We start from the raw sequence: 56697 nt of genomic DNA on the forward strand, positions 1-56697 counted from the left end.
GAACCCGTTCCAGGACCCGGTGCGCGAGATCAAGGTCCGCACCGAAACCGGCAAGATCTTACGTATCCTCACCAACGATCTCGACGCCCCGGCGGACGAGATCGCGGAGCTCTATAGACGCCGCTGGCAGATCGAGCTGTTCTTCCGCTGGATAAAGCACACCCTCAAAATCCGCCACTTCTTTGGCACTTCCGAGAACGCCGTGCGCATTCAGATCGCCGTCGCACTCATCGCCTTTCTNCTCCTGCGCNTGGCCCATGCCACCCAGAACGGCGTCACAAGTCTTTTGACCTTCACTCGTCTGATCGTTCAAAACCTCATGCTCGGCGGATCGACCATCTGCTCGATCCACCCCGCCAATCCTTAGAGATCACCGACAGATGAGCCTCGACCTATGCCAAACCTAAACCGGACAGCCGTGGGACAAGCCCGGCCATGACGGTGAAGCTATCGATCGATTCCGCGATATCGCGATGAGCGCAAACGCTCGCGAGGACCGGCTTGCGCTTCCTCCTTCCCTCTTGAGCTACGACGGACAGGTCGCTTGGCCGGAACGACAGAAAGTTATGCCGCCGCCTTGTGGCGCGCGATCTCGGCCTTGTAGAGCTCGAACTCCTCCGCAATCGCCTTCGCCACCGAAGGCCGCGCGCGCAAGCGCTCGTAATAGGACTTCACGGCCGGCCATTTCGCGAGTTCAACCGGCGGCGTCGCCATGGTCCAGTTGATCACGGTGACGAGATAGGCGTCGGCCACGCTGAAATGGTCGAGCAGATAGTCACGGCCGCTCAGATAGTTCTCGAGATAATCGAGCCGCGACAGGTTTTTGTCGAGTACCCAACCCTTCACCTCCGGCGCCGCCTTCTTGTCGAGCAGCGGCACGAACAAGCCCTTGTGCAGCTCCGTGCCGATGAAGCAGAGCCATTGATGCAGCCGGCTGCGCTCCATGCCCGGCGCAGTCCCGAGGCCGGCCTGCGGCAAGCGGTCGGCGACATATTGCAGGATCGCGGCATTCTCGGTCAGCACGGCGCCATCGTCGGTGCGCAGCGTCGGGACCAGCCCGAGCGGATTCACCTTGCGGAAATCGGAGCCGTCTTTCAGCACCACCTTGGTCTTGGGATCGACCTCCAGATAATTGGCCTCAGCGCCCGCCTCGTAGAGTGCGATCCGTGTCGCCATCGAGCAGGCAAGCGGCGAGAAATACAGGTCCATCGGAATCCTCCTTCGAGCGTTGGGCCAGCGCAGCGGGCCGTTGTTGATTTTTATACTGTTCCGCATAATATATTCGCCGTCAAGGAATTTATTGCGAAATGGTACAAAAAACAGGGAAGCCGGGAAGCGAGCCGAAGCGGCGCGGGCGTCCGCGCGCCTATGAGCCCGACGTTGCGCTCGGCAAGGCGCTCGACCTGTTTCGGAAGGGCGGCTTTGCCGCGACGTCATTGGATGATCTCTCCGCCGCGACCGGCATGAACCGGCCGAGCCTCTATGGCGCCTTCGGCGACAAGCGCGAGCTCTACATCAAGAGCTATCAACGCTACCGCGACGATGCGCGCGCGGCGTTAAGCGAAGTGTTCAGGAGCGAGCTGAGCTTGCGCAAACGGCTGGAGCGAATCTATGCGGTCGCGCTCGACATGTATCTTTCCGGCGAGGACGGACCGAAGGGCTGCTTCACGGTGCTGACCGCAGCATCCGACGCCGTGCACGATCCCGCCATTCGCGCGATGGTGATTGACGCATTGTCCGAGCTCGACAAGGCCTTCGCCAGATGCTTCCGCCTGGCCAAGGACAAAGGCGAGCTGCCGGAAGCTGCCGATCCGGTCGCGCTGGGGCAGCTCGGCTCTGCCACCATCCACACCATCGCCCTCCGCGCCCGCGCGCACGTGCCGCGCAAGGAGCTGGAAGCAATCGTGAGGAATGCAGTTGGGGTGATGTGCGGGACAGCCGCGAAATAAAGCGCTCCGTCGTCCCCGGCCAGCCGAAGCGCAGAGCCGGGACCCCGTAACCCCAGTCGTTTGCTGTTGCGAAGGGAGACGCCCACCGACGAAGACAGATAGATTCCGCGGTATGGGCCCCGGCTTTCGCCGGAGCGACGACTAATATCCCCGCCTGCGATCCACCACGTTCTCCAGCTTGCCGCCAGCTTCGAACCGCGCGATCTGGTCCGCCACATAGCGGGAGATCGCGTCGGGGTCGGTATCGGCGGCATTATGTGGCGTCAGCACGATCTTGGGATGGCTCCAGAACGTGCTGTCGGCGGGCAGGGGTTCCTGGCTGAAGACATCCAGAGATGCGGCGCCGAGCGTGCCGTCGTCGAGACAGGCCAGGATATCCGCTTCGTTCTGTAGGCCGCCGCGGCCGGCATTGATGAGCACGGGCGCGCCGAGCGGGCTTGTCCGGTTGAGCTTTGCAAAGAGGTCGCGGTTGAGGATGCCGCGCGTATCCGCCGTCAGCGGCAGCAGGCAGACCAGAATGTCCGTGCGGCGCAGGAATGCCTCGAGCTGCGCGCTGCCCGCAAAGCATGTGATGCCCTCGATCTCCTTGCGGCTGCGGCTCCAGCCCGTCACGCCAAAGCCGATCTGCTTCAAGATCTGCGCCGCATGCGCGCCGAGCGTCCCGAGCCCCATGATGCCGACCGAAATCGCGCTGGCCGGCCACTGGTATTTTGGCGCCCAGCGCCTGGCGCGCTGCGAATCCCGCAAGTAAAGCTCCTGCCGATGATGCATCAGCACGTGCAGGACGACATATTCCATCATCCGCTTGGTGAGGTCGTCGACCGCGACCCGCACCAAGGGCACCTCGGGCAGCGAGTTGTCGGCCATCAGCGCATCGACGCCGGCGCCCAGGTTGAAGATCACCCTCAGGTTCGGAAGGGCCGCGAGCTCGCCGGGAACCGGCTTCCACACCGCCGCATAATGCACCTCGGCCGGATCGCAGCCGGTCGCGGGCAGCAGGACGACGCGCCGGTCGCCGCACACCTGCTCGAAGCGGGCTTTCCACCGCTCCGGCGACCAGTTGTCGGTGCCGCCATGGATCAGAAGCGCGAGCGCGCCTTTCGTCATTTGCAATTTAGCCTCATCTTTTGGGGGATCAGCCAGCGACATTAACGTACGCATCCGGCCGCGCAAAATATTTCCGCGCGCTGTCGGGTCAGGGCATAATGCAGCGTCTTTCAGAGGAAACGAGGGAATCGATAGCCCATGCTCTATGCCATCCTTTGCTACCATGACGAGGATTTTGTCGGCTCCTGGAGCAAGGAGCAGGATGCCGCCGTGATGAAGAAGCTGGCCGTGGTACAGGAGAAGCTGGCAAAGCAGGGCCGGTTGGGTCCGGTGGCGCGGCTGCTGCCGACCACGGCCGCCACCACGCTGCGCAAGGACGAGCCGCCGCTCGTGCTCGACGGCCCCTATGCCGAGACCAAGGAGCAACTGCTCGGCTTTTACCTGATCGACTGCAAGAATCTCGACGAGGCGCTCGATGTCGCCAAGGAACTCGGCGCCGCCAATCCCGGCGGAGCCTATGAGATCCGCCCGGTCGGGATGTTCGCACCCGGAGGTGCTTTGAAGTGACCGAGACCGACACCGCCTGGATCGATGCCGCGCTGAGCTCGGCGCGCCCGCAGGCGGTCGGCGCCTTGTTGCGCTATTTCCGCAACCTCGACACCGCGGAGGAGGCGTTTCAGAACGCGTGCCTGCGCGCGCTGAAAACCTGGCCGCAGAACGGTCCGCCGCGCGACCCCGCAGCCTGGCTGATCATGGTCGGCCGCAATGTCGCGATCGACGAGGTGCGCCGTGCCCGCAGGCAGGAGCCGTTGCCGGACGACGATCACGCGATCTCCGATCTCGGTGATGCCGAGGATGAAATCGCCGAACGGCTCGACGGCTCGCATTATCGCGACGACATCTTGCGGCTGATGTTCATCTGTTGCCATCCCGAGCTGCCGCCGACCCAGCAGATCGCGCTGGCGCTACGCATCGTCTCGGGCCTGTCGGTAAAGCAGATCGCGCGGGCGTTTCTGGTCAGCGAAGCGGCGATGGAGCAGCGCATCACCCGCGCCAAGGCGCGCGTGGCGGATGCCAATGTGCCGTTCGAGACGCCGGGCGCGGTCGAGCGCTCGGAGCGTCTCGCCGCGGTGGCCGCGATGATCTATCTGATCTTCAACGAAGGCTATTCCGCAAGCGGTGATACCGCGGAAATTCGTAAACCGCTTTGCGAAGAGGCGATCCGCCTCGCGCGGCTGCTGTTGCGGCTGTTCCCGAGCGAACCCGAGATCATGGGCCTGACGGCGCTGCTCCTGCTGCAGCATGCGCGCACGGAGGCACGGTTCGATGCGGACGGCAGCTTGATCCTGCTCGAGGACCAGGATCGCTCGCTCTGGAATCAAAAGTTGATCGCCGAGGGCCTTGCGCTGATCGACAAGGCGATGCGTCACCGCCGTAGCGGGCCCTATCAGATCCAGGCCGCGATCGCCGCGCTGCATGCGCGCGCTGCAAAGCCCGAGGATACCGACTGGAAGCAGATCGACCTGCTCTACGGCGCGTTGGAAGTCATCCAGCCGTCACCCGTGGTCACGCTCAATCGCGCGGTCGCGGTCTCCAAGGTGCGCGGGGCCGAAGCCGCGCTTGAGATGATCGAGCCGTTGGCGCCGCGGCTTGCCAACTATTTCCATTTCTTCGGCGTGCGCGGCGCTTTCCTGATGCAGCTCGGCCGCGCCGAGGAGGCCCGCGTCGCCTTCGACCGTGCCATCGCGCTCGCCAACACCTCCGCCGAAGCCGCGCATATCCGCATGCATCTCGACCGCCTGATGCGCGACAGCGAGCCGAAAGGCAAGAAGGCGGGGAAGTAGATTTCTCTCGATTCATGCACTGTCATTCCGGGGCGCCTCCACCGGGTCCGCGTGAAGCGCGGCCCGATGACAGGCTCCGAGGCGAACCCGGAATCTCGAGATTCTCAGGTGCGCAATTGCGCACCATAGTTCGATGCCTTTCGCATCGCCCCGGAATGACGGCGCCAAATTTTTCTCGAGCAACTGTCGGCCGCTGCTTCCCCCGTTCGTCTATTGGTCGAAGCATCACCAATGGAGCGAGCCATGCCGACCCATATGCAACACGAGCTGAAGGACTCTCGGGTCTCAAGGCCCGCGCTGTGGCTGGGCCGGCTGTTGTCGGGGTCGGCGATCCTGTTTCTGCTGTTCGACGGAGCCATCAAGCTGCTGCCGCTCCCCGTCGTCACGGAAACGATGGACAGGATAGGCTATGGTTCCAGCGAGACGCTGGCGCGCACGCTGGGGGCCATTACCATGATTTGCACGGTTCTCTATGCAGTTCCCCCGACGTCGTTCGTCGGCGCCATCCTCCTGACCGGCTATCTCGGCGGGGCGATCGCGTCTCACCTTCGCATCGGCAGTCCGCTGTTCACGCACATTCTGTTCGGGCTCTATCTCGGTCTGATGGTGTGGGGTGGATTGTGGCTGCGCGATGCGAAGCTGCGCCAGCTCCTGCCATTCCGAACTTGATGTTCGCCCCTTGCACAGAGCGACCACATTTCGGCGGAATGCTGTTGCAGCCATTGGCCTAAACAACTCGCACGCGTAACCCAAGGAGCAGACCATGCAAGTGACCCCTTACGTACATTATGACGGCAACTGCGAAGCAGCGTTCAAGTTCTACGAAAAGGAGCTCGGTGCGAAGATAGAGGTGATCATGCGCTACGAGCAGGCGCCGCCGGAGATGCCCTCATCTCCTGAGTACAAGAACAAGATCATGCATGGCATGATCTCGATCGACGGTGCCCCCATCATGGGCTCCGACGCCCCGCCGCAGCATTTTCAAAAGCCGCAGGGCTTCTCGCTGTCGTTGAGTGTGGAGGATCCTGCGGAAGCCGAGCGCAAGTTCAACGCGCTCTGCAAGGGCGGCACTGTGACCATGGCGTGGTCGAAAACCTTCTTTGCCAAAGGCTTTGGCATGGCCGTCGACCAGTTCGGCATTCCCTGGATGGTGATCTCGCCGATGGAGCAGTAGAGCGCTGCGCGCCGCAGCCCACCTCTCCCCGCGAAGAGCGGGAGGGGACTCCCGCTCCTACCTACACGGCCGGTAGATCGCCGCGAGCTCCCTGCCGCGCAACAACAAGAGCCGCGACGTCAATCCGCCGCGGCGAATGATCCAGTCTCTCACCGGGGCGGGGTAGGCCTCCAGCACTATTTCGGAGGCCTCCGGCTCGGCATAGAAGCGGCCGCGCCGGTCGACGGAGCGCGCCGCGTGGAAGCCGAGGACGGCGCGGCGGGTCACGCAAATGCGATCGTTTGGCACGATGCTCAGCACCAGCGTGCAGGCCGAGAAACAGGGCCCGTCGATGATCACGCGCTCCCCGGAATTGCGCAACGCCTCGAACAGGTCGAGAAACGGACCCACCTCGCCGCCGGGGCTTGCGAGAATGCGGACCGAGGCGCGCAGCGGCGTCGCGCAAAGCGCAAGCACCGCAATGGTCGCAACCAGGGTTCGCAGCGCGCGCAAGCTCTCACCCGTTTCGTCTCTGGCCGCGCAGCGTCGGCAATCCGATGCCCGCGGCATCAAACCCGCCATCGACCGCCAGGATCTGCCCGGTAACATAACTGGCGCGGTCGGAGCCGAGAAAGTAGATGGCCTCGGCCAATTCTTCTTCAAGGCCGTACCGGTTGAGCGGAATAGCATCGTGATAATCGGCGCGGATTTGTGGCGTATGCACGGCCTTGGCCATCGCGGTGTCGACCGGTCCCGGGGCGACGGCGTTGACGCGGATACCGAGCGAGGCCAGTTCCACCGCGAGCTGTTTGGTCAGATGCGCGAGGGCGGCCTTGCTGGTGCCGTAGGCCGAGCGCAGCGTGGAGGCGCGCACCGCCGAAATCGAGGTGATGTTGACCACCGCGCCGCCGCCGGCCTCCCGCATCAGCGGTACGGCCGCCTTGGTGCAGAGGAAGGGGCCGGTGAGGTTAACGGCGAGAATCCGGTTCCAGTCGGTCTCGGAGGTTTCCAGGAGCGGCGCAAAGGTCGCAATTCCCGCATTGTTGATCAGCGCGTCGAGCCGGCCGAAGCGCTTTGCCACCTGATCCAGGGCTTGAGCCACCTGCGCCGCATCGGAAACGTCGCAATGCAGTGCCAGCGTATCGGGGCTGGCGAGCGCGGCGACCGCGCCGTCCAGGAGCTCGCGCTCGATGTCGAGCAGCGCGACGTGCCAGCCATCGGCGAGGAAGCGTTTGGCGGTGGCAAGGCCGATGCCGCGCGCGGCTCCCGTCACCAGTGCGACTTTTTGCGCAGAAGAGGTCATTCCATCATCCATGATCAAATTCGGAAGTGCCTCGGCTTGCAGCCAGGCACCCGCTTTTAATGGCGAGCGCGCCCGCCGTCCCAAAATAATTTGCCGGAGGTGTCTGCAAGCTGTCTGCGGGACGGGGCGCCGTTCGTCTTATGGGGGAAAGCCGGCCAGATCGCGCCGGCAATTACCGGCAATTAAGGGAATCTCATGTCGCTCACGCTGCATTACCATCCGTTGTCGTCCTTCTGCTGGAAGGTCCTGATCGCGCTCTACGAAAACGGCACGCCGTTCACGCCCAAGCTGGTCAATCTTGGCGATCCGGACGAGCGCGCCGCGCTGTTGAAATTGTCGCCCATCGGGAGATTTCCGGTGCTGCGCGACGACGCGCGGGAGCGGACGGTGCCGGAATCGAGCATCATCATCGAATACCTCGACCGCCATTATCGCGGTCCTGTCCGGTTCGTCCCCGATGATCCCGGAACCGCATTGCAGACGCGGCTGCGCGACCGCTTTTTCGATCTCTATGTCCACTTGCCGATGCAGAAGATCATCGGCGACCGGCTTCGCACCGCAGACAAGAAGGATCCGCATGGTGTCGCAGAGGCCAGGACACAGCTTCGGGCCTCCTATGACATCATCGAGCAGCAGATGGCGTCCGGTCCCTGGGCCATGGGCAAGGACTTTACGCTCGCCGACTGCTCGGCGCTGCCGCCCCTGTTCTACGGCAACAAGGTCGAGCCGTTTGGTCCGGCGCGCAAGAATGTCACGGCCTATTTCGAACGGTTGCAGGCGCGGCCCTCGGTGGCCCGGGCGCTTAAAGAGGCCGAGCCCTATTTCCACCTGGTGCCGAAGGAGAGCTGAATGACGGCCCGCGACAAGGCGGACACCATCCGCGCACTGTTCGCCGCTTATCTCGCGAATGACCGCAAGCGCGTCGAAAATTCCTTTACCGCGGACTTTCGCTTCACCAGCCCTTATGACGATGCGCTCGACAAGGCGACGTATTTCGCGCGCTGCTGGAAAAACAGCGACTGGATCGCGCGGCATGAGCTCGAACGGATATTCGTTCAGGGCAGTGAGGCATTTGCGACGTATCTGTGTGTCGCGAAGGACGGCAAGAGCTTTCGCAACACCGAGTTCTTCACCTTCTGGGGCGACAAGATCAGCGGCATCGACGTCTATTTCGGCGCGGCTTACCAGAACGGCCGCCTGCTCCAACAGGCGCGATAGCCGGAGGGAAGGACAATTACCTCCGAAATAATTTCGTCAAACCTGTCGGCGGCGCACAACCTGGTTCCTCCTACGAGCATGATCCGCACCGGAGGCCCGCGTAGCGCAAAGTGAATACCGGCCTCAGAATTGATCATGCGCAAACGAAACGGCGCCGGCAACGACGCTTCGGCGCAGACATCGCAATGTAAATCGCACGGAGAAGAGCAATGCGTTTCATGATGCTGATGATCCCGAGAGGCTACGAGGCGGCGGCGCCCGGCACGATGCCGCCAGTCGAGGCCGTCGAGAAGATGATGAAATACAACGAGGCGCTGAAGGAGGCCGGCGTCCTGGTCACGCTGGACGGGCTGCACCCGCCGTCAATGGGCGCGCGGGTCTCGTTCGAAGGCGGCAAGCCGCTCGTCACCGACGGCCCCTTCATCGAGACCAAGGAAGTGATCGGCGGCTACTGGATGATCGAGGTGAGCTCGAAGGAGGAGGCGATCGCCTGGGCCAAGCGCTGCCCGGCCTCGAATAACGAGATCATCGAAATCCGCCAGGTGCAGGAGATGGCGGATTTCCCCGCTGAGATCCAGGAAGCAGCCGCCGGCTTTGCGGAGCTGCAGCGGTCATCCGCGCGCTAAGCAGCAGCCGCATCCCCACTTCGAGTACTTCAAACCTGCGAAAGCCAAAGGAGACAACATCCCATGAGCGCCAACGACACCTATCTTGCAATCTTCCTGGGTAGCAAGACCAGTCCGCAAATGACCGCCTGGATGGCGCTGCCCGAAGGGGAGCGGCGCGCCAAGGAGCAGCAGGGCATGGCCGCCTGGAAAGCCTGGGCCGAGCAGCACCAGGGCGCCATAGTTTACATGGGCGGGCCGCTCGGCAAGACCAAGAAGGCGGATGCAAAGGGCATCACCGACATCAGCAACCATCTCGGCGCCTTCACGGTGGTCCGCGCGGCCTCCCACGAGGCCGCCGCAAAGCTCTTCGAAAACCACCCGCACTTCACCATTTTCCCGGGCGAATCCATCGAGATCATGCCGGTTCTGCCGATCCCGGGCGGCTAGTCTGTCAACCGGGCGGGCTCTCAAGCCACTCACGGTTTGAGATCTTGCCCGGTCCGACCAGCGTAGTGACCTTTGCATCCGCCTCATGTAAAAGCCATTTACATGAGTTGGCGCAAGGATCAGCGCCGCGCGGAGCGCGGCTATCACCACGGCAATCTGAAGGAAGCGCTGCTGCAGGCGGCGCTCGACCTGATCGCGCAGAAGGGCGCGGCCGGGTTTACCTTTGCCGACGCGGCGCGCATGGCGGGCGTGAGCCCGGCGGCGCCGTACCGGCATTTTCGCGATCGCGACGAGCTGTTGTCCTCGATCGCGCAACGCGGCTTTGAGCAGTTCGAGGCGGCGCTGACGGGTGCTTGGGACGACGGGCGTCCTGACACCATCACCGCCTTCGAGCGGGTGGGGCGCGCCTATCTCGCCTTCGCGCGCGAGGAGCCGGCCTTCTATTCCGCGATGTTCGAATCGGGCCTGCCGGCCGATTCCAATCCTGCACTGATGGCCGCGAGCGAACGCGCCTTCGGCGTGCTGCGCGCCGCAGCCGAACGGCTCGCGGCCCTTGCGCCGCCCGGGGTGCCACGCCCGCCCGCGATGATGATGGCGCTGCATATCTGGGCAATGTCGCATGGCATTGCTTCGCTGTTTGGGCGCGGCGACGGCGCACGGCGCAAGCTGCCGATGTCGCCGGAGGAATTGCTCGAAGCCGAAGTGCTGATCTACCTGCGCGGCCTCGGCTTCCCGACGGATCGCCGGGCCGAGGAGGGCAATGCGCAGGACAAGCCGGCGGGGCCCTGGGGCAAGCCGAAATAAGGTTCCAAAAATAACCGCCGAAAATAATTCTGAAGGCGCGACCGGTGGTCGCCTTGACAAAAATCCGGGATAGGATAGCTATGTAAATGTTATTTACATTCACACCGGCGTGATGCCGTGGTGCCGCAATGGAGAGCGAAATGGCCTACACCGCAGACGTCAATCGCTGGCGCGGTCCGGGGCAAGAGCCCTATGACCGGCCCTATTATCGGCCGCGTATGCTCGATACGCCCTGGCATCCCGGGTGGATCGTCGTCACCATCCTCGGCTTCATCGTCTGGTGGCCGATTGGACTTGCCCTTCTCTTTTTCACTCTCGGGAGCAGAAAAATGGCGTGTTGGAGTCACCACGACAGCGATCGCTGGCAGAACAAGATGGAGCGCATGCAGTACAAGATGGAGCGCATGCGCGACCGCATGGAGCGCCGCGGTTTCGGGTGGGGCTTTGGCCCGCCCTCGAGCGGCAACCGCGCCTTCGACGAGTACCGCGAGGAGACGTTGCGGCGTCTTGAAGAGGAGCAGCGCGAGTTCAAGGAATTCCTGAGCCGCCTGCGTCACGCCAAGGACAAGGAAGAGTTCGACGCCTTCATGGCCCAGCATCGCAGCCGCCCCACGCAGGGCCCCGATCAACAGCCGCCGCAGGGCTGACCGCACGAGCCAAAGCCTTTAGGCGAGTGCCCCCATGATACCTAGAGGCTGAATGCCGCCCGTTTGCGCAAGCAGACGGGCGGTTTTGTTTTTGAGGCGCTGGATAGAGCAGTTGCCGAGCTGAGCGAATTCGGGGAGACGCGCGCCCAACCTCGAGCGTCATTGCGAGCCACCAGGTGCGCGCGAAGTGCGAGGCCGGATGACAGCTCCAGCGAAGGAGTTCAGGCTTTCTCCGCGGATGCAGTCTGGATTGCGACAGGCTTGGTTGAAGGCGCATCGTCCGGCGCTGCACCTCGACCGGCGCACGCGCTAACGCGCCATGATGCCCTAGGGCTTGTCCTGGGTTTCGCGCTGCGGTTGGTCGAGCAGGTTCAACGCCGTGTTGACCTTTTCCAGGAGGCGTTCGACCTCGTCGCGCTTCTCGGGTTCGCACTCCTGCTGCAGGCGCTGGATCAGCTCTTGCTTTCGCGCAAGAAGTGCTGCCACCGTTGTCATCACGACCTCTTGACGAGTCCGTGCAGCCACGAAGTGACCGGCTCAACCCTGGACCTCGCGGCAAGCCGTGCACGCTTGCTCGGCACTGAGTCCATCTCATCCAGCCGGCGGAGAAGCTGCAGCAACCGCGGCGGCGTGCCTGATGGCTCGTGAGACAGCAGCGTGCGCAGCCGGTCCGCGACCTCGTCGCGGATCGCCCGATTGTGTTTAGCGTCAAGGTCCATCGCTCGCCTCACGGCCTCACAAAAATGCCCGAAAGGCAATGTGGAAGCCGGCCCTGAGGTTCCGGGAAAGTACGATTTTGTACATTTCATCCGCTGCGGCCCAGGTTCCGTGCCTTGCCTCACGGTTCCCGCGCGCGGCGTTCCAAAGCCGAGAATGTCGTGGCTAAGCTGTCATTGCGCGCGAGCATATCGTCCGGTAACGCTGGAAAGGATGGCGGCTCGGCCTGGCCGCGACAGCCTCCGGCCCGGAGGCGCTGACGAGAGCGAGCAGGATCAGGTGAAAGCCATCCTGCTTTAGCTCGGCGAAGCAGTCATTGCGCCCGCAGTTGAATCAGGATTTTCCCGATCGCGACCACCGCGAGCAGCGGCGCCAGCACCCGGAGCAAGCGTCCCCATCTTTGGTGCCAGGCTTCCCACTCGGCTTGCTTGGGTCCCGGCGGTGTGGATCGGTACGCATACCAACAGCCGATGAGTGCGCCGGTCAGTGTGATCCAGGAATCGATCGTTTGCGCGAAAAACATCTGGCCCATCTCGCGCCGTTATTTCCATGGTCCAGCATGCGGCAACGCCGGTTCTCCCATAATGTCGCTACCCATGCGATCCACGATGCTGAAAAGAGCGTCGAGCGGCGGGCCGACGGTCAATTGATCTCCCCATCGCCGCGTGGCGCAACGCCATGCTAGCCTGCCGCTACGATCGGCGGCAACTGTCGGAGCGACCTTCATGAGCAGGCGGATCAATCGCTGCATTGAGCTGTTGGAGCAGGATCAGGCGATCTATTATGACGGTCCGCACAGCGGCCATGTGCTGACCTATGCGCAAGGTGGCATCGATGCTGCGACCTGGGCCGACTACATGAATGTCGGCATGGAGCACGGCTGCTTCGACATGACAGGCCTTGCCGCGTACATGCGCGGCATGGTCGAGGCCGGACCGACACGGTCCGGGCATTTCACGCCGACCGTGATCGTCGAGGCGCCGGTGAATGGAATTGACGCCGCGCATGTGCGTTACAACGCCTGGCAGTTCCGCCAGATCCTCGGCCGCGGCGTGCATGGCGTCCTGCTCTGTCAAGCCGAAAGCGCCGATGCGGTGCGGGCATTCGTGGAGTCCTGCCGTTATCCGCACAACACGATTGGCGTCGATCCTTCTCTTCCCTCGCCGATGGCGCGGATGGAGGGAGCGATACGCGCGAAGGACGGCGGGACCGACGCCGCCGGTCGCAAGCTGCTCGGCATCGGCACGCGCGGGCGCGGATCGGAAGCGACGGCCGCGCCGATGTGGGGCCTGTCGATCGAAGACTACATGGACCGCTGTGATCCCTGGCCGCTCAATCCGAAAGGTGAGCTGCTGCTGGGCGTGAAGCTGGAAAGTCCGGAAGGCGTTGCCAACTGCGAGGAGATTCTCGCGGTCCCGGGGCTGGGCTTTGCCGAGATCGGCCCGGGTGACTTAAGTCTTGCGCTCGGCTACCGCACGATCCCGCGCGAGCCTTATCCAGCGGAGATGCAGATCGCCCGCGACCGCGTCCTCGCGGCCTGCCGCAAGAACGGTGTCGCTTTCCTGCAGTCCTGCACCGCGGATAACGTGATCGTCCGCATCGAGGAAGGCGTGCGCATCGTCGCAGGCCATAGCGAGGCATGCGCAATCAAGGGCCGCGCACACCAGAAGCGGAAATTGCCGGTGTGAACGCGTCGCGTTGCATCTAGCGCATACGCGGATCAAGTTGCAGAGCCGGACGAGCGCCTTCGACGCAGCTCGGCAATGACGGCGGAGGTTGGGCGCGCGTTTTCTCCGCTCAGCGCAACACAGTTGAGGGTTTTCGATGCAATTGATTTGCCCGACGAGCGCGCTTGCAAAACTCCTGTCCAGCCCCCGCGCGAAAAATATTTCTGTTTTTCCGAAGCTAGAATCAGGCGTATCGTCCGACCCGTCCCACCCGGCAAGAGGGGCGGATCGCGAGTCGTCACGAACGCGGTGTGGGATGCGATGGACGCGGCTTGCGTCGGCGCGCAGGGCAATCGCAGGGCGGGTTCATCATTTGAGGACTCGTGAGCGATCAGGCGGTGCGAGACGAACGGCGCAGATCGCGTACGGCGAAGTCGTGTGGTCCTGGCGCCCCGACGCTGGCGTCAAGTCTTGTGGAAGCGCGCTTGAGTCCAACCGGGCGCGGATAGCGCGATCATCCGCAAGGCGATGGTGGCAAGAAAGCCCGGCTCACCAAGGAGAGCGCGAAGTAAGCCGTAAGCCATTCGCGCAGGGAAGGCCGGAGTGATTCCGCCTGTACCTGTGGTCTTCGCGCCTTTGCGCAAACTTTTTGCGCGAAGGCCCACGGGTGCATGCGAGCACCCGGCCTTCCCTGCGCCCTCTCCACTCGAAAGGGCAAGGACTGCCGCAAAACTCGGGCAGTTGCTGCCGCGAGAACGTGGACGTGTATCCAAAAGCTGTTTGAAAAAGTTGATGCGGTGATCGCATCGGGTAACTCATCTCACCCCGTTATCGCCCCGCAAACGGCTTCGCCGTTTGTCGCTCGAGGTGCTGGCGAAAGCGAGCCTCGAAGGATGAACGGCCCCGCTGCGAAGGCCGGGCCGTCGCGCTTCGAGGCTCCCACTGCGCTGACGGGGAGGGCTGGGAGCCCGGCACGGCCGCGAATTCTCCGCCTTTAGTCGCGGAAATGGGCCTCAAGGCCATGTAACCGCTTGGCCCGCCTTCATTTCGCCGCACCAAATTCTTCTTTGGTAACCGCATTTTAACCAAGTTTCGCGCTTGGTTAGGGGCGTAAAGCCGCGCAAGCAGCCCTCGTTTTGACATGTTGGCAGGCAAATGACGCTCGAAGGCTTCGGCGGGCCTCCCATGCGACCAAACCAGGTATTTCAGCGCAGGCTTGACGGACCGCGCGGGACAAGCGCGGCCACCGAAACCGGCAGCCATTTTGCTCCCGGAGGATTTTGGGACCTTGCGTTGAGAGGATACTGCTTATGAATCCAGCCGACGTGGCTCAGGCAGCGCTGCCGCTGCCGTCAGCCGACGTATCGCTGATCGCGCTGTTTCTGCAGGCGCACTGGATCGTGAAATGCGTCATGCTCGGGCTGTTGTCCTGCTCGGTCTGGGTCTGGGCGATCGCGATCGACAAGACGCTGCTGTACTCGCGCACCCGCCGCTCGATGGATCGGTTCGAGCAGGCGTTCTGGTCCGGCGAGTCGATCGAGGAACTCTACCGCTCGCTCTCGGCCAAGCCGACCCATTCCATGGCGGCCTGCTTCGTGGCGGCGATGCGCGAGTGGAAGCGCTCCTTCGAAAGCCATGCGCGGTCGTTTGCGGGCCTGCAGATGCGGATCGAAAAGGTGATGAACGTCTCGATCGCGCGCGAGATCGAGCGGCTGGAACGGCGGCTTCTGGTGCTCGCAACCGTCGGCTCGGCGGGCCCCTTTGTCGGCCTGTTCGGAACCGTCTGGGGCATCATGTCGAGCTTTCAGTCGATCGCCGCCTCGAAAAATACCTCTCTGGCGGTGGTCGCGCCCGGCATCGCGGAGGCGCTGTTCGCCACGGCGATCGGCCTGATCGCCGCAATTCCGGCGACTATTTTCTACAATAAGTTCACCTCCGAGGTGAACCGGCAGGCCCAGCGCCTGGAGGGCTTTGCGGATGAATTCGCCGCCATTCTGTCGCGCCAGATCGACGAGCGGGCATGAGAATGGCCAGGGTGGTCAACAGGGGTTGAGCAGCAGAACATGGCGATGAACGTGGCAAGTTCGTCGGCGGGGCGTGGTGGTCGCCGCGGCCGCAAGCCGGTGATGGCGGAGATCAACGTCACGCCGATGGTCGACGTTATGCTGGTGCTGCTGATCATCTTCATGGTCTCGGCGCCGCTGCTCACGGTCGGCGTGCCGCTGGACCTGCCGCAGACCCAGGCGAAAAGCCTCGACAACGACAAGAATCCGCTGACGCTCTCGGTCAATCTGAAGGGACAGGTTTTCTTGAACAACACCCAAATCGCGCTCGACGACCTGGTGCCGAAACTGAAGGCGATCACCGATGCCCGTGGCGGAGCCGATGAGCGTATCTTCGTTCGCGGCGACAAGAAGGTCGATTACGGCGCGGTGATGCAGGTGATGGGGCGGCTGTCCGCCGCCGGCTTCCGCCGCGTGGCGCTGGTGACGGAAGTGGATCAGGGTAGCTGACGACGGTGAAGATCAAGGTCGACAAGTCTCTGGCTGCGTCGATAACGCTCCACGTCCTTGTACTCGGATGGGGATTGGTCTCCTTTTCCGCGCGCTCCTACGAGGTGCCGCAGGACTCACTGGTGGTCGACGTCATCTCCGCCGATCAGCTTGCAAAGGTCACCGCCGGCACGAGAAACGGCGAGAAGGATAAGCCGAAGCCGCTGGTCGAAAAGGTCGCCGACGCCAAGCCGATCGATGAAGCCGTCGGCAAAGTCACCGAGAAGCAGGAAATCATCACCTCCTCGGCACCGCAGCCGCCGCCCAAACCGGTCGAAAAGCCGGTCGAGAAGAAGCCGGATCCACCGAAGCCTGTTGCCGAGGACAAGCCGAAGGACGAGCCGAAGCAGGTGGAGAAGAAACCGGATCCGCCGAAGGTCGATCCGATCGCGGAAGCCTTGAAGTCGGACGAGAACAAAAAGCCGAAACCGAAGCAGGAGGCCAAGGCCGCTCCGCCGAAGCCGCCGAAACCGAAGCAGGAGCGTGTGTTCGACGAGAGCAAGATCGCGGCGCTGCTCGACAAGCGCGATCCGACTCATCAGGCCATCACGGGTGCGGCGCTCAACGCATCCGCTTCACTCGGCTTGCACAGCGGAAATGCCGAGTCGAACGTCGCGACCTGGAAGGGAGCGTTTGTCGCGGCTGTCAGGCGCTGTTTCAATTTCCCGTACAATGGGCAGGATGCCGATCGATTCGAAGCCGACATCGACATTCAAATGAGGCCCGACGGAACGCTCGCCTCGGAGCCCACGATCGTAGCGGTCCGCGGACCTTCAACGTCGATCGGCAACGCGATGGCCGAGAGCGCCAAGCGAGCGATCGTGCAATGCCAGGCCTATGCGTTCCTGCCCAAGGAGCAATATAACACCTGGAAGTACATACCGATGACATTTGGCCTCAAAGACATGATGTGAGCGCGAACTGGAAAGCAAGAACTGCAATGAATAACCCCCAATCCTTTACCCGGCGCCGCTTCATGATGGCGACTGGATCAGCTTTTGCCATGTTGGGTGCGCGATCCGCATTCGCGCAGCGACTGCAAATCAACCCGGACAATTTCCAGCCCATTCCGATCGCGATCCCGAACTTCGTGCCGGGCTCGCCGGCGGACGGCCAGGTCGGCGCCGACGTGACCGGCGTCATCACCAACAATCTCAAGCGCAGCGGTCTGTTCGCGCCGATCGACCAGGCGGCCTTCATCGAGAAGATCACCAACATCGATGTGGCGCCGCAGTTCCAGAACTGGAAGAGCATCAACGCACAGGCGCTTGCCACCGGCCGCGTGACAAGGCAGCCCGATGGGCGCCTCAAGGCCGAATTCCGTCTTTGGGACGTCGTCTCCGGCCAGCAGCTCGCCGGTCAGCAATATGTCACCGCCCCGGAATATTGGCGGCGCATCGCGCACATCATCTCCGATCAGATCTATTCGCGGCTGACCGGCGAGAAGGGCTATTTCGACAGCCGCGTCGTCTTCGTCGACGAGAGCGGCCCGTCGGAGCGGCGCATCAAGAAGCTCGCGATCATGGACCAGGACGGCGCCAATGTGCGCTATCTTACGCGAGGCTCCGATCTCGTGCTGACGCCGCGCTTCTCGCCGTCGAGCCAGGAAATCACCTATATGGAATTCGGCCAGGGTGATCCGCGGGTCTATCTGTTCAATATCGAAACCGGGCAGCGCGAGATCGTCGGCAATTTCCCGGGCATGTCGTTCTCGCCGCGCTTCTCGCCGGATGGCCAGCGCATCATCATGAGCCTGCAGCAGGGTGGCAATTCCAATCTGTTCGTGATGGATCTGCGCTCGAAGGCGACCACGCGGCTCACCGACACGCCCGCGATCGACACCTCGCCGTGCTATTCGCCCGACGGCAGCCAGATCTGCTTTGAGTCCGATCGCGGCGGCAAGCCGCAGATCTATGTGATGCCGGCGCAGGGCGGGGCGGCACAGCGCATCTCCTTCGCCAAGGACGACGTCAACGCCAGCTACTCCACGCCCGTATGGTCGCCGCGCGGCGACTATATTGCGTTCACGCGGCAGGGCGGCGGACAGTTCTCGATCGGCATCATCAAGCCTGATGGCACCGGCGAGCGCCTGCTTACCTCCGGCTTCCACAATGAGGGGCCGACCTTCGCGCCGAACGGGCGGGTGTTGATGTTCTTCCGCGATCCCGGCGGCAACAGCGGGCCGTCGCTGTACACGATCGACATTTCCGGACGCAATGAGCTGAAGGTGCCGACGCCGGGTTACGCCTCCGATCCGGCCTGGTCGCCGCTGCTTTCGTGAAAGGTGAGGGACACGGACTCGGCAAGCTTTGCCTAGCTCGTTGATTTCGTAGGCATATATCGCTTCGGTGAAAGCGGAAACAACCACTCACTAACGATGTTCCCTCAGAAAGGCTTCATCAGGGAGAAGTAGAACTGCACATTCCGGAACAGGATGTGCGCGTCCCCGATGCAGCTTGCGACCGAAATCAAAGAGGCCGATCAGCAGATGTCGCGATCCATCCACGCGGCACTGATTGATTCGTTGTTCCAGGATCCCGGCTCGCTGTTTGCCGGCGCGCTTTGCGCTGCCATCGCCGCCTTCATGACTGCGCTGAAGACCGGCAATCCATGGCTATGGCTCTGCGTGGCTGTTCTCATCGTCGTCGGCGCCGCGCGCGTACTCGACATGCGCCAATACAAGCGTCTCAAGTCGACCATTACGCCGGCCGAAACCGCGCGTTGGGAGATGCGCTACCAGGTCGGCGCGATTGTGTACGCGGCCGCGCTCGGCCTGTGGTGTGCGATCGCGATCCTGGGCAGTGATGACGCCGTCGCCCATATGATCTGCACATCCGTCACGCTCTGCTATTTCGCGGCGGGCGGCGGCCGCACCTACGGCCGCCCCTGGATCTTCCATGTGCAGATGCTGCTCGCCTGCGGCGCGCTGACGGTGGCTCTGCTGCTGTATGGCAGCCCCTATTATGCCGGCATGGCGGTGCTGAACGTGCTGTTCTTCTTTGCCCTCAAGCACATCTCGACCCGCCTGCAGGACATCTTCGTGCGTGCACTGGTCGCGCGGGAGCGTGAAGCTGCGCTCGCCGGTCAGTTCGATACCGCGCTCAACAACATGCCGCACGGCCTCTGCATGTTCCGGGCGGACGGGCGGCTTGCCGTCATGAACCATCGTTTCAGCGAAATGATGCAGCTCTCGGACGACCTGGTGCGTGGCGGCGCGACCGCTACCGACATCGTCCAGGCCTGCGTCCACACCGGATCGATTTCGGCGGCGAGCGGCAATGTCATTCTGGCGGAGATCGAAAATTCGCAGGCGCATGGCATCGTCACCGCCGACCCGGACATCCTGCGCGGCCGTTCGCTGTCATGGACGTTCCAGCCGATGTCCGGCGGCGGCGCGGTGGTGCTGGTCGAGGACATCACCGAGCGACGCAATGCCGAGGCCCGGATCAGCCATCTGGCGCGCTATGACGAGCTGACGGGATTGCCCAACCGCGTCAGTTTCCGCGACGAGATCGAACGGCTGCTGAAGACACCGCATGAGCCCGGCAAGGTTTCGGCGCTGCTGTTCGTGGATCTGGACCAGTTCAAGCAGGTCAACGATACGCTCGGTCACCCCTGCGGTGACCAGCTCTTGTGCGCGGTCGCCGACCGTCTGCGTGCAATGCTCCGCCCGGAGGATTTCGTCGCGCGTTTCGGCGGGGACGAATTCGTGGTGTTCCAGCAGAATATCGCGTCCGCCGAGGACGCCGCAGCGCTGGCGCGGCGCATCGTCGATCATTTGAGCGAACGTTACAAGATCGACAATCATCTCGTCGAGATCGGCGCGAGCGTCGGCATTGCCTTGACCGCCGCGGAAGTCAGCGCCGATACCCTGTTGAAGAACGCCGACATGGCGCTCTATCGCGCCAAAGCCGACGGCCGCGGTACCTATTGCTTCTTTCACGACGAGATGGCGCAAACCGTCGAGGCGCGCCGCATTCTCGAACTCGACCTGCGCAAGGCACTGGTCAATGAAGAATTCGAGCTGTTCTTCCAGCCCCTGGTCAATCTCAAATCCGGCAAGATCGCCGTCTGCGAGGCGCTGCTGCGCTGGAATCACCCGGTGCGCGGCACCGTGTCGCCAGTCGATATCGTCCCGGTTGCGGAGGACATGGGCCTGATCGTCGATCTCGGCCGCTGGATCCTGCGCAAGGCTTGCATGGAATGCATGAAGTGGCCGGAAAACGTCAGCGTTGCCGTCAATTTTTCCCCGCAACAATTCCACCAGCGCGACGTGCTGAACGAGATCCGTTACGCGCTGGAGGTGTCGGGCCTGCCGGCGGAGCGCCTCGAGATCGAGATCACCGAATCCTCCCTGCTGCGCAACACGCAGCTCACCCACGATGTGCTGTCGCAGCTACGCAATATCGGGGTCCGAATCTCCCTGGATGATTTCGGCACCGGCTATTCGAGCCTTAGCTATCTGCACAACTTCCCGCTGCAGAAGGTGAAGATCGACCGCTCGTTCCTCGAGGGTATAGATGCCGATCGCCCGCTGACGCTGCTCCGCGGCGTGGCGCGGCTGTCGGCCGATCTCGGCATGCAGGTGGTGGTCGAAGGCATCGAGACCAACGAGCAGCTCGAGCTGATCAGTGCCGACGGCAGCGTCACCGAGGCGCAAGGCTATTTGTTCAGCCGTCCCGTACCCGCAGTGCGGATCCGCCAATTATTGAAGGCCTCGTATGGCCGCCCGGCTGCGGAAGCGGAGCTGCACGTCGTGCCCTCGCGCTCGATCGCCTAAAGCCTCACGGGCATCTGCGGCCAGGTGGCGGCAATTCATCGCGGGCCGACATTAACCCTAATAGCTCGACTGCTTTGCGTCTTAGTTAAGGAGCTGTTAACGTTCGAAGGCTCGCCTGCTGGTTGTTGTTGCGTTTGCGTATCTGGAGTGCCCCATGAGGTCTGCGGCCAAAGCCGTCGCCGTGATTCCCGAACGCAGTTCATTTCCTCTCGAGAACATCGACTACCGGCTCGCCGAAACTCCCGAAGAAAAGGATCAGATCTATCGTCTGCGCTATCGCGCCTATTTGCGCGAGGGAGCAATCCTGCCCTCGGAAACGGGGCGGGTCGTCGACCGGTATGACGACCTGCCAAACACCTATGTTTTCGGGGTGTACATTCATGGCGAACTCTACAGCTCGATTCGGGTCAGCGTTCTGACGCCTGAGTGGCGCGAATCCCCCTCAGCCGCCATGTTCTCGGACCTGCTGCAACCGGAGTTGGAGCGCGGGAAAATCCTCATCGATCCAACGCGCTTCGTGGCGGACCCCGAGAAGGCCAAACGGTTTCCCGAACTGCCCTACGTCACTGTTCGCCTCGGTTACGTAGCTTGTGGTCACTTCAACGCCGATATCGGGCTCGCCAATGTCCGTCCGGAGCACCGCGCCTTCTACCGCAGGGTCTTTTTGCAGGAGCCGTGGGGCGAGCCGAGATTGCATCCGGGCCTGATTAAGCCCGTCGGGCTGATGGCGGCCCATTATCCCAGCATCCGGGAAAAGGTGTTCCAGCGGTTCCCCTTCATGCGCTCAAGCGCCTTCGAGCGACGAAAATTGTTCGAACGTCGCAATGACGCATTTTCGGTCGCGCAGATGCCCACGCACGGGACGGAGCGCGCCCCGATCGCGGCACAGCACTCAAATTCGATCGTCAGTCCCGCATAAAGCGCCGGCTGCCCCATTCAGGTAGATGAAGGCCCGCCTAAAATCCGGGTGGGTAAAAGGCCGCCGATCCGCTTGCCTTCACCCTCGCGCCACATTTACAAATCATTAACCATCACGGTTGCTTTTCGCCGTCTGGGGGCATTTGAGTGGGGTTGGCAACATCCCATCAAGGTTGACGGAACGTTCGCTTAACCAAGCCTCTGTAGATCGGATAGCAGTTGAGATGCGTGAGCGTGGAGGCTCCCGAATGAAACACCCTATGCGTATCCTCCAGGGACTGAAATTGGCCGCAGTGCTCGCGGTGGCCCTGTCGATGGGCGCTTGTGCCAACAAGAACCTTGGTGCTGACGCGATGGCGAGCGCCGCGGCCCCGGGCAGCCAGCAGGATTTCGTGGTTAATGTCGGCGATCGCGTGTTTTTCGAGAGCGATCAGAGCGATTTGAGCCCGCAAGCGATCGTTACCCTGGAAAAGCAGGCGCAGTGGCTGCAGACCTATCCGCGCTATACCTTCACGATCGAAGGTCATGCGGATGAACGCGGCACGCGCGAATATAACATCGCGCTCGGCGCGCGCCGCGCGCAGTCCGTACGCAACTTCCTGGTTTCGCGCGGAATCGACGCCAGCCGGATGCGGACGATCTCCTACGGCAAGGAGCGCCCGGTTGCAGTCTGCAATGATATATCCTGTTGGTCGCAGAACCGCCGCGCAGTGACGGTCCTGAACGCCAGTTCTTGATTGTCAGGCAGTTGACCGAAAATGCCAAAAACCGGCGCCCGCAGCGCCGGTTTTGTTTTCGCGCAAGGCCGTGCGAACCCATTTGAATCAGTCACATTTTTGGCGTACTCCGTCGGCCTAGGTGCGGTCGTTTCCGCTTCCGCCGATTTCGTCGTCAGGGCCACATGCGATCCAGATTTCACAAGTTGAGCTGCGCAGCGGCGCTGGCCGCGCTGGCCGCGCTGTCATCCCAGGCATTGGCTCAGTCGGATGATGGAGATCCGGAACTCCGTATCCAGCGGCTTGAGGAACAGTTGCGGCAACTCACGGGCCAGAACGAGGAACTGCAGTACCGCAACCGACAGTTGGAACAGCAGCTCCGCCAGTTGCAGGGGGGCGTGCCGGCTGCACCCGGCCAGTCGGGCGTCGCCGCGGCGTCTCCGACGCAGCCTCCGCCCGGATACGGTCAACCGCAGGCCCAGCCGGGCTATTCGCTGCCGCAGGTCCAGCCCGGTTACGCCCAGTCGCAAATTCCGGCCCCCGCGCCGATCATGCAGGAATCTTCGGCACCGATTGGCGGCGCGCCTCGCCGCGGCGATGCCTTCGACCCAAGCCAGAATCCCAATGCGCCAGGCGCGCCACGGGCACTCGGCGGCGGCCAGCTTCCGATCCAGGCGGGTGCGTCGGTCGGCTCGCCCGGCGGCCGCGCACCCGGCGAGCCGCTCGATCTAGGTGCAACGCGCTATCAACAGGGCAACGTGGCCGCAGCGCCTCCCGTGGGCCCGAGCGGCACGGGGCTTGCGACGGCGCCGCCATCGAACTCGCCGCGCGACGAATACGACCTCGGTATCGGCTATATGCAGCGCAGGGATTATGCGCTCGCTGAGCAGACCATGCGCAACTTCGCGCAGAGGTTCCCCACTGATCCGCTGGTCGGGGATTCGCAATATTGGCTGGGCGAAAGCTACTTTCAGCGCCAGCAATACCGCGACGCGGCGGAAGCGTTTCTCGCAGTGACCACCAAATACGAAAAGTCGTCGAAAGCCCCGGATGCGCTGTTGCGGCTCGGGCAGTCGCTGGCCGCATTGAAGGAGAAGGAGGCGGCTTGCGCCGCTTTCGGCGAAGTGATGCGGAAATATCCGCGCGCTTCCACGGGGGTCAAAGCAGCCGTCGATCGCGAGCAGAAAAAGGAAAAATGCTGACGCGCTGCTTTGCGATCTTGCCGGCACGTGCCTGCCTCGCTCGCCTTTTCACTGTACAGGCGCAACCAAGAGAACAGCGTTGACGCAATTGCCGGCCGGCCATCTTTCGTGAGGTCTCGAGGGCGTTCGCCCGCCGGTTCCGCGGGGTTGCCCTGCGGCGCATCTTGAGATTCGGCATCAGCTTGCGGTTCTTGATACAACCGTCGCAACACAAGCGAACATTTCCGAGCCTGGCGACGTCATGGCAGAGGACGACAACTCCCCGATCTCGGCGCAGGATGCCAAGCGCCTGTTTGCCGACTGGAAGACCGCGCCGGCGCTCGTGCTGGCCGTCTCCGGCGGGCCAGATTCGGTCGCGCTGATGTGGCTGATGGCGCGCTGGCGCCGCTCTCTGTCACGCGGACCGCGCCTGATCGCCGTCACCGTGGATCACGGCCTGCGGCCCGAGGCGGCGCGCGAAGCGCGCGAGGTAAAGCGCCTCGCGCGTGAACTTGATCTGCCGCACCGGACGCTGCGCTGGAGCGGTGAGAAGCCGAACACCGGCGTGCCGGCCGCCGCGCGCGAAGCGCGCTATCGTCTGTTGGCGCAAGCAGCCAAGGCCGTCGGGGCGAGCCACGTTGTCACCGCGCATACCCGCGACGACCAGGCCGAAACGGTGTTGATGCGGTTGTTGCGCGGCAGCGGCATCACCGGTCTTGCTGCGATGGCGCGCGTCACCGAGCGCAACGGCATTGAGCTGGCGCGCCCACTGCTCGATGTCGCGAAGTCGCGGCTGATTGCAACCCTGGACAAAGCGAAAATCGCCTATGTCGACGATCCCACCAACCGTGACATGGCGTTCACGCGGCCGCGGCTGCGTGCGCTCTTGCCGGCGCTTGCCGCCGAGGGCGGCGATGCGCGTTCCCTGGCGCGGCTGGCCATACGGCTGTCCCGGGCCAATGCCGCCGTCGAGGTGCTGGCCGATGGCGCCGAACGCTATCTCGCCTTGAAGGGGCAGGGCGCATTGCAGGCTGCCCGCAACGGTGTCGTGTTCGATGCGCAAGCCTTTGCGGGCCTGCCCGAGGAGATCCGGCTGCGGCTTCTCATGCGCGCCATCAATCGCTTCGGGCATGAGGGGCCGGCTGAACTCGGTAAGCTCGAGACCTTGATGGCGCAGCTTGACCGTAAGCTTACGGAGAAGCCAGCGAAGGCGGGGCGCGGGGCGGGCGGGATGCACCTCAAGCAAACCCTTGCTGGTGCGCTGGTAAGTCTCAAGGCGGGCCAGATCCGCATCGAGCCGGCGCCGGCCCGGCGCCGGCGGGCGGGCTGAGGCGGCCCGGCAACAAGGTCCTTCAAAGAGCCTTGGCAAAGGGGCACGGCAAATGGCAAACGAGGTATCTCGGGTGCCGCTTTAATTCCGCTGCCAGGTCTTAACCACCTCGCAAAACGCGGTGCTGGACGCCATTTTTTGAACCGGAATCGCGTTAGGATGCGCTAAATAGTCCTGCGTGGTTCCCTTGGCAGCAAGACGAGTGGTACCTAAATTGTGATACGGTCGACCGGGGGATTCCCTCGTGGCTTCCCAGGGATAGGTCCAAAGGACATGAAGGCCGCGATCCGCGCGACCACGAAGGAAGATCAATGAACGCCAATTTGCGCAATTTCGCCCTCTGGGTCATCATTGTCCTATTGCTGTTGGCGCTGTTCACGCTGTTTCAGAATCCCGGTCAACGTACGTCGTCGCAGGACATCTCGTTCTCGCAGCTCTTGACCGAAGTCGACCAGGGCCATGTCCGTGACGTCGTCATCCAGGGGCCGGAGATCCACGGCACCTTCACCAATGGCTCGTCGTTCCAGACCTATGCGCCGAACGATCCGACGCTGGTCCAGCGCCTCTACAACAGCAAGGTACAGATTACCGCGAAGCCGCCCGGCGATAACGTGCCGTGGTTCGTCTCGCTGCTCGTCTCCTGGCTGCCCTTTATCGCTCTGATCGGCGTCTGGATCTTCCTGTCGCGCCAGATGCAGGGCGGCGCCGGCAAGGCGATGGGCTTCGGCAAGTCGCGCGCGAAAATGCTCACCGAGGCGCACGGCCGCGTCACCTTCGAAGACGTCGCAGGCGTCGACGAGGCCAAGCAGGACCTGCAGGAGATCGTCGAGTTCTTGCGCGATCCCGGCAAATTCCAGCGGCTCGGCGGACGTATTCCGCGCGGCGTGCTGTTGGTCGGTCCGCCCGGCACCGGCAAGACGCTGATCGCGCGCGCGGTTGCGGGCGAAGCCAATGTGCCGTTCTTCACCATCTCCGGTTCCGACTTCGTTGAGATGTTCGTCGGCGTCGGCGCGTCACGTGTGCGTGACATGTTCGAGCAGGCCAAGAAGAACGCGCCTTGCATCATCTTCATCGACGAAATCGACGCGGTCGGCCGCCATCGCGGCGCAGGCCTTGGCGGCGGCAATGACGAGCGCGAACAGACGCTCAACCAGTTGCTGGTCGAGATGGACGGCTTCGAAGCCAATGAGGGCGTGATCCTGATCGCGGCCACCAACCGGCCCGACGTGCTCGATCCCGCGCTGCTGCGTCCCGGTCGCTTCGACCGCCAGGTCGTGGTGCCGAATCCGGACGTGGTCGGCCGCGAGCAGATCCTCAAAGTTCACGTGCGCAAGGTCCCGCTCGCGCCCGATATCAATCTGAAGACGATCGCGCGCGGAACACCGGGCTTCTCCGGCGCCGATCTGATGAACCTCGTCAACGAGGCGGCGCTGACTGCTGCGCGGCGCAACAAGCGCATGGTCACGCAGGCCGAGTTCGAAGAGGCCAAGGACAAGGTGATGATGGGCGCCGAACGCAAGTCGCTCGTGATGACCGAGGAGGAAAAGCTCCTCACCGCTTATCACGAGGGTGGCCATGCCATCGTCGGTCTCAACGTCATTGCGGCCGACCCGATCCACAAGGCCACCATCATCCCGCGCGGTCGCGCGCTGGGCATGGTGATGCAGTTGCCCGAACGCGACAAGCTGTCGATGTCGCTGGAGCAGATGACCTCGCGGCTCGCCATCATGATGGGCGGCCGCGTCGCCGAAGAGCTGGTGTTCGGCCGCGAGAAGGTGACCTCCGGTGCGGCCTCCGACATCGAGCAGGCGACCAGGCTCGCGCGCATGATGGTGACGCGCTGGGGCCTGTCGGAAGAGCTCGGCACCGTGTCCTATGGCGAGAACCAGGACGAGGTGTTCTTGGGAATGTCGGTGTCGCGGACTCAGAACGCGTCTGAAGCCACGGTCCAGAAGATCGACTCCGAGATCAAGCGCTTGGTCGAGGAGGGATACAACGAGGCCAAGCGGATTCTCACGGAGAAGCGCGGCGATCTCGAAACCCTGGCCAAGGGCTTGCTCGAGTTCGAGACGCTGACCGGCGAGGAGATCACTGATCTCCTAAAGGGCAAGAAGCCGAACCGCGAGTCGGTACTGGAGCCGGCTGCGCCACGCGCCTCCGCCGTGCCGCCGGCCGGCAAGCCGCGGCCGCGCCCCGATCCGGACCCGGGTCTGGAGCCGCAGCCGCAGGCATAAACCCGTCTCGATATGGCCGGTTATTCCGGCAAACCGCTCACGCAGAAGCTCGGCATCAAGCCGGGCTTTTGCATTTTTGTGAGCGGCGCACCCGCAGCCTATGAGGATATTGTTGGCCCGCTGCCCGCCGGCGTGCGGTTGGCCGCGCAGCTCAAGGCGCCGCTCGACATGGTCCATGTTTTTGCGACCGACGCGGCAGGGCTGGCCAAGATGCTGCCTGTCTGCCGCGATGCGATTCTGTCGGACGGAATGGTCTGGGTCTCGTGGCCGAAGAAGACGTCGGGACTCGCGACCGATCTCAGCGATATCGTGGTCCGCGGCACCGCGTTGCCATTCGGTCTGGTTGACGTAAAGGTCTGCGCGATCGACGCGACCTGGTCAGGGCTGAAGTTCATGACTCCGAAGCACCGACGCGGCTCGGTCTGAAGCGCTGGCGCTCCTACCGAGCCCCCCTGTCGTCGCCGGCTCCAATCGATGTATGCTCGCAAGGCGAATCAGGAGAGTTCCAGGATGGTTGCCGATAGCGACAGCAAAATCGCCTGGCACCGGGTCCAGCTCAGGAAGAATCGTGAAGCTGTGAAGGACTTGGAAAGGGCCAGGTTTACGACCGGAGACATGGGCACAAACGCCGCCGGCTCCACGCAAGCGAGGATCGCCGAGCTCACGCAGAAGATTGCGGAGTCCGAGCGATGCATCGCCGAATACGAACGGCGGACCAGGCGTCCTCTCGGCACTGATCTACGCAGCCTCGCAAGCGTAAGCTGGAGCAATTGGAATGCCGCCCAACCCCGCAAGACCGTGCTACGTTAGACTAGCGCAGTCGCCGGAGATGAGCGAGCACCTTCAACCAAGCCCGTCATTGCGAGGAGCGAAAGCGGCGACCTGCCGTCGCTCGCTGCGCGAGCTATCGCGAGGCGTGAAGTCCCGCCGAAGCGCCTTTGCGCGTAGGCCGAAGCAATCCACACTGCATCCGCGGAGAAAGTCTGGATTGCTTCGCTTGCGCTCATAATGACGCCCGGCGGGTTGGACGCGTCCTCTCAATTCGCTCAGCTCAGGACTGCTTTCGTCTCCCCGGCGGAGTGCCATCGCTGGCGCGACCGAACGTCCGCTTAGTGCGCCGGCACATGCTCCAGAAAATGCAGCACGTCGTCGGTGAACTGCTGGGGATCCTGCAGGAAAGAGAAATGGCTGACCTCGGGCTGGATCAGTAGCCCGGCGCCGCCGATATGAGCCGCCATGAACTCGGTGTTTTCGCGCTTGATCGCCTCGTCATGATCGGCGTCCACGATCCAGGTTGGAACATGGATATTGGCGAGATCCGCCTCCGTCCAATGCGGCTGGCTCTCCCACATCTTGGTGATCTGATCGACAAAGGCTTTGTACTCGGTCGGGGTCGAGGAGAGCCGCTTGTATTCTTCTCCGGCTCTCGCGATGAACGCATTGAAAACGTCGCTCTTGGCAATGTCGGCGACTCCTGACGGATCCGAGTTCGCGGCAAAGGCGAACAGCTTTGAGACGCGTTCGGGGTGATGCATGGCGATGTCGAGGCCAATGATGGCGCCGTCGCTCCAGCCCACGATGGCCGCCTTCTTGATCCCGAGGTGATCCATCAGCGCGAGCACATCTGAGGCCATCAAGTCGTAGCCGTAGGGTTGGGCGTCGCGGCTGCTGCGGCCGTGACCGCGGCTGTCCATCACGATCACCTGATAGTGCTGCTGCAGCGCGCGAACCTGATGGCCCCAGTAATCGGCATTGGCAAGACCGCCGTGCAGCAGCAGCACGGGCTCGCCGCGGCCAAACACGGCGTACCAGATTTTGATGCCATTGACCGGCGCGAAGCCGCTCTTCACCGCCTTGGGCAGTGTCGGCGTGGGCGGCAGGTTCAGCCATTGTGGCGCCGAATAAGCCGGTGTGCCGAAGGTCAGCAGAACAAGTGCGAGGAGACAAAATCGAAGCCGAGGCATTTCGCCCTCCTTATCCGAACTCTCATCCTACAGGAATCTTCGCACGACCTGCAGCGCGTCTCGGTACGGATGCCGTGATCTGCGGCCGGTATTCCATGATCGGATGCTGCCATGCGGTTTGCGGGAGATGCTGGCTTGTTCGATTGCTGTCATAGTTCCTGCTGAAGAATAAAAAACCACGGAGGAAACATGACCGAGGTCGTCGCCGGCGTTACGGCCGCGCCTGTCGCCAAGGCGGGAGGCGTCTCACCCGCAAAAGTGTTCTGGGCCACCTGGCTCGGGTGGATGCTCGACGGCTTCGACGCTGCCATCTACGGTTACATCCTCGTGGCTGCGCTGAGCGAGCTCTTGCCGGCGAGCGGCATCGAGGCGAGCCGCGCCAATATCGGCATCTATGGCGGCCTCCTGTTTTCCATCTTCATGCTGGGCTGGGCCTGTTCGATGGTCTGGGGCTGGGCAGCGGACCGTTACGGCCGCGTCCGGATGATGTGCTGGACCGTGCTGGTCTATTCGGTGTTCACCGCGCTGTGCGGTCTGTCGACCGGCATCGTCACGTTCGCCGTCTTCCGCTTCCTGGCCGGTTTCGGTATCGGCGGCGAGTGGGCCGCGGGCACGCCACTGCTGCATGAATCCGTGCCAGAGACCACGCGCGTGCGATTGGCCGGCTGGCTGCACACGGCAACGCCGACCGGATTGTTCCTGGCGGCTTTCGTCACGCTTGTCGGCGGCAATTTGCTTGGCTGGCGCGGCATGTTCTTTCTCGGCATCCTGCCGGCGCTTTTGACGGTCTACCTGCGTATCAACATTCCGGAGCCGGCGCGCACACGCCCGACTGAGGCGACGAGGTCGTCCTTTGCAGAGCTGTTCGCGCGCGGGCAGGCGCAAACGACGTGGGCGGCGGCACTGCTGATGGCCTGCATCATCTTCGGCCTGTGGTCATCGAATTTTTGGGCGCCGACGGTGATCATCACCAAGCTCACGGCGGCAGGCAGCACGCCGGCGCATGCGCAGCAGATGGGCGCAATCGCGGGTCTCATCACCAATGTCGGCACGTTGGCTGGGTGCCTGCTGATGCCGTGGGTGACAGGAGCGCTCGGCAGCCGGCGCTGGACGGCGGTGCTGTTCTTCCTGGGCTCACTCGTCTCCGTCGTGGCGAGTTACGAGGTCGCGATAGCGCATTTGGATAGTCTGACGCTGTTCCTGATCCTGCTGCCGATCCTTGGTTTCTTCACCAATGGCGTGTTCGGCCTGTTCACGATCTGGCTGCCGGAAATGTTTCCCTCGGCCTTGCGCGGCGCAGGCTCCGGCTTTGCGTTCAGCCTGGGGCGAGTGCTGGGGGCGGCTGGTCCGACCTTGATCGGCGCGCTCGCCGCAGCGACGGGAAGCTATCCGCTCGCGATCTCCCTGCTGTCGCTGATCTATGTCGTCGGCCTGCCGTTCATTGCGTTGGCGCCTGAGACGGCCAACCGGCCGCTGGCCAAGTAGCAATGTAGATCAGAGCATGATCCGGAAAAGTGTGTAGCGGTTTTCCGAAAAGATCATGCTCAACCAAAGAGCTAAAGCGCGATGACGATTCGACTCAATCTCATCGCGCTTTAGACGAAGGAAATCGCCTCGGCGCTTTCCAGAATCTGCCGTAGCGCCGAAAGCGCATGCTCCAGCATCTCGTCGGTCGCGGGATGGCCGAGGCAGATTCGGACGCCGAGTGTGCCGCGATCAACCTGCTGCAGCGCTCCGGGCGGCGCGACGGTGATACCGGCCTGGGCCGCTTGCGTAACGAGCGCGATCAGCGTGCGACCGGCCGGGATCGGCAGCCAGCGATGAAAGCCGGGACTGCCCGCCATCGGCGCGAGCCAGTTGCCGAGCACGCGGTCGGCGATCGCGTTGCGACGCGCGGCGGCGGCCCGCTTGGCATGCACTTGCCGCGACAGGTCGCCGCTGTGGATCAGCCGGGTCACGAGCTCAGCCATAATGGGGGAGGCCATCCAGCCCGTCGCGCGCACCGCGTTGATGGCGCGGTCGCGAAACGGCTCCGGCGCAATCATGGCGCCGATCCGCAAGCCCGGCGCGAGACATTTGGCGAAGCTCGTGACGTAGAAGCTCCGCTCCGGAATGAGCGCGGAAAGCGGGGTGGGCGGCGTCACAAACAGGAACGCGTAGACATCGTCCTCCAGCACGTAGGCGTCGCGTTTGCGGATGATCTCGGCGATCTCGCCTCGCCGCGCCATGCCCATCACGGTCCCGGTCGGGGTTTGCAGCGTCGGGCTCGCGAACAGCACGCGGGCGCCGGTCTCGGCAAAGGCGCGATCGAGCGCGTCCGGCAGGACGCCGTCGGCGTCGCCGTCGACCCCATGCAGTCGGTAGCCGTTTTGCGCCGAAAGCGCGATCATGCCGGAATAGGTGAACCGCTCCGTGAGTACCACCTCGTTCGGCGCGGCGACCATGTTGAGGGCGATCGAAATCGCGTGCTGCCCGCCATGGGTGATGAAGAGGTTGGAGACATCCGCCTTCATGCCCAAAGCGGCAAGCCAGCCGTTCATGACCTCGCGATGCATCGGCAAGCCCTGATGCGGCAGATAGCTGAGCAAGGGTTTCAGCGCGCCATCGGACAGGATCTCCGACAGCACGGCCTCGATCAATTCGTCCTCTCCGGTCGAAGGCGGCACGTTGAGCGCGAGATTGATCATGGCCTGCGCGCCGTTCCCGGCGCTGGCGGGCGGACGCCGCCGCTGAACAAAGGTGCCGCGGCCGACCTCGCCAGAGATCAGCCCGCGCGCTTCGGCTTCGGCATAGGCGCGTGAAACGGTCCCGACACTTAACCCCAGCAGGTTCGCCATGTCCCGTTGCGGCAGCAAACGCGTGCCGGGCTTGAGCACGCCCTTGTCAACGTCGCTCTCCAGCGCGCGCGCGAAGGCGAGATAAAACGGTCCCTCGGCATCCGAGAGTTTGGGCACCCAATCTTCGGACCCTTCAGTCTGCGACACGGCGATTGTCCTTCCTCCGTGTCTCGGATAGTACAATTATAGAATTGGCGCAATATTGGATGTCAGCATCCACCAAAATCTCCAGGAGAGCCGACGACTTTCCTCTAAGTAGTGACAAACTCAGGACCTTTCTGTGTCGGATCGGCGCCTTGTTACGGTTCATTCTGTCATTTCTGACAAATTGAACTAGAATAAGTTTGACATCCCGACGGTATTGGCATTTAGCTGTCCGAAGGGAGGTGAGACTGTGATCTACGAAATCAGAGTGTATGAAGCCGCCGAGGGCAAAGCCGAGGCGATGAAGGCGCGGTTCAAGAACGAAGTCGTCAAACGATTTCCGAACCACGGCATCGAGTTGTTGGGTGTGTTCGAATCGGAATCCGACAACACGCGCCTGACCTATCTCACCCGCTTCAAATCGGAGGACGACCGCAGCAAGGCCTGGGCGGCCTTCGGCGCCGATCCGGAATGGCGCGCGGTCAAGGCCGCGACCGAGGTCGACGGGCCGCTTCTGAAGAATCAATCCGTCACGGTGCTGTCGCCGGCCGTCACCGGCCTGCTGCTCGCGTGAGCCGGGCCTTCGAGGAGCACGCATGAAACCCGCGCCCTTCGCCTATGTCAGGCCGGACTCGGTTGCCGAGGCCTGCGAGATCCTGGCGGCGGACGAGGACGCGCGGATCATCGCCGGCGGTCAGACGCTCATTCCAATGTTGGCGATGCGCTTGGCGCGCCCGACCAAGCTCGTCGACATTGTCCGCTTGAAGGAGTTGCGCGGCATTCGTTCCGAGGCCGGCGCGATCGTGGTTGGCGCGGTGACGCGGCAGGTCGAAGTCGAGCGCAGCGAGTTGGCGCGAGGTGCGTTGCCCTTGCTGATGAAAGCGCTTCCTTATGTAGGCCATCCGCCGACGCGCAATCGCGGCACCGTTGGCGGCTCGATCGCCAATGCCGATCCGTCCGCCGAAATTCCGCTTGTGGCGGTGACGCTGGGAGCAGAAATCGAGATCGAGAACAGCGGCGGCCGCACCTCGATGCCGGCCGACGAGTTCTTCATCGGCGCGATGGTCACATCGGTGATGCCGGGCGATTGCGTCGCGGCGGTGCGCTTTCCGGTGTGGTCGCAGCCGCGGCTCGGCACGGGCTTCCATGAGGTTTCCGCGCGGCAATCCGACTTCGCCTTTGTCGCCGCCGCGGCGCAGGTCGCGCTCGATGAAGACGGGCGCTGCATCGATGCGGTGGTCGGGCTTGGCGGCGTCGGCGATCGCGCGCAGCGCATCGACGTTTCAGCCCTGGTTGGCCAAGACGTCGCGCGCTTTCCGGTTTCCGAGCTTATTCGCTCCGCGACAGAACACCTCGAAGCGAATTCCGATCTGCACGTGAGCGCGGATTACCGTCGGCGCGCGGCCGCCGCGCTCGGCGCCCGCGCGCTCGAGGATGCCATCGCCGAGGCGCGCGCGGCGGGTGGAGTAGTGCAATGAAGGTGACACTGAAGGTCAATGGACGCTTGCGTACCGCCGACGTCGAGCCGCGCAAAACGCTGCTCGATACGCTGCGCGAGGATTTCTTGCTGACCGGCAGCCATGCCGGATGCGAGCACGGCGTTTGCGGCGCCTGCACGGTGCTGATCGACGGCGAGCCGTCGCGTGCCTGCCTGATGTTTGCGGTGCAGGCCGACGGCTATGAGATCACCACGATCGAGGGGCTCGCGCCTGCGCCCGGCGAATTGAGCGTCGTCCAGGATGCGTTCTGCGAAACCCACGGTCTGCAGTGCGGCTATTGCACGCCCGGCATGATCCTGTCGGCGCACGCGCTGCTCGAGCACAACGATGCGCCGACCCGCGAGGACATCGTTGAGGCGATCTCCGGCAACATCTGCCGCTGTACCGGCTATGGCCAGATCGTGGAGGCGGTCGAATTTGCGGCCGAGCGTCTGCGCAAGACGAACGCGCCGCGCAACGTGACCGGCGGGAGTGACGACGAGCCCTCGATCGATCCCGCCGCCGAGGCCGGCGCGCGGGAGGGGGGTGTTCTCGAAGCCGCCGCTACGCGGCAGGGAGGCCGCCAGTGAACCCCGCTGCGCCCTTGAAATTCGTTTCCTCCAATCGCCGTGTCCGGGAGGATCGCCGCTTCGTCGCAGGTCAAGGCCGGTATGTCGCCGACATCGCGCTCGAGGGGCTGTTGCATGTCGCGGTGGTGCCCTCGCCGCACCCGGCCGCGCGCATCGTCTCGATCAATGCGGCCGAGGCAATGAAGATGCCGGGCGTGCATTACGTGCTGACCGGGGAAGAGCTCGCCAAGGCGACCGAGCCCTTGATGAACGGCCTGGATACGCCGAACGTCCGGCGCTATCCGCTCGCCGTCGGCCAAGCGCGATATGCCGGCGAGTGGGTCGTCGCGGTCGTCGCGGAAACGCGCGCGCAGGCCGAGGACGCCGCGGAAAAAGTGCGGATCGAATATGAGCAGCTAGCCTATGTGATCGACTCCGAGGACGCGTTCGACCCCAAAAGTCCGCCGGTTCACGCCGGCCATGGCAGCAATGTGCTGCTCGACAAGACCTTCGTCTGGGGCGAGGTGGAGAAGCATTTCGCTGAAAGCGAGCGGCATCTTTCGTTCCGTGTGGTCTGGGGCCGCAACTCCACGGTGCCGATCGAGACCTTCGGCGTCGCCGCCAAATGGGATCCGTGGCGGGAAATGCTCGACGTCTGGGCCTCGATCCAGATGCCGAAATATCCCGACCAGATCGCGCGCGCCCTCCGCATTCCACTCAACAATGTCCGGGTGCATTTCGATGTCGACGTCGGCGGCAGCTATGGCGTGAAACGCGGTATCAAGCAGACGGTGCTGGTTTCGCATCTCGCACGGGTGCTGGGCCGTCCGGTTCGCCTGATCGAGGATCGGCTCGACAATATGCGTGCGGGCGATGCGCATGGGCCGGACCGCATCTTCGACGTCGAGATTGCCTTCAACGATGACGGTATCGTCAATTCGATGAAGATGCGCGCGCTCGACAATGTCGGTGCTTATGCGGGACGCTCGCCGTTTCAGCTCGGCAAGCCGATCGGCGCTATCGTCGGTCCGTACAAGATCAAGAGCGTACAGTACCGCGCGATATCGGTCACGTCGAACAAGGCTGCCCAGGAAGCGGTGCGCGGCTTCGGGCAGTCGCCGACGAACTACGCCATCGAAACCGCAATCGACAAAGTCGCCGTCGCGCTCGGGCTCGACCGCATCGAGGTTCGTCGCCGCAACTTCATCCGCAGCGACGAATTCCCCTATCTCATTCCCAGCGGTACGCGTTACGACAGCGGCGACTATCACACGGTGGTCGCCAAGGTGCGCGCGCATGCCGACTACGAGGGCTTGATCCGCGAGCGCGATACTCTGCGCGCGGCCGGTCAATGCGCCGGCATCGGCATCGCCGCGTGCCTGGAGCCGAGCGGCGGCAACTCGTCCTTCGAGCCGCTTCTGAACGAAAAGAACACGACCACGACCTGGATGGATTCCTGTCGTATTGTCGTCGACGGGCTCGGCTTTGTGACCGCGACCATCCATACGACCTCCTCCGGCCAGGGTCATGAGACGCTGGTGGCCACCGTGATCGGTGAAGTGCTGGAAATCGATCCCGATCTGATCCGCATCGTGCGGCCGGATTCGCTGAACAGCCTGCCGTCCAACACGCCGGTCGGCAGCCGCATGGCGATCATGCTCGGCGGCGCCGCCTTCCACGCGGCGCAGAAGCTTAAAGCCAAGATCATCAAGCTCGCCGCGCACCAGTTCGGCTGCGCCGAGCAGGAGGTGATCTATGCGGGCGGCGCCGTTTCGCACGGCGCCTCCGGCAAGAAACTGGCATGGGCCGAGCACGTCAACATCGCCCATCGCAATTTCCACCTGCTGCCCGAAGGGATGGAGCCAGGGCTCGAGACCACCCATGTGATGCAGGTGCCGACGGGCACGAAACTGCCGGAGAACGGCCGGGTGCAGATGTATCCCTGCCATTCCTTCGAATTCCACCTCGTGCTGATCGTCTTCGATCCCGTGATCGGCAAGCCGGAGATCCGCCGCTACGTGATCGGTCATGACTGCGGCACCGTCATCAATCCGCATATCGTCAAGGGCATGACGCTCGGGGGCATTGCCCACGGCATCGGTGCTTCGCTCCTGGAAGAGTTCGTCTATGACAGCGAAGGCCAGATGCTGACCCAGAGCTTCATGGACTATCTGCTGCCATCTTCGCACGAGGTGCCCAAGGTCGAGATCGTGCATCACTGCACGCCGTCTCCGTTCACGGTATTCGGGCAAAAGGGATCTGGCGAGAGCGGTTATCTGGGATCGCCCGCGGCCATCTCCAGCGCCATCAACGATGCGGTCGCGCCGTTCGGAATCTCGCTCGCGAAACTGCCGATCCGGATCGCCGCCATCAGCGATGCCATCGCCGCTGCGCGTGAGGCAAAAGCAAAGGTAAAAGCATGATCGTCGACTGTCACGCACATCTCGTTCCGCCGTCCTTGCTGGACGCCATCCGTGCCGAGAAGGGCAATTTCCCCTCCGTCCGCGTCATCGAGGAAGGCGGCAGCCTGGGTTTTGCGTTCGCCGGCAACAAGCCGACGCGGCCGGTCTCCAAGCCGCTCAGCGATATCGCCGCCCGGCTGCAATGGATGGATGCCAACAAGATCGAGCGACAAGTCGTTGGCGGCTGGCTCGACATGTTCGGCAATGAGCTGCCGGCCGAGGAGGGTACGCGCTGGGCGCGGCTGATCAACACGCATCTAGCGCAAGCCGCCAAGGACCAGCCACGCTTCATCCCGCTCTGCACCGTGCCGCTGCAGGATGGTGCCCGCGCAGCCGAGGTGCTGAACGAGGCGCACGCTCAAGGCTTCAGGGGCGCGATGATCGGCACCCAGCCGAAGGGCCGGGGCGGCGTGCTGGATGATCCGAGCCTCTTGCCGTTCTGGGAGGCTGCGAACAGCCTTGGCTCCATCATCTTCATCCACCCGGTTTTTGAAAGCGGGGATGACCGCGTCCACGATTACGGCATGGCGAACGCGGTCGGCCGCATCACCGACACGCTGATTGCGATGTCGCGGCTGATCTATGCCGGCCACGTGACACGCTTTAGCAAGATGAAGATCGTCGCCGGCATCGGCGGCGCGGCGCTGCCTTACGTGATCGGACGGCTGCGCCGCAACTACAGCCTCGACAAGGACAAGCTCGGAGACCCCGATGCCGCGCTGGGTGCGATGTACTACGACACCATCGTGCAGGATATCCGCGCGCTGCGCTATCTCGCCGATATCGTCGGCGCGGATCGCATCATGATGGGCTCCGACATGCCGTTCCCCATCGGCGATCTCGCGCCGATCAAGATCGTGCAGGAGACCTCCTTCACCGATGCCGAACGCGCCAGCATCAATGGTGGGTTGGCGCAAAGGCTGTTTGGCTTGTGAGGTCGTATCGTGAAGCTCGACATTGGCGGCAGTGAAACGATCCCGGGTTCGGCCGACGCGCTGTGGGTTGCGCTCAACGATCCGAAAGTGCTGACGCGCTGCATTCCCGGCTGCAAGAGCATGGTCGAGATCGGACCCGACGCCTACAAGGTCGATATGCAGCTCCGCGTCGCTGCCGTCGGCGGTTCGTTCGAAGGCGAGATCTCGCTGTTCGACAAGGAGGCGCCGCGGGCTTGCAGCATCAAGGTCTCCGGTGCCGGGTCACTCGGGCACGGCAACGGCACGGCGCGGTTCGAGATCGAGCCCGATGGTGATCACAGTTGTCGACTGATCTACAAAGGCACCGGCGAGATCGGCGGATTGGTGGCGGGGGTCGGCCAGCGCATTCTATCCAGCGTCTCGAAGCATCTGATCGGGCGGTTCTTCGCGGCGCTGCGCAAGGAGTTCGAAGCGCCGGTCAGCGGAGCGGCGGAGTAAAGACAAAAAAGCGAGCGGGAGGAGTTGCGGTGAAGCCATTGAAGATCGGTCTCGGCTTATTGCTGGCAGCGGCATTGTCGACCTCGGCCGCATCTGCGCAGGAGCTCGCGAAGCTATCGATCGTGATTTTTGGGCAGCCCTCGCTTGGCGCGTTCCTGCCGCCGGTCATCAAGGCCCAGAAGCTCGACGAAAAGAACGGGCTTTCCATCGACTTCCAGGAGCGCACGCCGGACGCCTACACGGCGCAATTCAACTCAGGTGAATTCCAACTCGGCGGCAGCGCCGCGCTCCTGACCGTCGGCCTTGCCGATCTCAGGGGCGTCAAGGTGACCTACCTGTTCAACCTGTTCGATTTCTGGGGAACGGTTGTCACCTCTCGTCCCGAGATCAAGTCGATCAAGGATCTCGAAGGCAAGGATCTCGCCGCGGCGAAGGGCACGACCAACTACGTCATGTTCGACTGGTTCGCGCGTCAGCTCGGCGTGGACACCAGCAAATTCTCCGTGGTCAACACCGCAACCCCGGGCCTCGTCGGCTATGCACTGGCCGACCGCGCCAGTGCCGTCCAGCTTTGGGAGCCGGCTTACACGGCACTGCATGCCAAGAAGCCGGACATCAGGATGCTCGATCTCAAGATCCAGGAGAGCTGGCAGAAGGCGGCCGGCAGCCACAGCATTCCTTATCTCGGCGTTGCCGCGCATGTCGACTGGGCCGAGAAGAACAAGAATCTCATTCCGAAGCTCTACGCCGCCTATAGGGAAGCGGGCCAATGGACGGCCGCGCATCCCGATGAGGCCGCAAAGCTGATCATGCCGAAGGGCACGGATGCGGACCGCAAGGCAATTGCCGATCTCATCCGCGCCAACGAACGTTTGGGCATGAACATCCGCACCGCGGCCGATGTCGGCAAGGAGATCAAGTCGGTTTACGAGGCCGGCAAGTCGATTGCGTTCCTGCCGTCGATACCGTCCGACGCCACGATCTACAATGGGCCGATGCAATGACGATGTTGCAGGAGAGTTCGCCAAGCTGGGGCGTGGTGGCGAGCCGGCGCACCTTGACTCGGGTCCTGCCGTTTCTCGTGGTCGCCGCACTCTGGCAACTCGCCTCGTTGTTCTTTCCGCCGTTCCTGTTTCCTTCGCTCGTCGACGTCTTCAAGCGCTGCTTTGAGATTCTCGTCACCTGGAGCGAGTTCTCCGACGTGCTGGCGACCGTCGGACGGATCCTGGCCGGCCTGGCCGGCGCCTTCGTGATCGGCGCCGCGCTGGCCGTGCTGATGGTCCGCTCGCGCAGTGTAAACGAGTTTCTCTCGCCGATCCTGACCCTGTTCCAGGGCATTCCGGCCCTGTCCTGGGTTGTCTTTGCGATCATCTGGTTCCACGGCATCGAGCCGCGCATCTTCTTCATCATGGTGATGACCACGCTGCCGGCCTTTACGTTTCAGGTGCTGGCCGCGCTGCAGGCGATGTCGCGCGACCTTGTCGAAATGGTCATGAGCTTCCGCCCGACACGGACCAAGCTGTTTCGCGTCATGATCATCCCGGCGATTCTGCCGGACATTCTCACGGCGTGGAAAGTCAATCTCGGCAACGCATCGCGTGTGGTGGTCGTGGCCGAACTGGTCGGCGCCACCGGCGGCGTCGGCTATGAACTCCTCCAGCAGCAACAGGTCTTCGATATGGCCGGCGCGCTGGCCTGGACGCTGCAGCTTGTTTTCTTTGTGTTGATCGCCCAGGGCGTGCTGACGCTGATCGAGAGCGTCGCTTTCCGCTACCGGGCCGTTTCGGAGCGAACGCTGTGAACGCCGCTGCTGTCCCCATCATCAGCCTGCAGGACGTCTCCAAGACCTTCGTGAAGGCCGGCGCGGCCTCCTACGTCGCGGTGGATCGGCTCGATCTGCAGGTCGCCGAGGGCCAGATGCTGGCCTTGCTCGGCAAGACCGGCTGCGGCAAGTCGACGATCTTCAACATGATCGCGGGGCTCACCGAGCCGACCTCCGGCGTCGTGACCGTGAATGGCCGCAATCCGTTCCGCGAGTTCGACTGGTTTCGCGGCCACATGGCCATCGTGTTCCAGAGCGACCGCCTGTTGCCGTGGCGGACCGCGGTGCAGAACGTCGAGCTTGGCCTGGAGATGCTCGACGTTCCCCTGGAAAAGCGCCGTGCGACCGCCATGGCGTGGCTGAGCAAGCTCGGCTTGCGCGGCCACGAAAATGACTATCCGCACGCGCTGTCAGGCGGCATGCGGCAGCGCGTATCGATTGCGCGTGCTTTCGCAACTGACGCCAACATCCTGCTCTGCGACGAGCCGTTCTCCGCGCTGGACGAAATGACGGGCCGCACGCTGCGTGCCGAGTTCGTCAGGCTAGTGAAGGAGAACGGCAAGACGGCGGTGTTCATCACCCATTCCATCAACGAAGCGCTGGAAATCGGCGACCGCATCGTGGTTCTCAAACGGCCGGCAAACATAGCCCTAGATGTGGCGCTTTCGCCGGATACGACGATCGAGCAGAAGGAGACGATCCGTCACCGCATTCAGGGCGTACTGGCGGCTTGAACTCCGCACTGGACAGCCAAGGCGTCTCTCTTATTGCAATAGGCTTCCAACTATCACCGTCACCCTGAGGTGCTCGCCAACGGGTCCGCGCGAAGCGCGGCCCGATGACAGGCTGCGCGAGCCTCGAAGGGCGACGCCCTGGATGGTCGCAGCAGGGCCGTTCATGCTTCGGGGCTCGCTCCGCTCGCGCCTCAGGATGACGGTGGGCGCAGGTGCTCGCTCTAGTAGTCTCCAAAGCGATCTCGATCTAAATCCGCATGTGGGCTTCGATCCGCTCTGTTGCTTGCGCATCGACGCCGCCGCTGTCGACGATCTCTCCCCGCTTGAAAACCAGGTAGCGGCCGGCGATGCCGAGCGCGAAGGGCAGATGCTGTTCGATCACCACCATCGATGTGCCCATGTCCCGGCTGAACCGTGTCAGCACGTCGGCGAGGCGGTCCACCAGCGAGGGCTGCAGGCCCTCGGTGACCTCGTCCAGCAGCAAGACTTGGGGCCGCGCCATCAGCGCGCGGGCGACGATCAGCATCTTCTGCTCGCCACCGGAGAGCGTACCGGCGCGTTGCTGCAGGCGCCGCGTCAATACCGGAAACCATTGACCCACGTGGTCCAGCGCCGCCTTGAAATCCCGGTCCGACAGCAGGCCAAGCCGCAGATTGTCGCGGATCGTCAGGTCCTGGAATAGCGCATGTTCCTGCGGCACATAGACGAGGCCCAGCCGTCGTTTGAGATGCGGCGGCATATGCGTGACGTCTTTGCCGGCGAATTTGACGCTGCCGCGCCAGGCGGGGAGCAAACCCAGCACGGTCTTCAGCAGCGAGGTCTTGCCCATGCCGTTCTTGCCGACCACGGCAAGCACTTCCGATTTCGCCAGTGTGAAGCTGACCTCGGTGATCACCTCTGACGTACCATAGCCGCTCGAAAGACTCTCGACCTGGAGTGCGCTGGTCATGACACGGCCTCGGAGGCGGCCGCCTGTTGGCCGGTATAGATCTCGCGGACGAGGGCGCTGTTCACGATGTCATGGACCGATCCGTCCAAGGCGATCTTGCCCTGGTGCAGCACGATGATGCGCGAGGAGATTTCGCGAACGAAGTCGAGGTCGTGCTCGACCAGCAGGATGCAGAGCCGGTCGCGCGAAGCCAGTGCGGTCAGGATATCCGCAAAGGCCTGGCGCTCGGCGCGGGTCAGGCCGGCGGTCGGCTCGTCCAGCAGCAAGACCTCGGGTTCGAGCGAGAGCACCATGGCGAGCTCGAGTGCCTGCTTCAGCCCGTGGCTGAGATTGCGGGCTTCCTCGCCGAGCCGATCCGCGAGTCCGGACCGCTCGACCACGGAGATCGCGGCAGCCGGCAGTTCGAGAACCGTTGATGTCGTGATCAGTGAGGGCCGGGCGCGATGCGTGCGGGCAACCCGCAGGCACTCGGCGACCGTGAGCGTCTCGAAAACCGAGGCGGCCTGAAATTTGCGGCCAAGGCCAAACTGCACAACGCGGTCCGGCGGCAGCCGGTCGATTGAATGCCCGGCGATCGCAACGAATCCCGTTGAGCGCTCGCGCCCGTCGGACAGGCAGCGGATCAGCGTCGTCTTGCCGGCCCCGTTCGGTCCGACGAGACTCAAGAGCTCGGCGCGCCGGGCCGCAAACTGCACGCCGTCCAGCACCGACAGGCTTCCGAAGTGCTTGCCAAGGCCGCGGACCTCGATCGCGACCGCATTCTCTTCGGCGTTGGCGGCTGCTTTCGCGACTGGACGCAGGCGCGTCGTTGGGCCCCTTTGCTTCTTCTGAACGCCACGCATCAGCCGCTTGACAATGCCGACGAGGCCGTCGGGGAAGGCGAGGATGACGGCAATCAGTGCGATGCCTATGATCAGCTCCCACACATAGGGCAAGCTGCCGGAGAGGTAGGCGCTCGCGACCTCGATGCTGAGCGCGCCGACAATGGCGCCAATGATGGTGCCGCGGCCGCCGAGCGCGACCATGATGATCAATCGGGTTCCGAAGGTGAAGCTGGCATTCTCGGGCGCGGCGACGCCGCCAAACGCCGCGTAGCCGAAGCCGGCCAGCGCGGCGACGATCGCCGTGACCACGAGCACGACGATGCGGTAACGCGACGTATTGATGCCAAGATAGGTGCAGCGTTCGTCATTATCGCGCAGCGCCTTGAGCACGCGGCCGCTGTCGCTCCGCGTTGCAATCAGCGCCACGACGGCGACAGCGGCAAGACACAGCCCTGCCAAACGGAACCAGTTCTCGAATTCCAGATCGAACGTCTCGAATCCCACCAGGCCGCTGGATGATCCGGTGAAGGTGCCGCCCGAATAGAGCACCTGCACGAGCACGATGGGCACGACCAGCGACACGATGGAGGCATAAAGCGGCGTCGAGCCCGGATAGAAGGAGAGCCATCCGGTAACGGTCGCGACCGCCGCTGCGGCTATCACGGCCGTCGCGAGGGCAAGGAGGATCTGCCACGATCCGAAGCCGTATTCGGTGAAGATGATCGCCAGCGCGTAAACGCCGATGCCGAAAAAGGCCGACTGACCGAATGTCAGCGTACCACAATAGCCCCACACGATATCGACGGTGATCGCGGCGATCGCCACGAAGAACGCGCGGATCAGAATATTGATCATGTATGTATCGAGCAGCAGAGGCGCGAGCGTGATACCCGCGGCGACGAGAATGGCGAGGAGCACCGCCGACCATCGTCTCGAAACGCCGAACTGTGTCGCTGCGGCCGGGCTGAGCGGGCGGGCATCAGGCACGAGCAAAGCCCTCCGGACGGATGCGAAGCACGATGGCCGCGCAAATGGCGATCGTCAGTCCGCCAAGAATTGGATTGACGAAGGTCGAGACGATCACCTGAAGGCCGCCAAGCAAGATGCAGGAGACGGCAAGCGTCAAGAGCGAGCCGCCGGAGACCATCACCAGCATGAAGGCGCTCACCAGCCAGGGAACACCCATGTTCGGATCGACGCTCGAAAGCGGGGTGATCAGCGCGCCCGACAGCGCGGCCAGCCCGCTTCCGATCGCGAAGGTGATGAGACGTACGCGCGAGCTGTCAACGCCTAAGCCTTGCGCGAGCATTTCGTTCATGATGACCGCGCGCGTGGAGAGGCCGAGGCGTGTTCCATTCAGAAGCATCGTAAACACCACCGCGACGATGACGGCAGCGGCGATCAGGACGATGCGATAGGCCGAATAGTCGATCCCGAACAGATCGACCGTGCCGGTGATCGGCGCTTGCACGAATTGCACCTCGCGTCCGAATATCAAGGTGATCAATTGTCCGATCACGGTGCCGAGTCCCCAGGTCGCGAGAATGGCATCCAATGGACGCTGATAGAGCCGGCGCACGATGGTCGCTTCCGTCAGCGCGCCGCAAAGGGCGCCGGTGGCGAAGGCCAGCGGCACGACCAGCACCCAGGGCAGTCCAAGCTGCGAGCCGACCAGCGCGGCATAGGCGCCGACGGTCACGAACGCGGCATGGGCGAAATTGATGATCTTCATCACCCCGAACACGATCAGAAGCCCGGACGAGATGATGAAGAGGAGAGCCGCCGTGGTGACGGCATCAAGGGTAACGGTCAACATGCTCCCTCCGCAGGGACGAGCGCGAAACGGAGCTTCGTCCGTTCCGCGCGCTTCGTCACCTTACGATTTCGGCGGGCACTGCGCGCCGGGATCGACATTCGGGAAGCTCTGGATGACCTTCACCCTGCCGTCCGCCTGCACCTGGCCCAAATACATCGTGAGCGGCGCATGGCGCTGCTTGTTCATGCGGATGGTGCCGCGCGGTCCGTCAACGGACACGTCTGATAGCGCCGCCAGCACCTTCTGGGCATCGGTCCCTCCGGCCTTCTCCACTGCGGCCTTGTAGGCATAGACCGCCTCATATTCCGGGACGGACAGGTCGTTCGGGGTCTTGAGGTCGGCGCCGAACTTCTTGCTCATCGCCGCGAGGAAGGTCTTGTTGGCTGGGCTGTCGATGCCGGTCACGTAGGACGCCGATATGTAGATGTCCGCCGCGTCAGCCCCCATACTCTTGGCGGTGCCTTCGTCGACGGCGAGATTGCCGTAGGGCAGCGAGATGCCGGCGGCGCGGAGCTGCTTGGTGAGCGTCACATTCGGCGCGCCGCCGGCCGTCGAAGTGATGATGGCGTCCGCGCCCGACGCCTTCAGCTTGGAGATGATCGGCGTCCAATCGGAGCCGTCCATCGGAAGATATTCCTCGCCGACGATCTTGCCGCCGGTCTTTTCGACATAGGATTTGGTGAAGGACAGCATGCCTCGGCCGAAGGCATAGTCGGAGCCGATCAGGAAGTAGTTCTTGGCCTTCTTCTCCCTGTTGAAGTAGTCGACGATCGGCGGCACCTGTTGCTCGGGCACCCATGCGTTGACGTAGAGATACGGGCTGCACGACTTTCCCTCGTAGAACGAGGTATAAATAAAGGGCGTCTTGCCGCGGGCGACGATCGGCAGGCCCGCATTACGCGCCGCGCTTGTCTCCATCGAGATCAGCACATTCACCTTCTTCTGGAAGACCAGCGCATCGAACGCCTTTTGCGCGCCGGCCGCACCCGAACCGTCGTCGGCAACTTCAAGCGCGAGCGGCCGGCCGAGCACACCGCCCTTGGCATTGATCTCCTCGACCGCGAGCTCCGCGGACTGCACGACAGACGGCGCAACGACCGAGTTTGCCCCGGAGAGGCCGACCGGTACCCCGATCTTGATCGGATCGGCCGCCATGGCCGGGATGATCGCCGCGGTGAGGGCAGCAGATGCCAGAAAGAAACGTGAAATCATCGAATATCCTCCATCCTGTTTGCCAATTCTCACGTGCTTCAGTACCAACCGCGCTTGATGTGGCTGCCCAGCATCTCGTCGTAGAGATCGGAGCGGCGGTCGCGCAGAACCTGATTGAATGCGTTCCAATTGCGGGCGCGCCGGGCTTCGCCGAGCGCAACCTCGGCGAGCAAAAGCTCCTCCCTGTCGCGGCTTGCCGGCCCCGCAACCGGCCAGCCGGTGTAGTTGACGATCAGACTCTGGCCTTCGAAAGGCTGGCCGCGCTCCGTCCCCACCCGGTCGGCGCAGGCGATGTAGATCGAGTTCGAATGCGCCGCGGCCATCGCAAGAATGTTCGCCATCGCCTCGCGGCCTTTCGCCTGGCCCGGGATAGGCACCCAATTGGTCGGCACGCAGACGATATCCGCACCCTGCAATGCTGCAAGGCGATAGGTCTCGGGAAACCAACCGTCGTAACAGATCGCGATCCCGATGCGACCGATGGCGGTGTGAAAGACCGGAAAGCCGAGATCACCCGGCTCGAAATACAGATTCTCCTCGTTCCAGAGATGAACCTTGCGGAATGTGCCGATGTAACCATCCGGCCCGATCAGCACGGCACTGTTGAACAGCTTGGCACCGTCGCGCTCGCAGATGCCGGCGACGAGATGCAGCCTATGCTTGGCCGCGATCTCGCTCCACGCCTTGACCGTTGGTCCAGCCGGGACCGGCTCCGACGCGGCAAACGCTTCCTCGCGCGACTTGAAGACGTAGCCGCTGTTGCAGAGCTCCGGCAGCACCACCAGCTTGGCGCCGAGCGCGGCCGCGCGATTGATCAGCTCGATGCTGTGCGCGACGTTCGCTTCGACCTCGCCGATGGCCGGCTGCATCTGGATGCAGGCAATCTTGACCTTCGTTTCGTCCGTCGTCGTCGAACCAGCTGAATCCATTACCCTCCGCTCCTTTTGCATCGCGCAAAACAAAAAGCCCCCGAATGCGCCGAATGACGCATCTCGAGGGCTACACAGCCTGATTTCAAAATGGCCGACCGGCCATGCTGGCGGGCGACAATTGCCGCGCTCCGGGCAAGTAATTCTCAATATGCAGTTTAAGTCAACGACCAAGCCTGCAAAAAATTGAGGCTGTTATTGCTTAACCGGTGAGCTGGAGCGGGCCTGCGCGGGCGCGCCGAGAACGCCGAGCCCACCAAGCGTCTCCTGCGCATTGATGATCGAGGCGGCGATCTCCGCCATGGTCAGTCGCTTCTGTGTCGCCTGCTGGCGGATCAGCTCGTACGCCTCGAACTCACTGATCTGCTTGAGGCCGACGAGGATCTTGACCGCCTTGTCGACATCGCGGCGCGCTTTCAGCGTTTCCTCGAGTTTCTGGACCTTGCCCTCGAGCCGCCGCGTATAGCCGCGGAGCGATCGCGCAAGCACCAGCGAAGAGAGAATGCCGAACGAGCGGATCGGCTTGTTGACGACGCCATGGGCGTTGCTGTCGAGCAGGCGCTTCAAGATTGTTGGGTTTTCATAGTCGACGATCGCAACGAGGGTCAGCGGATGGTCGTTCGAACTGGTGGGGAAGACCGTGTCCTCGGAGCTGTCGACCATTTGGAATACGGTATCGATGTCATGCGGTATGGTTGCCGGCGGCGGCCACACGCCGCGCACATTGCATCCGATGCGCTTGAGCTGGTCGATCAGGGCCTCGCTTTCGGCGTCGCGGGGGTGAATGACCAGAACGCGCGCGCCCCGGAGATCTTCGATCAGACGGCGGACGCCCGGTTTCATACGACCGCTTCCTCGGGCAGCCAGCGCCCGCCGATGGGAGAAACCGAGAGATAGGGATCCGGCTTGATCGGACCCTTGCCTTCCCAGACGACATCGAACGCGCCATCGGCACGCGCGCGGCCGATGCGCGGTGTCAGCCATAGATGATTATTGTCCGGATCGATCTGGATGGGCCCTTCCGGCGCATCCAGGCTCAGCCCCAGCGCAGCATCCACGAGCCGCTGGGTATCGAGGCTGCCGGCCTGAGCGAGCGCCATCGCAAACAGCTTGACCTGCGCATAAGCGCCGGCGCTCCACATGCTGACCGGCTTGTCCTTTCCGTACGCGTTGGCAAAGGCGGCCTTGAATCGGTTGCTGCTCTCACGCTGCAGCGAACCGAAGTAACTTGCTGCGGTGAGGTGGCCTGCACAGAGCTCCGGTCCGATCTCGCGCAGCTCACCCTCCGCCATGGTCAGGCTTGCGATCGGCAGGTGAGCGGGATCGAAACCCTTTTCGGCATAGAGTCGATAGAAGCGCCGTGCCGTGCGACCCACGATGGTCGAGAACACGACATCGGGCGCGCGCATGCGGATCATGTCGAGTGCACGTGTAAGCTCGGTATCGCTGGCCTCCATGGCGACATACTGCTCGCCTGCGACCTGTCCGGCGTAGGACTCGACCAGATCGCGCATGATCCGATTGGATTCGCGCGGGTAAATGTAGTCGGAACCGATCAGGTAAACGCGCGGTCCGCACTTACGGACGATGTACTCGGCGAGAGGGAAGCTGTTTTGATTGGGGCAGGCGCCCGTGTAGATGACATTCGGCGAATACTCGAATCCCTCGTAGAGCGAAGGATACCACAACAGCCCGTTGCGCCGCTCGATCGCCGGAAGGATGGCCTTGCGTTCGGCCGATGTCGAGCAGCCGAAGATGACGGAGGCGCCATCCTCTGTCAGCAGACGATCGGCCAGCTTGCGGAAGGCTTCCGGATTGGACGCAGGATCGTACGCGACGACCTCGATCTCGCGTCCGAGAATGCCGCCCGCTTTGTTGATCTCCTCGATCGCGAGCGCGGTTCCGAAGAAGTGTTCGGATTCCGTAACCGCCATTAATCCGCTGCGCGAAAACAGCACGCCGACACGCCACACGTCCCGGTCGGACTGTTTTGCGCGCGGCGCTGTCTTAGTCATCGATCCGTCTCCGGCAGCATCGAGCGCTGCAAAGGTCTGCATTCCAGAGCAGTATTGCGGTTCGCCGGGGTATTGGCAACTTTCGGATTTGGGCTCGACGAAAGGGCGAGCGCTTGGCAAGCGGCGAGGGTTGATTGGTCGTTGCTCGTTCGCTCGCCTAAGACCTTAAGGTTTCCTCAAGCCTGTCCGGGCTATGGCTTTGTGGCGTGCGTCTGTCGCAAGGGCGCGCGCAGAAGGACCTCCGGCATGGCCATGCGCATTGCTGCTCCAACGATTCCGCCTGGCCACAGCACGGTTCCAGCGTCGCTCCTCAATGCGTGCTTTGTGTTCTCCGTGGTCATCGTGTCGTTCTTCCCGGCGGCGTATTTTGCGGGAGGCTGGATCTACGATGCCAACGGGCTCGGAATTCCAACCGATTTCGTCAATGTCTGGGCGGCGGGCCGGCTGGTGCTGGAAGGCCATCCGGCTCTGGCCTACGATTGGGACGTGCAGAAGCACGTTGAACTGGCGCTGTTGAAGCAGGATTTTCCCGGCTATTTCGCCTGGCATTATCCGCCGCCCTTTTTGTTCGTCGCAGCGCTGCTGGCGCATCTCCCTTATTCCGCCGCTTTCATTGGCTGGGTCTCGGTCAGCCTCATTGCCTATCTCGCGGTGATGCGCGCCATCATCGGCCGTCCCTTCGGTCTCCTGCTCGCGCTCGCGTTGCCGATGGTGCTGAGCAATGCACTGGTCGGTCAGAACGGCTTTCTCACGGCGGCGCTGATCGGCGGCACGCTTTATTTGCTGCCCACGCGGCCCATGCTGTCTGGTGTGTGCCTGGGGCTCTTAACTTACAAGCCGCAATATGGCTTGCTGTTTCCGATCGTGCTGATTGCAGCCGCGCAATGGCGCGTGTTTTTCAGTGCCGCCGTCACCGCCGTTGCGCTCGCCTTCGTCTCCTGGCTCGCGTTCGGCACGGAAAGCTGGCAGGCTTTCTTTCATTGGATGCCGATGTTCTCGCAAGCCTTCCTCAGCGAAGGCAAGGCTCCCTGGTGGAAGCTGCAAAGCCTGTTCTCGCTGGTGCGCTATTTCGGTGGCAGCGAGCCGCTTGCCTGGACCTTCCAATGGATTTTGACGGCCGCCGTTGCGGTCACGCTGGCAACAATCTGGCGCAGTTCGGTGCGCTATTCATTGAAAGCGGCCGCTCTCGCCGTCGGCGCGCTGCTCACAACGCCCTATCTCTTCATGTACGACATGGTGGTGCTGGCGATCCCTGTTGCCTGGCTGGTCCGCCTTGGGCTTGCGCACGGCTTTCGCGCTTACGAATTGTCAGCGCTGGCCGTTGCCATGGCGTTCGTGGTGATCTTCATCTTCTCCGGCCTGCCGCTTGGCTTTGCCGCCAATGCGATTGTAGGCACTCTCGTCCTGCGGCGCGCAGGTCCGTGGTGGCGGCAGGCACAGCAAACACAGTTTACCGCGCCGGCCACCGCCTGAGCTGGCCATCTTTACGGTTAGGAGACGGTGGCAAAAGCCTGAGACTGCCCGTCGCCGACTCCCGCCAGGCAATATTGAGCCCTGGTTAACGAAGCCGTGCAGTCCGTACCCGTCAGACGGGCCACAATAACCCTTGTCAGTCGGTCTGAATAGTTGTTCACTTCTTCAAGGCGATTTGCATCCAAATCGCCCCAGAGCCTTGAAACAGTGAAGGCGTGTTCGGCCGCCGGGCCGCGTGCGCCAGGGTAGGGGAAACGCGCCATGGTGTATCGGCGAACCCATCAGGTGGTGAAGCGGCTTGCTGCCCGGCGCAGCGCCATTCTGGCGGCGGCGCGGGAGACGGCTGCGGAAGCCGGCATGGCGGCGGTCCAGATCGCCCCGGTTGCGGTTCGCGCCAATGTCGCGGCCGGCACAGTCTATCGCTATTTTCCTTCCAAGGCCGATTTGATTTCGGAGCTGATCGCCGACGTCTCGCGCGACGAGCTTGCCGCGATCCGCCGCGCGGCCGATGCCGCGCCCGGACCGTCCTCGGCGCTGGCGGCGGCGGTGTCCACCGTTGCTCTGCATGTGCTCTCGCAGCGCAAGCTCGCCTGGGGAATCCTGGCCGAGCCGGTCGACGTGGATGTGACCGCCTCGCGGCTCGCCAGCCGTCGCGAGATCACAAGCGAAATCGCGAGCCGGATCGATGCCGCCGTGCGCGCCGGACATCTACCGGCACAGGACACCCAGCTCGCCGCGACCGCATTGCTCGGCGCGTTGCACGAAGCGTTGGTCGGGCCGCTGGCGCCGGACAATCTCGATGATCCCGCAAAGCTGCGCGATACCGTGCAGAGCGTTACCCTGCTCGCCTTGCGCGCGGTCGGCGTGATGGATGCGCGCGCCCGCGGTCTCGTGGTGCAGGCGGTGCTCCCGGCCAAGACGCTGATTGGCGCCTGAGCGCAACCGCTCGCAGCGGCCACATCGGGAAAGAATCCCTTAAGGGAGGATTTACGCCTGTTGAGCCATTTTCGGATGGCTCTGGGATCGCTGCCTGCCTGCGATCGGTCCGATGCGGAAAACGCTTGATCCATGACCATCGCGCGCAAACATCTTGTGACGCCCGCCGTGATCCTCGGCGCACTGCTCGCAGGCGCGCTCTACACCTATTTTGCGGGTGAAGACATCAATTGGGACTGGCGAAATTACCATGAGTACGGCGCTTATGCGCTGTTGAACGGACGCTTCGATCTCGACGTTGCGCCGGGCGGCTTTCAGACCTTCCTCAATCCGCTCGCCTATGTGCCGCCTTATCTCCTGCGCCACTTTGTCGGCGCGCCGTACTGGGGCTTGTTGCTCGGCGCCATTCACGGACTGAATCTGGCGCTGATCTACTGGGTCTCGCGCGGCGTCTTGGGACATGCCGCGAGCGCTCTCGCGCTGGTCGCCTCTCTCGTCATTGCCGCCTTCGGACCGATGACGCTGTCCGAAGTCGGCACGAGCTTCGCCGATGTCCTGACGGCGCTGCTGATCATCGCCGGCGTTGGTCTGATCCTGTCCGACGGCGAACGGCAGCAAACACGCCTCATCGCCGCCGGTCTCCTGATCGGCGCGGCCGTCGGGTTGAAGCTGACGAACATGATCTTCGTGATCGGTGCCGGCGTTTCTCTTTTACTCCTTGCGCGTCCTTTGCCGGCGATGTTGGCGTACGGCGTCGGCAGCGCCGCAGGTGCGCTCGCCACCGGCGGCATCTGGGCCTACAAGTTGTGGGCGGAGTTCGGCAGTCCCGTCTTTCCCTTTTACAACGCGATCTTTGGCTCTCCGGAAGCGCCGGCAGAGTCGATCGTCGATGTGCGCTTCATGCCGCACGACCTCATGGATGCGCTCGCCTATCCCTTTTACTGGCTGATCGGAGATCATCGCTCCTCGGAATGGGCATTTCGCGACCCTCGCTTTGCGGTCGTGATCATCTTGCACGCGCTCGCGATCGGCGTCGGCTTCTTCCGCAAGGTCGAGGTATTAAGGCCGAGGGACAAGCAGTTCCTGCTGCTGTTCTGGGTCAGCTACGTGCTGTGGCTGCGGGCGTTTTCGATCCATCGTTACGCGATCGCGCTTGAACTCCTGACCGCGCCCTTGATTGTGCTGCTGCTGTCGCGCCTTGTGGAGGCGCTTCAGCCGGTGGTCGTCAAGTCGAGCTTGTCGCGCGTGACGGACGGCGTCACCGCAGTCGTCGCATTGGCGATCACGATCTGGTCGCAGCCTGCCGATTGGTCGCGTCGTCCCTGGTCCGATCCTTACCGACCGCAACTCGCCGGCGCGTTGTTGACGCCGGCAACCTACCTGATGCTGCAAAAACCGCTGGGCTATATCGTGCCGGTGTTGCCGACCGGTTCGCGAGTCTACCAACTCTCCGACATCGTCATGCCGATTGTGCCGGACGGATCGCTGGACCACCGTATTCGGGCAGGGCTGGCGCATCCGCTGCCCGGCGGCGTATGGGCGCTGCACCTGAAGGGCAGCGCGGCGCGGGTGGATTTGCTTGACCCTTACGATCTCGAGGTCGATGCGGCCCGCACCTGCGAATACATCCCTGGTGCGGATGGGGTCGATATCGAAGCCTGTCCGCTGGCGCGAGGTTCAAAATCTTCGTCGACCGCGGCCGTACCTTCCGATTATTGGCGCCGCCGCAGATTGATCGAGCGCTCGGCCGGCGCGGACCGAGCGAGCTTCCGCTCAGATATCGGCGTCGCCGCTGGGGCCGACCGAGGCGATGCGCACCATGTTGGTGGTGCCGGGAATGCCGAGCGGCACGCCGGCGACGATGATCACGCGCTGGCCGGCGCGGACGAAGCCGTCGCGAAAGGCGATCGAGCCGGCGCGGTCGACCATGTCGTCCTGGTCGCGCGCATCTTCGGCGACCACGCAGTGCACGCCCCACACCACCGACAATTTGCGACCGGTCGCGATGTTCGGTGTAATGGCGACGATGGGCGGCTTGGGCCGCTCGCGAGCCACGCGGATCGCGGTCGAACCGGAAGAGGTCCAGCAGATGAGCGCGGGCAGATCGAGCGTCTCGGCGATCACGCGCGCCGCATCGGCGATGGCATCGCCCGCGGTCGCCTCCGGGTCGGGCCGCTGCGCGGTGACCACCGAGCGGTAAGTGGGATCGCGCTCCACCTCCTCGCCGATGCGGTTCATCGTCGACACCGCTTCGACCGGATATTTGCCGGCCGCCGATTCCGCCGACAGCATGATCGCGTCTGCGCCTTCATAGACAGCAGTCGCAACGTCGGACACCTCGGCCCGTGTCGGCACCGGTGCCTGGATCATCGATTCCAGCATCTGGGTCGCGATCACCACGGGCTTGCCCGCGCGCCGCGCCATGCGGATCATCTGCTTCTGCAGGCTTGGTACCCGCTCCAGCGGCAATTCGACGCCGAGATCGCCGCGGGCCACCATCAACGCATCGGATGCCTCGATGATATCGGAAAGGCGGTCGATCGCCTGCGGCTTCTCGATCTTCGCCATCACCGCGGCGCGGCCGCGGATCATCTTTTTTGCTTCGATCACGTCTTCAGCGCGTTGCACGAAGGAGAGCGCAATCCAGTCGATCCCGGTGCTCAGCGCCGCATCCAGGTCGGCACGATCCTTCGGCGTCATCGCCGAGACCGGAAGATCGGTGTCCGGCAGACTCACGCCCTTGCGGTCGGACATCTTGCCGCCGATCACGACGCGGGTGATTGCGCGCTCGGGCGAGGTCTCTTCCGCAATCAGGCGCACCTTGCCGTCATCGAGCAGCAGCGCGTGTCCGGGCCTGAGTGCTGCGAGAATTTCCGGATGCGGCAGATGCACGCGCGTGTTGTCGCCGGGCGCCTTGTCGGAATCCAGCACAAAGCTCTGCCCGTTCTGCAACTGGACCGAACCTTCGGCGAACGAGCCGAGCCTCAGCTTCGGCCCCTGCAGATCGACCAGAATGCCGATCGGGCGGCCGTAGCTTGATTCGACATTGCGGATGGTCGCCACCAGTTCGCGCATCTTGTCATGCGGCGTGTGGCTCATATTGATGCGGAAGATGTCGGCGCCAGCCTCGAACAGACGGCGGATCATCGCGCTGTCCGAAGATGCCGGCCCCAACGTCGCGAGGATCTTGATACGGCGCAGTCGCCTCATGGCTTGCTTCCGGGCGCTGCGGCTGGCGGCAGGCCAGACGCGCCCGGAGCAGGCGCCGCACCCGGCGAATTGGGCAGGCCCGGAACGTTGCCGCCGGGTCCTACCGGTCCCGGCAGACCCGGTACCCGCGGCTGCGCCGGCTGCTCATTGGCATCGGTTAGCTGCACGGTCCAGGCGCGCTGTTCGCCGGTATCCACCTCGAAAAACCCGGTGCGATCGAAGCCGCGGGCGAGGCAATTCTCGGTGCCCTTGATGGTGAACTCCTTGTCGCGGGAGCACATAAAGGCCTGCCCCGACCACTCGCCGCCGCGGTCGTAGTCGAGAGCGTAAATGTAATAGTAGCGCGCCACCAATGCCCCCTTCAGCAAGGTCTCGCAGCTGCGCGACGAGATGTTCCACCAGCCCTCGGTGGTCCATCCTTCGGCATCCTTGTAGCCGAGCGCGATCCCGACCCGGCTGGAGGTGTTGTTACAGAGACGAAAATCGGCCGCCGCCTTTCCGCTCCACAGGCAAAGAATAGCCAGGATCAAGGCCAAGCCGATGCCCTTGCGACGCAACATCGACCGACGTGGGGGAGAACTTTCTGGGATCATTTGCGCGAAGCGAGATAGTTCCTCTAGCGGATTTCGCGTAGCCGGGAGGCGACTGTCAACGGCGTTTTTTTACGGGACCGGATGTGGGATTTGCTACCACCCTGCCTGTTTGCGTTGCGATATGGCAAAATCTATGACGGGGTCCACATAATACCAGGAATCTGCAACGGCGGGATAACGATCATGGCCATTGACGACAAAACCAGAACGGAGCTCGAAGCCGCCGCTTTCCGGCGCCTCCTCGAGCATCTGCGCAACCGGACCGACGTCCAGAACATCGATTTGATGAACCTGGCAGGCTTCTGCCGCAACTGCCTGTCCAATTGGTTAAAGGAGGAAGCCGATGCGCGCGGCCTCCCCATGAGCAAGGACGAAAGCCGCGAGGCCGTTTACGGCATGCCCTACGAGATATGGAAGGAGAAGTATCAGACGCCCGCGAGCGCGCAGCAGCTCGAGGCGATGAAGAAGACCCATGCGGGCCATTGAGTAGCTTCTGCACTAGCGCCGTCATGGCCGGATATATCAGGCCATGACGAGAAGGCAGGCCGCAGACCCCGGGCACTCGCTCGAGCCGATTCGCAAAGGCGGCGTACCGCTTTCGTCGGCTCAAAAGCAACTCATTAATTTTCTTACAGCACAAAAAATCTCCGCGCCAACAAGGTGTGGGCCGCGCTGTGGATGAGCGCGATGCTGCCTTGACCCCAGCGACTTGAAATTCAAGTGTCATTTGTGAGAAGCGCGCGAGCAATGGCGCGCAAAGCATGTATGCAGTTCCATTGAGGAGTAGCAGATGGCCACCTCCGCCGCCGTCAAGGAAGAAGAAGCGCCCGCGACACGATTTGCCAAGGAGCAGCTCAAGGCCATCATCGAGCGGATCGAGCGCCTGGAGGAGGAGAAAAAGGCGATCTCGGACGACATCCGCGATGTCTATGCCGAAGGCAAGGGCAACGGCTTTGACGTCAAGGCGCTGCGCGCCATCGTTCGCCTGCGTAAGCAGGATCCCAACGAACGCCAGGAGCAGGAGACGATCCTGGAGACCTATATGCAGGCGCTAGGGATGCTCTGAGGGCACCCTCCCGGCGAGTGCCGTCGTGCCGGCCAAGCGAGAGAAACGGGCACAGAGCCGAGACCCATAACCACATGGAGACGTTGTAGCTGACGCTGCACCCACGACGGCGTCTAACAATCACGTTCTGTGGTTATGAGTCCTGACTTTCGCCGGGACGGCTCGGCATATCTGTAAGCGGTGAAGCTCACTGCAGCGACGCGGTGTGCAGCATGAACGAAGTGGTGTCGAGCTTCGGGGTTGCTGATCCCGTGAAATGGTCGCAAGCCATTCCCATCATCGGATCGTCGGTGAAGCCCATATTGATGGTAATCTGCGGCTTCACGAAGAAGGCGCGCATCAGCGTCAAATCGGTGTCGCCCAGCACCGTCACCGACAGCGAGCCGCCGACGCTCGGCGTCAGCATGACAATGCGCAGCCAGGCGCTGTCGGTAGTGGCCGCGGCAATTCGCGCGGAGTTGGTGATCGGGCCGCTCGCACCTTGTGCGCCCTTGGACGCCACCGTGCCGGCGCCGGTTGCTGGGGCCGAGTTGCGGGCGAGCAGCAACGGACGCGCGCTGCGCGGCATCGGCGCCGAGGCAGCGGCGATGTTGTCGCGATCGACCGGGGAGGAGGGGCGCGGCATGTAGGCGAGCGCCTGATAGGCGGCGGGAACGGCCGCGGTGGCTTGCGGATCGGCGGAATCGAGCGCTTGACGGCCGCTGATCGCCGCGACCGCCTGAGCCGGCGTCGCCCGCTGTGGCGTCGCAGCATCGTCCCAGAATCCACGGGCATTGATGATGTCGGCCGGCGTCTGGGGCTTCGCCTCGGCCTTGTCGTCTGCGGCCTTGTCGTCTGCAGCTTGCGGCTTCGGCTTGGCAGCTTGCGCGATCTGCGCATCGGCCGCGGCAAACTGAAGCGTGGCGGCGATTGGCGGCCTGGCCCGTGGCGTGGGCACGGGCTCGGCGGGCTTCGCTGCGGCAACGATAGTTGCGGCCGGCTTGTCGTTCACGACAGGCGCGGTTGCGGCCTCATCGTCCTCCTCGCTCGACTTGCTTCCGAACAAAGCGGCGAACAAGGAGGGCTTAGCGACCGTTGCGGCATCGTCGCCGCTGCCGCGTCTCTCGATCTCTGCCTTGGCGAGTTCATAGCCTTTCA

Annotated in this window: 55 protein-coding genes and 2 pseudogenes (1 of these 57 only partly in view); 38 read left to right on the forward strand and 19 right to left on the reverse strand. The window is 63.2% G+C overall.

Going from position 1 to position 56697, the window contains the following annotated elements:
- Positions 1 to 322 (forward strand): annotated as a pseudogene (locus F758_RS43450) (transposase); the annotation flags it as partial.
- Positions 323 to 564: 242 nt separating this feature from the next.
- On the opposite strand, the gene F758_RS0107785 reads toward F758_RS43450, so the two are convergent.
- On the reverse strand, positions 565 to 1209 hold the full coding sequence (locus tag F758_RS0107785) for a glutathione binding-like protein (protein ID WP_024507332.1): 645 nt from the start codon (positions 1207 to 1209) through the stop codon (positions 565 to 567).
- A gap of 98 nt (positions 1210 to 1307) precedes the next feature.
- Between F758_RS0107785 and F758_RS0107790 the strand changes: the two genes are divergently transcribed.
- Positions 1308 to 1949, forward strand: a complete 642-nt coding sequence (locus F758_RS0107790) for a TetR/AcrR family transcriptional regulator (RefSeq protein ID WP_024507333.1) — start codon at positions 1308 to 1310, stop codon at positions 1947 to 1949.
- Between the two features lie 141 nt (positions 1950 to 2090).
- Here F758_RS0107790 and F758_RS0107795 read toward each other — a convergent pair whose 3' ends face one another.
- Entirely contained in the window at positions 2091 to 3056 is a 966-nt protein-coding gene (locus F758_RS0107795) for a 2-hydroxyacid dehydrogenase (protein WP_024507334.1), read from the reverse strand.
- A gap of 138 nt (positions 3057 to 3194) precedes the next feature.
- Between F758_RS0107795 and F758_RS0107800 the strand changes: the two genes are divergently transcribed.
- From F758_RS0107800 to F758_RS0107815, 4 genes are all read left to right on the forward strand, one after another.
- Complete coding sequence (locus F758_RS0107800; protein ID WP_024507335.1) at positions 3195 to 3563, forward strand: YciI family protein; 369 nt, start codon at positions 3195 to 3197, stop codon at positions 3561 to 3563.
- Complete coding sequence (locus F758_RS0107805; protein ID WP_024507336.1) at positions 3560 to 4840, forward strand: RNA polymerase sigma factor; 1281 nt, start codon at positions 3560 to 3562, stop codon at positions 4838 to 4840. Before F758_RS0107800 ends, F758_RS0107805 begins: the two co-directional genes overlap by 4 nt.
- Before the next feature lie 297 nt (positions 4841 to 5137).
- Positions 5138 to 5509 carry a DoxX family protein gene (locus F758_RS0107810; protein WP_024507337.1) on the forward strand — a complete coding sequence of 124 codons (372 nt, stop codon included), beginning with the start codon at positions 5138 to 5140 and terminating at the stop codon, positions 5507 to 5509.
- 94 nt (positions 5510 to 5603) lie between these two features.
- The gene (locus F758_RS0107815; RefSeq protein ID WP_024507338.1) at positions 5604 to 6014 is read left to right on the forward strand and encodes a VOC family protein; all 411 of its coding nucleotides are present in this window, start codon (positions 5604 to 5606) and stop codon (positions 6012 to 6014) included.
- A gap of 57 nt (positions 6015 to 6071) precedes the next feature.
- On the opposite strand, the gene F758_RS0107820 is transcribed toward F758_RS0107815, so the two are convergent.
- Both F758_RS0107820 and F758_RS0107825 read right to left on the reverse strand, forming a co-directional pair.
- The gene (locus tag F758_RS0107820; protein ID WP_024507339.1) at positions 6072 to 6506 is read right to left on the reverse strand and encodes a hypothetical protein; all 435 of its coding nucleotides are present in this window, start codon (positions 6504 to 6506) and stop codon (positions 6072 to 6074) included.
- 4 nt (positions 6507 to 6510) lie between these two features.
- Complete coding sequence (locus F758_RS0107825) at positions 6511 to 7296, reverse strand: SDR family NAD(P)-dependent oxidoreductase (protein WP_024507340.1); 786 nt, start codon at positions 7294 to 7296, stop codon at positions 6511 to 6513.
- Positions 7297 to 7491: 195 nt separating this feature from the next.
- On the opposite strand from F758_RS0107825, the gene F758_RS0107830 reads away from it, so the two are divergent.
- The 6 genes from F758_RS0107830 to F758_RS0107855 all read left to right on the forward strand — a co-directional run bounded on the left by F758_RS0107830 (position 7492) and on the right by F758_RS0107855 (position 11020).
- Entirely contained in the window at positions 7492 to 8145 is a 654-nt protein-coding gene (locus F758_RS0107830; protein WP_024507341.1) for a glutathione S-transferase family protein, read from the forward strand.
- Positions 8146 to 8514 carry a nuclear transport factor 2 family protein gene (locus F758_RS0107835; RefSeq protein WP_024507342.1) on the forward strand — a complete coding sequence of 123 codons (369 nt, stop codon included), beginning with the start codon at positions 8146 to 8148 and terminating at the stop codon, positions 8512 to 8514.
- 209 nt (positions 8515 to 8723) lie between these two features.
- Positions 8724 to 9140: a YciI family protein gene (locus F758_RS0107840; protein ID WP_024507343.1), complete on the forward strand. Its 417-nt coding sequence runs from the start codon at positions 8724 to 8726 to the stop codon at positions 9138 to 9140.
- A 63-nt stretch (positions 9141 to 9203) separates the two neighbouring features.
- The gene (locus F758_RS0107845; protein ID WP_024507344.1) at positions 9204 to 9569 is read left to right on the forward strand and encodes a YciI family protein; all 366 of its coding nucleotides are present in this window, start codon (positions 9204 to 9206) and stop codon (positions 9567 to 9569) included.
- 102 nt (positions 9570 to 9671) lie between these two features.
- The gene (locus tag F758_RS0107850) at positions 9672 to 10373 is read left to right on the forward strand and encodes a TetR/AcrR family transcriptional regulator (protein WP_024507345.1); all 702 of its coding nucleotides are present in this window, start codon (positions 9672 to 9674) and stop codon (positions 10371 to 10373) included.
- A 140-nt stretch (positions 10374 to 10513) separates the two neighbouring features.
- Entirely contained in the window at positions 10514 to 11020 is a 507-nt protein-coding gene (locus F758_RS0107855) for a DUF2852 domain-containing protein (protein WP_024507346.1), read from the forward strand.
- A 327-nt stretch (positions 11021 to 11347) separates the two neighbouring features.
- On the opposite strand, the gene F758_RS50740 is transcribed toward F758_RS0107855, so the two are convergent.
- Together F758_RS50740 and F758_RS0107875 are read right to left on the reverse strand one after the other, a co-directional pair.
- Entirely contained in the window at positions 11348 to 11515 is a 168-nt protein-coding gene (locus F758_RS50740) for a hypothetical protein (RefSeq protein ID WP_198026432.1), read from the reverse strand.
- 535 nt (positions 11516 to 12050) lie between these two features.
- On the reverse strand, positions 12051 to 12260 hold the full coding sequence (locus tag F758_RS0107875) for a hypothetical protein (RefSeq protein ID WP_157449905.1): 210 nt from the start codon (positions 12258 to 12260) through the stop codon (positions 12051 to 12053).
- 202 nt (positions 12261 to 12462) lie between these two features.
- Between F758_RS0107875 and F758_RS46365 the strand changes: the two genes are divergently transcribed.
- From F758_RS46365 to F758_RS0107935, 12 genes are all read left to right on the forward strand, one after another.
- Positions 12463 to 13425, forward strand: coding sequence for an aldolase/citrate lyase family protein (locus tag F758_RS46365; protein ID WP_024507349.1), 963 nt, complete (start codon positions 12463 to 12465; stop codon positions 13423 to 13425).
- A 1289-nt stretch (positions 13426 to 14714) separates the two neighbouring features.
- Entirely contained in the window at positions 14715 to 15428 is a 714-nt protein-coding gene (tolQ, locus tag F758_RS0107885; protein ID WP_024507350.1) for a protein TolQ, read from the forward strand.
- A gap of 39 nt (positions 15429 to 15467) precedes the next feature.
- Complete coding sequence (tolR, locus tag F758_RS0107890; RefSeq protein WP_024507351.1) at positions 15468 to 15917, forward strand: protein TolR; 450 nt, start codon at positions 15468 to 15470, stop codon at positions 15915 to 15917.
- A 5-nt stretch (positions 15918 to 15922) separates the two neighbouring features.
- On the forward strand, positions 15923 to 16870 hold the full coding sequence (gene tolA / locus F758_RS0107895; protein ID WP_024507352.1) for a cell envelope integrity protein TolA: 948 nt from the start codon (positions 15923 to 15925) through the stop codon (positions 16868 to 16870).
- 26 nt (positions 16871 to 16896) lie between these two features.
- Positions 16897 to 18237 (forward strand): Tol-Pal system beta propeller repeat protein TolB, encoded by a 1341-nt coding sequence (gene tolB, locus F758_RS0107900; protein WP_024507353.1) that lies wholly within the window; start codon positions 16897 to 16899, stop codon positions 18235 to 18237.
- A 168-nt stretch (positions 18238 to 18405) separates the two neighbouring features.
- Entirely contained in the window at positions 18406 to 20736 is a 2331-nt protein-coding gene (locus F758_RS0107905) for a putative bifunctional diguanylate cyclase/phosphodiesterase (RefSeq protein WP_024507354.1), read from the forward strand.
- Positions 20737 to 20890: 154 nt separating this feature from the next.
- Entirely contained in the window at positions 20891 to 21655 is a 765-nt protein-coding gene (locus F758_RS0107910) for an N-acyl amino acid synthase FeeM domain-containing protein (protein WP_024507355.1), read from the forward strand.
- A 247-nt stretch (positions 21656 to 21902) separates the two neighbouring features.
- A complete protein-coding gene (pal, locus tag F758_RS0107915; RefSeq protein WP_024507356.1) occupies positions 21903 to 22391 on the forward strand; it encodes a peptidoglycan-associated lipoprotein Pal in 489 nt (162 codons plus the stop codon).
- A gap of 164 nt (positions 22392 to 22555) precedes the next feature.
- Positions 22556 to 23572, forward strand: a complete 1017-nt coding sequence (gene ybgF, locus F758_RS0107920; protein WP_024507357.1) for a tol-pal system protein YbgF — start codon at positions 22556 to 22558, stop codon at positions 23570 to 23572.
- A 241-nt stretch (positions 23573 to 23813) separates the two neighbouring features.
- Positions 23814 to 24881, forward strand: coding sequence for a tRNA lysidine(34) synthetase TilS (tilS, locus tag F758_RS0107925; RefSeq protein WP_024507358.1), 1068 nt, complete (start codon positions 23814 to 23816; stop codon positions 24879 to 24881).
- A 311-nt stretch (positions 24882 to 25192) separates the two neighbouring features.
- Positions 25193 to 27115 (forward strand): ATP-dependent zinc metalloprotease FtsH, encoded by a 1923-nt coding sequence (ftsH, locus tag F758_RS0107930; RefSeq protein WP_024507359.1) that lies wholly within the window; start codon positions 25193 to 25195, stop codon positions 27113 to 27115.
- A 12-nt stretch (positions 27116 to 27127) separates the two neighbouring features.
- On the forward strand, positions 27128 to 27541 hold the full coding sequence (locus tag F758_RS0107935) for a hypothetical protein (RefSeq protein ID WP_024507360.1): 414 nt from the start codon (positions 27128 to 27130) through the stop codon (positions 27539 to 27541).
- Between the two features lie 683 nt (positions 27542 to 28224).
- Here F758_RS0107935 and F758_RS0107950 read toward each other — a convergent pair.
- Positions 28225 to 29079 (reverse strand): alpha/beta fold hydrolase, encoded by an 855-nt coding sequence (locus F758_RS0107950; RefSeq protein ID WP_024507363.1) that lies wholly within the window; start codon positions 29077 to 29079, stop codon positions 28225 to 28227.
- A gap of 189 nt (positions 29080 to 29268) precedes the next feature.
- Between F758_RS0107950 and F758_RS0107955 the strand changes: the two genes are divergently transcribed.
- Positions 29269 to 30564, forward strand: a complete 1296-nt coding sequence (locus tag F758_RS0107955; RefSeq protein WP_024507364.1) for an MFS transporter — start codon at positions 29269 to 29271, stop codon at positions 30562 to 30564.
- Positions 30565 to 30674: 110 nt separating this feature from the next.
- Here F758_RS0107955 and F758_RS0107960 read toward each other — a convergent pair whose 3' ends face one another.
- On the reverse strand, positions 30675 to 32063 hold the full coding sequence (locus tag F758_RS0107960; RefSeq protein ID WP_024507365.1) for an aminotransferase-like domain-containing protein: 1389 nt from the start codon (positions 32061 to 32063) through the stop codon (positions 30675 to 30677).
- A gap of 247 nt (positions 32064 to 32310) precedes the next feature.
- On the opposite strand from F758_RS0107960, the gene F758_RS0107965 reads away from it, so the two are divergent.
- The 9 genes and pseudogenes from F758_RS0107965 to F758_RS0108005 all read left to right on the forward strand — a co-directional run bounded on the left by F758_RS0107965 (position 32311) and on the right by F758_RS0108005 (position 40537).
- Positions 32311 to 32634, forward strand: coding sequence for an NIPSNAP family protein (locus F758_RS0107965; RefSeq protein WP_024507366.1), 324 nt, complete (start codon positions 32311 to 32313; stop codon positions 32632 to 32634).
- A gap of 22 nt (positions 32635 to 32656) precedes the next feature.
- On the forward strand, positions 32657 to 33538 hold the full coding sequence (locus tag F758_RS0107970) for an FAD binding domain-containing protein (protein ID WP_024507367.1): 882 nt from the start codon (positions 32657 to 32659) through the stop codon (positions 33536 to 33538).
- A pseudogene (locus tag F758_RS43460) lies at positions 33535 to 33993 on the forward strand ((2Fe-2S)-binding protein); the annotation flags it as partial. The gene F758_RS0107970 and the pseudogene F758_RS43460, both read left to right, overlap by 4 nt.
- 131 nt (positions 33994 to 34124) lie before the next feature.
- Entirely contained in the window at positions 34125 to 36530 is a 2406-nt protein-coding gene (locus tag F758_RS0107980) for a xanthine dehydrogenase family protein molybdopterin-binding subunit (RefSeq protein ID WP_024507369.1), read from the forward strand.
- Positions 36527 to 37504 (forward strand): amidohydrolase family protein, encoded by a 978-nt coding sequence (locus F758_RS0107985; protein WP_024507370.1) that lies wholly within the window; start codon positions 36527 to 36529, stop codon positions 37502 to 37504. Before F758_RS0107980 ends, F758_RS0107985 begins: the two co-directional genes overlap by 4 nt.
- Positions 37505 to 37513: 9 nt before the next feature.
- A complete protein-coding gene (locus F758_RS0107990) occupies positions 37514 to 37981 on the forward strand; it encodes an SRPBCC family protein (protein WP_024507371.1) in 468 nt (155 codons plus the stop codon).
- A 29-nt stretch (positions 37982 to 38010) separates the two neighbouring features.
- Positions 38011 to 38985, forward strand: coding sequence for an ABC transporter substrate-binding protein (locus tag F758_RS0107995; protein ID WP_024507372.1), 975 nt, complete (start codon positions 38011 to 38013; stop codon positions 38983 to 38985).
- A complete protein-coding gene (locus F758_RS0108000; RefSeq protein ID WP_024507373.1) occupies positions 38982 to 39782 on the forward strand; it encodes an ABC transporter permease in 801 nt (266 codons plus the stop codon). The genes F758_RS0107995 and F758_RS0108000 overlap by 4 nt, the downstream gene beginning before the upstream one ends.
- Positions 39779 to 40537, forward strand: a complete 759-nt coding sequence (locus tag F758_RS0108005; RefSeq protein ID WP_035721312.1) for an ABC transporter ATP-binding protein — start codon at positions 39779 to 39781, stop codon at positions 40535 to 40537. Before F758_RS0108000 ends, F758_RS0108005 begins: the two co-directional genes overlap by 4 nt.
- Before the next feature lie 247 nt (positions 40538 to 40784).
- Here F758_RS0108005 and F758_RS0108010 read toward each other — a convergent pair whose 3' ends face one another.
- From F758_RS0108010 to F758_RS0108040, 7 genes are all read right to left on the reverse strand, one after another.
- On the reverse strand, positions 40785 to 41486 hold the full coding sequence (locus F758_RS0108010; protein WP_024507375.1) for a branched-chain amino acid ABC transporter ATP-binding protein: 702 nt from the start codon (positions 41484 to 41486) through the stop codon (positions 40785 to 40787).
- Positions 41483 to 43297, reverse strand: coding sequence for a branched-chain amino acid ABC transporter ATP-binding protein/permease (locus tag F758_RS0108015; RefSeq protein ID WP_024507376.1), 1815 nt, complete (start codon positions 43295 to 43297; stop codon positions 41483 to 41485). The genes F758_RS0108010 and F758_RS0108015 overlap by 4 nt, the downstream gene beginning before the upstream one ends.
- Positions 43290 to 44126, reverse strand: a complete 837-nt coding sequence (locus F758_RS0108020) for a branched-chain amino acid ABC transporter permease (RefSeq protein WP_035721315.1) — start codon at positions 44124 to 44126, stop codon at positions 43290 to 43292. Before F758_RS0108020 ends, F758_RS0108015 begins: the two co-directional genes overlap by 8 nt.
- Before the next feature lie 60 nt (positions 44127 to 44186).
- The gene (locus tag F758_RS0108025) at positions 44187 to 45338 is read right to left on the reverse strand and encodes a substrate-binding protein (protein WP_024507378.1); all 1152 of its coding nucleotides are present in this window, start codon (positions 45336 to 45338) and stop codon (positions 44187 to 44189) included.
- Between the two features lie 38 nt (positions 45339 to 45376).
- Positions 45377 to 46267, reverse strand: coding sequence for a nitrilase family protein (locus tag F758_RS0108030; protein ID WP_084305165.1), 891 nt, complete (start codon positions 46265 to 46267; stop codon positions 45377 to 45379).
- A gap of 195 nt (positions 46268 to 46462) precedes the next feature.
- Positions 46463 to 47110 (reverse strand): ANTAR domain-containing response regulator, encoded by a 648-nt coding sequence (locus tag F758_RS0108035; protein WP_024507380.1) that lies wholly within the window; start codon positions 47108 to 47110, stop codon positions 46463 to 46465.
- Complete coding sequence (locus F758_RS0108040; RefSeq protein ID WP_024507381.1) at positions 47107 to 48282, reverse strand: transporter substrate-binding domain-containing protein; 1176 nt, start codon at positions 48280 to 48282, stop codon at positions 47107 to 47109. Before F758_RS0108040 ends, F758_RS0108035 begins: the two co-directional genes overlap by 4 nt.
- A gap of 246 nt (positions 48283 to 48528) precedes the next feature.
- On the opposite strand from F758_RS0108040, the gene F758_RS0108045 reads away from it, so the two are divergent.
- Together F758_RS0108045 and F758_RS0108050 are read left to right on the forward strand one after the other, a co-directional pair.
- The gene (locus F758_RS0108045; protein WP_024507382.1) at positions 48529 to 49755 is read left to right on the forward strand and encodes a glycosyltransferase family 87 protein; all 1227 of its coding nucleotides are present in this window, start codon (positions 48529 to 48531) and stop codon (positions 49753 to 49755) included.
- Positions 49756 to 50016: 261 nt separating this feature from the next.
- Complete coding sequence (locus F758_RS0108050) at positions 50017 to 50691, forward strand: TetR/AcrR family transcriptional regulator (protein WP_024507383.1); 675 nt, start codon at positions 50017 to 50019, stop codon at positions 50689 to 50691.
- A 51-nt stretch (positions 50692 to 50742) separates the two neighbouring features.
- On the opposite strand, the gene F758_RS52985 is transcribed toward F758_RS0108050, so the two are convergent.
- The 3 genes from F758_RS52985 to F758_RS0108060 all read right to left on the reverse strand — a co-directional run bounded on the left by F758_RS52985 (position 50743) and on the right by F758_RS0108060 (position 54494).
- On the reverse strand, positions 50743 to 51309 hold the full coding sequence (locus tag F758_RS52985; RefSeq protein ID WP_349542412.1) for a hypothetical protein: 567 nt from the start codon (positions 51307 to 51309) through the stop codon (positions 50743 to 50745).
- 1155 nt (positions 51310 to 52464) lie between these two features.
- Positions 52465 to 53901 (reverse strand): pyruvate kinase, encoded by a 1437-nt coding sequence (pyk, locus tag F758_RS47410; protein WP_084305186.1) that lies wholly within the window; start codon positions 53899 to 53901, stop codon positions 52465 to 52467.
- On the reverse strand, positions 53898 to 54494 hold the full coding sequence (locus tag F758_RS0108060) for a DUF1036 domain-containing protein (RefSeq protein ID WP_024507385.1): 597 nt from the start codon (positions 54492 to 54494) through the stop codon (positions 53898 to 53900). Before F758_RS0108060 ends, pyk begins: the two co-directional genes overlap by 4 nt.
- Positions 54495 to 54677: 183 nt before the next feature.
- On the opposite strand from F758_RS0108060, the gene F758_RS0108065 reads away from it, so the two are divergent.
- Positions 54678 to 54980 (forward strand): DUF1244 domain-containing protein, encoded by a 303-nt coding sequence (locus tag F758_RS0108065; RefSeq protein ID WP_024507386.1) that lies wholly within the window; start codon positions 54678 to 54680, stop codon positions 54978 to 54980.
- Between the two features lie 304 nt (positions 54981 to 55284).
- A complete protein-coding gene (locus F758_RS0108070) occupies positions 55285 to 55560 on the forward strand; it encodes a DUF2312 domain-containing protein (RefSeq protein ID WP_024507387.1) in 276 nt (91 codons plus the stop codon).
- Positions 55561 to 55747: 187 nt separating this feature from the next.
- Here the strand turns inward: F758_RS0108070 and F758_RS0108075 are convergent, their stop codons facing one another.
- A protein-coding gene (locus F758_RS0108075) for a peptidoglycan L,D-endopeptidase MepK (protein ID WP_035721318.1) crosses the window boundary here: on the reverse strand, positions 55748 to 56697 show its 3' portion. The gene runs 658 nt beyond the window's last position; only the last 950 of its 1608 coding nucleotides appear in the window; its start codon lies beyond the right edge, outside the window — the gene reads right to left on this strand; its stop codon occupies positions 55748 to 55750.

Source organism: Bradyrhizobium sp. ARR65 (genome assembly GCF_000472385.1).
GTDB lineage: Bacteria > Pseudomonadota > Alphaproteobacteria > Rhizobiales > Xanthobacteraceae > Bradyrhizobium.

Bases quoted from the DNA above. Each gene is read 5' to 3' on its own strand.
- F758_RS0107785 (WP_024507332.1), bottom strand. From the start codon at position 1,209: ATGGACCTGTATTTCTCGCCGCTTGCCTGCTCGATGGCGACACGGATC.
- F758_RS0107790 (WP_024507333.1), top strand. From the start codon at position 1,308: ATGGTACAAAAAACAGGGAAGCCGGGAAGCGAGCCGAAGCGGCGCGGG.
- F758_RS0107795 (WP_024507334.1), bottom strand. From the start codon at position 3,056: ATGACGAAAGGCGCGCTCGCGCTTCTGATCCATGGCGGCACCGACAAC.
- F758_RS0107800 (WP_024507335.1), top strand. From the start codon at position 3,195: ATGCTCTATGCCATCCTTTGCTACCATGACGAGGATTTTGTCGGCTCC.
- F758_RS0107815 (WP_024507338.1), top strand. From the start codon at position 5,604: ATGCAAGTGACCCCTTACGTACATTATGACGGCAACTGCGAAGCAGCG.
- F758_RS0107825 (WP_024507340.1), bottom strand. From the start codon at position 7,296: ATGACCTCTTCTGCGCAAAAAGTCGCACTGGTGACGGGAGCCGCGCGC.
- F758_RS0107830 (WP_024507341.1), top strand. From the start codon at position 7,492: ATGTCGCTCACGCTGCATTACCATCCGTTGTCGTCCTTCTGCTGGAAG.
- F758_RS0107835 (WP_024507342.1), top strand. From the start codon at position 8,146: ATGACGGCCCGCGACAAGGCGGACACCATCCGCGCACTGTTCGCCGCT.
- F758_RS0107840 (WP_024507343.1), top strand. From the start codon at position 8,724: ATGCGTTTCATGATGCTGATGATCCCGAGAGGCTACGAGGCGGCGGCG.
- F758_RS0107845 (WP_024507344.1), top strand. From the start codon at position 9,204: ATGAGCGCCAACGACACCTATCTTGCAATCTTCCTGGGTAGCAAGACC.
- F758_RS0107850 (WP_024507345.1), top strand. From the start codon at position 9,672: ATGAGTTGGCGCAAGGATCAGCGCCGCGCGGAGCGCGGCTATCACCAC.
- F758_RS0107855 (WP_024507346.1), top strand. From the start codon at position 10,514: ATGGCCTACACCGCAGACGTCAATCGCTGGCGCGGTCCGGGGCAAGAG.
- F758_RS50740 (WP_198026432.1), bottom strand. From the start codon at position 11,515: ATGACAACGGTGGCAGCACTTCTTGCGCGAAAGCAAGAGCTGATCCAG.
- F758_RS0107875 (WP_157449905.1), bottom strand. From the start codon at position 12,260: ATGTTTTTCGCGCAAACGATCGATTCCTGGATCACACTGACCGGCGCA.
- F758_RS46365 (WP_024507349.1), top strand. From the start codon at position 12,463: ATGAGCAGGCGGATCAATCGCTGCATTGAGCTGTTGGAGCAGGATCAG.
- tolQ (WP_024507350.1), top strand. From the start codon at position 14,715: ATGAATCCAGCCGACGTGGCTCAGGCAGCGCTGCCGCTGCCGTCAGCC.
- tolR (WP_024507351.1), top strand. From the start codon at position 15,468: ATGGCGATGAACGTGGCAAGTTCGTCGGCGGGGCGTGGTGGTCGCCGC.
- tolB (WP_024507353.1), top strand. From the start codon at position 16,897: ATGAATAACCCCCAATCCTTTACCCGGCGCCGCTTCATGATGGCGACT.
- F758_RS0107905 (WP_024507354.1), top strand. From the start codon at position 18,406: ATGCAGCTTGCGACCGAAATCAAAGAGGCCGATCAGCAGATGTCGCGA.
- F758_RS0107910 (WP_024507355.1), top strand. From the start codon at position 20,891: ATGAGGTCTGCGGCCAAAGCCGTCGCCGTGATTCCCGAACGCAGTTCA.
- pal (WP_024507356.1), top strand. From the start codon at position 21,903: ATGAAACACCCTATGCGTATCCTCCAGGGACTGAAATTGGCCGCAGTG.
- ybgF (WP_024507357.1), top strand. From the start codon at position 22,556: ATGCGATCCAGATTTCACAAGTTGAGCTGCGCAGCGGCGCTGGCCGCG.
- tilS (WP_024507358.1), top strand. From the start codon at position 23,814: ATGGCAGAGGACGACAACTCCCCGATCTCGGCGCAGGATGCCAAGCGC.
- ftsH (WP_024507359.1), top strand. From the start codon at position 25,193: ATGAACGCCAATTTGCGCAATTTCGCCCTCTGGGTCATCATTGTCCTA.
- F758_RS0107935 (WP_024507360.1), top strand. From the start codon at position 27,128: ATGGCCGGTTATTCCGGCAAACCGCTCACGCAGAAGCTCGGCATCAAG.
- F758_RS0107950 (WP_024507363.1), bottom strand. From the start codon at position 29,079: ATGCCTCGGCTTCGATTTTGTCTCCTCGCACTTGTTCTGCTGACCTTC.
- F758_RS0107955 (WP_024507364.1), top strand. From the start codon at position 29,269: ATGACCGAGGTCGTCGCCGGCGTTACGGCCGCGCCTGTCGCCAAGGCG.
- F758_RS0107970 (WP_024507367.1), top strand. From the start codon at position 32,657: ATGAAACCCGCGCCCTTCGCCTATGTCAGGCCGGACTCGGTTGCCGAG.
- F758_RS0107985 (WP_024507370.1), top strand. From the start codon at position 36,527: ATGATCGTCGACTGTCACGCACATCTCGTTCCGCCGTCCTTGCTGGAC.
- F758_RS0108000 (WP_024507373.1), top strand. From the start codon at position 38,982: ATGACGATGTTGCAGGAGAGTTCGCCAAGCTGGGGCGTGGTGGCGAGC.
- F758_RS0108010 (WP_024507375.1), bottom strand. From the start codon at position 41,486: ATGACCAGCGCACTCCAGGTCGAGAGTCTTTCGAGCGGCTATGGTACG.
- F758_RS0108020 (WP_035721315.1), bottom strand. From the start codon at position 44,126: ATGTTGACCGTTACCCTTGATGCCGTCACCACGGCGGCTCTCCTCTTC.
- F758_RS0108025 (WP_024507378.1), bottom strand. From the start codon at position 45,338: ATGATTTCACGTTTCTTTCTGGCATCTGCTGCCCTCACCGCGGCGATC.
- F758_RS0108030 (WP_084305165.1), bottom strand. From the start codon at position 46,267: ATGGATTCAGCTGGTTCGACGACGACGGACGAAACGAAGGTCAAGATT.
- F758_RS0108035 (WP_024507380.1), bottom strand. From the start codon at position 47,110: ATGAAACCGGGCGTCCGCCGTCTGATCGAAGATCTCCGGGGCGCGCGC.
- F758_RS0108040 (WP_024507381.1), bottom strand. From the start codon at position 48,282: ATGACTAAGACAGCGCCGCGCGCAAAACAGTCCGACCGGGACGTGTGG.
- F758_RS0108045 (WP_024507382.1), top strand. From the start codon at position 48,529: ATGGCCATGCGCATTGCTGCTCCAACGATTCCGCCTGGCCACAGCACG.
- F758_RS0108050 (WP_024507383.1), top strand. From the start codon at position 50,017: ATGGTGTATCGGCGAACCCATCAGGTGGTGAAGCGGCTTGCTGCCCGG.
- pyk (WP_084305186.1), bottom strand. From the start codon at position 53,901: ATGAGGCGACTGCGCCGTATCAAGATCCTCGCGACGTTGGGGCCGGCA.
- F758_RS0108060 (WP_024507385.1), bottom strand. From the start codon at position 54,494: ATGATCCCAGAAAGTTCTCCCCCACGTCGGTCGATGTTGCGTCGCAAG.
- F758_RS0108065 (WP_024507386.1), top strand. From the start codon at position 54,678: ATGGCCATTGACGACAAAACCAGAACGGAGCTCGAAGCCGCCGCTTTC.
- F758_RS0108070 (WP_024507387.1), top strand. From the start codon at position 55,285: ATGGCCACCTCCGCCGCCGTCAAGGAAGAAGAAGCGCCCGCGACACGA.